The 57,671-nt window shown below is 57.5% G+C and carries 53 protein-coding genes and 1 riboswitch (1 of these 54 running past the window's edge); of the genes, 30 read left to right on the plus strand and 23 right to left on the minus strand.

Going from position 1 to position 57,671, the window contains the following annotated elements; genetic code table 11:
• Positions 1-136 precede the first annotated feature (136 nt).
• Entirely contained in the window at positions 137-592 is a 456-nt protein-coding gene (locus tag N438_RS24630) for an acetyltransferase (protein WP_008807332.1), read from the minus strand.
• Positions 593-748: 156 nt separating this feature from the next.
• On the opposite strand from N438_RS24630, the gene metA reads away from it, so the two are divergent.
• The 4 genes from metA to aceK all read left to right on the plus strand — a co-directional run bounded on the left by metA (position 749) and on the right by aceK (position 6,811).
• On the plus strand, positions 749-1,678 hold the full coding sequence (gene metA, locus N438_RS24635; protein WP_008807331.1) for a homoserine O-succinyltransferase: 930 nt from the start codon (positions 749-751) through the stop codon (positions 1,676-1,678).
• A gap of 260 nt (positions 1,679-1,938) precedes the next feature.
• Complete coding sequence (gene aceB, locus N438_RS24640) at positions 1,939-3,540, plus strand: malate synthase A (RefSeq protein ID WP_008807330.1); 1,602 nt, start codon at positions 1,939-1,941, stop codon at positions 3,538-3,540.
• A 79-nt stretch (positions 3,541-3,619) separates the two neighbouring features.
• Positions 3,620-4,924 carry an isocitrate lyase gene (gene aceA / locus N438_RS24645; protein ID WP_032701149.1) on the plus strand — a complete coding sequence of 435 codons (1,305 nt, stop codon included), beginning with the start codon at positions 3,620-3,622 and terminating at the stop codon, positions 4,922-4,924.
• A 102-nt stretch (positions 4,925-5,026) separates the two neighbouring features.
• Complete coding sequence (aceK, locus tag N438_RS24650; RefSeq protein WP_012969170.1) at positions 5,027-6,811, plus strand: bifunctional isocitrate dehydrogenase kinase/phosphatase; 1,785 nt, start codon at positions 5,027-5,029, stop codon at positions 6,809-6,811.
• Positions 6,812-6,861: 50 nt separating this feature from the next.
• Here the strand turns inward: aceK and iclR are convergent, their stop codons facing one another.
• Positions 6,862-7,692 (minus strand): glyoxylate bypass operon transcriptional repressor IclR, encoded by an 831-nt coding sequence (gene iclR / locus N438_RS24655; protein ID WP_004206826.1) that lies wholly within the window; start codon positions 7,690-7,692, stop codon positions 6,862-6,864.
• Positions 7,693-7,886: 194 nt separating this feature from the next.
• On the opposite strand from iclR, the gene metH reads away from it, so the two are divergent.
• Entirely contained in the window at positions 7,887-11,570 is a 3,684-nt protein-coding gene (gene metH, locus N438_RS24660) for a methionine synthase (RefSeq protein WP_023296890.1), read from the plus strand.
• A 130-nt stretch (positions 11,571-11,700) separates the two neighbouring features.
• The gene (locus N438_RS24665) at positions 11,701-13,332 is read left to right on the plus strand and encodes a Na/Pi cotransporter family protein (RefSeq protein ID WP_008807325.1); all 1,632 of its coding nucleotides are present in this window, start codon (positions 11,701-11,703) and stop codon (positions 13,330-13,332) included.
• Between the two features lie 87 nt (positions 13,333-13,419).
• Here N438_RS24665 and N438_RS24670 read toward each other — a convergent pair whose 3' ends face one another.
• The 8 genes from N438_RS24670 to N438_RS24705 form a co-directional block, all read right to left on the minus strand.
• Positions 13,420-14,229 carry a shikimate 5-dehydrogenase gene (locus N438_RS24670; RefSeq protein ID WP_023296891.1) on the minus strand — a complete coding sequence of 270 codons (810 nt, stop codon included), beginning with the start codon at positions 14,227-14,229 and terminating at the stop codon, positions 13,420-13,422.
• The gene (gene sorE, locus N438_RS24675) at positions 14,222-15,454 is read right to left on the minus strand and encodes an L-sorbose 1-phosphate reductase (RefSeq protein ID WP_008807323.1); all 1,233 of its coding nucleotides are present in this window, start codon (positions 15,452-15,454) and stop codon (positions 14,222-14,224) included. Before sorE ends, N438_RS24670 begins: the two co-directional genes overlap by 8 nt.
• Positions 15,455-15,526: 72 nt before the next feature.
• On the minus strand, positions 15,527-16,351 hold the full coding sequence (locus N438_RS24680; protein WP_002884590.1) for a PTS system mannose/fructose/sorbose family transporter subunit IID: 825 nt from the start codon (positions 16,349-16,351) through the stop codon (positions 15,527-15,529).
• An 11-nt stretch (positions 16,352-16,362) separates the two neighbouring features.
• The gene (locus N438_RS24685; protein ID WP_064171755.1) at positions 16,363-17,163 is read right to left on the minus strand and encodes a PTS mannose/fructose/sorbose transporter subunit IIC; all 801 of its coding nucleotides are present in this window, start codon (positions 17,161-17,163) and stop codon (positions 16,363-16,365) included.
• A 65-nt stretch (positions 17,164-17,228) separates the two neighbouring features.
• Positions 17,229-17,723, minus strand: coding sequence for a mannose/fructose/sorbose PTS transporter subunit IIB (locus N438_RS24690; protein ID WP_004151751.1), 495 nt, complete (start codon positions 17,721-17,723; stop codon positions 17,229-17,231).
• Complete coding sequence (locus N438_RS24695) at positions 17,723-18,130, minus strand: PTS sugar transporter subunit IIA (RefSeq protein ID WP_002884611.1); 408 nt, start codon at positions 18,128-18,130, stop codon at positions 17,723-17,725. Before N438_RS24695 ends, N438_RS24690 begins: the two co-directional genes overlap by 1 nt.
• A 9-nt stretch (positions 18,131-18,139) precedes the next feature.
• Positions 18,140-18,943, minus strand: coding sequence for an SDR family oxidoreductase (locus N438_RS24700; protein ID WP_038421993.1), 804 nt, complete (start codon positions 18,941-18,943; stop codon positions 18,140-18,142).
• Positions 18,944-19,013: 70 nt separating this feature from the next.
• Positions 19,014-19,961, minus strand: a complete 948-nt coding sequence (locus tag N438_RS24705) for a sugar-binding transcriptional regulator (RefSeq protein WP_002884616.1) — start codon at positions 19,959-19,961, stop codon at positions 19,014-19,016.
• Positions 19,962-20,310: 349 nt separating this feature from the next.
• Here N438_RS24705 and rluF point away from each other — a divergent pair, with 349 nt between their 5' ends.
• Positions 20,311-21,186, plus strand: coding sequence for a 23S rRNA pseudouridine(2604) synthase RluF (rluF, locus tag N438_RS24710; protein WP_008807321.1), 876 nt, complete (start codon positions 20,311-20,313; stop codon positions 21,184-21,186).
• Here rluF and N438_RS24715 read toward each other — a convergent pair.
• Positions 21,183-21,455: a DUF3811 domain-containing protein gene (locus tag N438_RS24715; protein WP_004177859.1), complete on the minus strand. Its 273-nt coding sequence runs from the start codon at positions 21,453-21,455 to the stop codon at positions 21,183-21,185. The two genes, rluF and N438_RS24715, sit on opposite strands and share 4 nt — an antisense overlap.
• Before the next feature lie 199 nt (positions 21,456-21,654).
• On the opposite strand from N438_RS24715, the gene N438_RS24720 reads away from it, so the two are divergent.
• Entirely contained in the window at positions 21,655-22,011 is a 357-nt protein-coding gene (locus tag N438_RS24720) for a type II toxin-antitoxin system RelE/ParE family toxin (protein ID WP_016160099.1), read from the plus strand.
• Entirely contained in the window at positions 22,008-22,346 is a 339-nt protein-coding gene (locus tag N438_RS24725) for an XRE family transcriptional regulator (protein ID WP_008807319.1), read from the plus strand. Before N438_RS24720 ends, N438_RS24725 begins: the two co-directional genes overlap by 4 nt.
• A 36-nt stretch (positions 22,347-22,382) precedes the next feature.
• On the opposite strand, the gene panS is transcribed toward N438_RS24725, so the two are convergent.
• Entirely contained in the window at positions 22,383-23,312 is a 930-nt protein-coding gene (gene panS / locus N438_RS24730) for a ketopantoate/pantoate/pantothenate transporter PanS (protein WP_002884627.1), read from the minus strand.
• A gap of 139 nt (positions 23,313-23,451) precedes the next feature.
• Positions 23,452-24,801, minus strand: a complete 1,350-nt coding sequence (lysC, locus tag N438_RS24735) for a lysine-sensitive aspartokinase 3 (RefSeq protein ID WP_008807318.1) — start codon at positions 24,799-24,801, stop codon at positions 23,452-23,454.
• Between the two features lie 179 nt (positions 24,802-24,980).
• Positions 24,981-25,216: riboswitch (Lysine riboswitch) on the minus strand.
• Positions 25,217-25,565: 349 nt separating this feature from the next.
• Between lysC and pgi the strand changes: the two genes are divergently transcribed.
• The gene (gene pgi, locus N438_RS24745) at positions 25,566-27,215 is read left to right on the plus strand and encodes a glucose-6-phosphate isomerase (RefSeq protein ID WP_064142939.1); all 1,650 of its coding nucleotides are present in this window, start codon (positions 25,566-25,568) and stop codon (positions 27,213-27,215) included.
• 47 nt (positions 27,216-27,262) lie between these two features.
• On the opposite strand, the gene N438_RS24750 is transcribed toward pgi, so the two are convergent.
• A complete protein-coding gene (locus N438_RS24750) occupies positions 27,263-27,718 on the minus strand; it encodes an acyltransferase (protein WP_032701144.1) in 456 nt (151 codons plus the stop codon).
• 8 nt (positions 27,719-27,726) lie between these two features.
• Positions 27,727-28,236 (minus strand): GNAT family N-acetyltransferase, encoded by a 510-nt coding sequence (locus N438_RS24755; protein ID WP_064142940.1) that lies wholly within the window; start codon positions 28,234-28,236, stop codon positions 27,727-27,729.
• A 144-nt stretch (positions 28,237-28,380) separates the two neighbouring features.
• Between N438_RS24755 and psiE the strand changes: the two genes are divergently transcribed.
• Complete coding sequence (gene psiE, locus N438_RS24760) at positions 28,381-28,791, plus strand: phosphate-starvation-inducible protein PsiE (protein ID WP_004206282.1); 411 nt, start codon at positions 28,381-28,383, stop codon at positions 28,789-28,791.
• Between the two features lie 193 nt (positions 28,792-28,984).
• Here psiE and malG read toward each other — a convergent pair whose 3' ends face one another.
• From malG to malE, 3 genes are all read right to left on the minus strand, one after another.
• Entirely contained in the window at positions 28,985-29,875 is an 891-nt protein-coding gene (gene malG / locus N438_RS24765) for a maltose ABC transporter permease MalG (RefSeq protein ID WP_002884725.1), read from the minus strand.
• Positions 29,876-30,031: 156 nt separating this feature from the next.
• On the minus strand, positions 30,032-31,576 hold the full coding sequence (gene malF / locus N438_RS24775) for a maltose ABC transporter permease MalF (protein ID WP_008807314.1): 1,545 nt from the start codon (positions 31,574-31,576) through the stop codon (positions 30,032-30,034).
• A 117-nt stretch (positions 31,577-31,693) separates the two neighbouring features.
• Positions 31,694-32,884, minus strand: a complete 1,191-nt coding sequence (gene malE / locus N438_RS24780) for a maltose/maltodextrin ABC transporter substrate-binding protein MalE (RefSeq protein WP_008807313.1) — start codon at positions 32,882-32,884, stop codon at positions 31,694-31,696.
• Between the two features lie 369 nt (positions 32,885-33,253).
• Here malE and malK point away from each other — a divergent pair, with 369 nt between their 5' ends.
• The 5 genes from malK to ubiA all read left to right on the plus strand — a co-directional run bounded on the left by malK (position 33,254) and on the right by ubiA (position 38,346).
• On the plus strand, positions 33,254-34,363 hold the full coding sequence (gene malK / locus N438_RS24790) for a maltose/maltodextrin ABC transporter ATP-binding protein MalK (RefSeq protein WP_008807312.1): 1,110 nt from the start codon (positions 33,254-33,256) through the stop codon (positions 34,361-34,363).
• Positions 34,364-34,448: 85 nt separating this feature from the next.
• Entirely contained in the window at positions 34,449-35,738 is a 1,290-nt protein-coding gene (locus N438_RS24795) for a maltoporin (protein WP_008807311.1), read from the plus strand.
• 114 nt (positions 35,739-35,852) lie between these two features.
• Complete coding sequence (malM, locus tag N438_RS24800; protein WP_008807310.1) at positions 35,853-36,782, plus strand: maltose operon protein MalM; 930 nt, start codon at positions 35,853-35,855, stop codon at positions 36,780-36,782.
• A gap of 187 nt (positions 36,783-36,969) precedes the next feature.
• Positions 36,970-37,467, plus strand: a complete 498-nt coding sequence (gene ubiC / locus N438_RS24805) for a chorismate lyase (protein ID WP_022065222.1) — start codon at positions 36,970-36,972, stop codon at positions 37,465-37,467.
• Positions 37,468-37,479: 12 nt separating this feature from the next.
• Complete coding sequence (gene ubiA, locus N438_RS24810; protein ID WP_008807308.1) at positions 37,480-38,346, plus strand: 4-hydroxybenzoate octaprenyltransferase; 867 nt, start codon at positions 37,480-37,482, stop codon at positions 38,344-38,346.
• Positions 38,347-38,403: 57 nt separating this feature from the next.
• On the opposite strand, the gene plsB is transcribed toward ubiA, so the two are convergent.
• A complete protein-coding gene (gene plsB / locus N438_RS24815; protein ID WP_008807307.1) occupies positions 38,404-40,827 on the minus strand; it encodes a glycerol-3-phosphate 1-O-acyltransferase PlsB in 2,424 nt (807 codons plus the stop codon).
• Positions 40,828-40,955: 128 nt separating this feature from the next.
• Between plsB and N438_RS24820 the strand changes: the two genes are divergently transcribed.
• The 4 genes from N438_RS24820 (at position 40,956) to N438_RS24835 (ending at position 43,886) form a co-directional block, all read left to right on the plus strand.
• A complete protein-coding gene (locus N438_RS24820) occupies positions 40,956-41,324 on the plus strand; it encodes a diacylglycerol kinase (RefSeq protein WP_008807306.1) in 369 nt (122 codons plus the stop codon).
• A gap of 122 nt (positions 41,325-41,446) precedes the next feature.
• Positions 41,447-42,055: a transcriptional repressor LexA gene (gene lexA / locus N438_RS24825; RefSeq protein WP_004206291.1), complete on the plus strand. Its 609-nt coding sequence runs from the start codon at positions 41,447-41,449 to the stop codon at positions 42,053-42,055.
• A gap of 69 nt (positions 42,056-42,124) precedes the next feature.
• Entirely contained in the window at positions 42,125-43,441 is a 1,317-nt protein-coding gene (dinF, locus tag N438_RS24830; RefSeq protein WP_049152850.1) for an MATE family efflux transporter DinF, read from the plus strand.
• 235 nt (positions 43,442-43,676) lie between these two features.
• Positions 43,677-43,886 carry a CsbD family protein gene (locus N438_RS24835; RefSeq protein ID WP_004206293.1) on the plus strand — a complete coding sequence of 70 codons (210 nt, stop codon included), beginning with the start codon at positions 43,677-43,679 and terminating at the stop codon, positions 43,884-43,886.
• A 95-nt stretch (positions 43,887-43,981) separates the two neighbouring features.
• Here N438_RS24835 and zur read toward each other — a convergent pair whose 3' ends face one another.
• The gene (gene zur, locus N438_RS24840) at positions 43,982-44,497 is read right to left on the minus strand and encodes a zinc uptake transcriptional repressor Zur (protein ID WP_012543190.1); all 516 of its coding nucleotides are present in this window, start codon (positions 44,495-44,497) and stop codon (positions 43,982-43,984) included.
• A 249-nt stretch (positions 44,498-44,746) separates the two neighbouring features.
• Between zur and N438_RS24845 the strand changes: the two genes are divergently transcribed.
• From N438_RS24845 to pspG, 3 genes are all read left to right on the plus strand, one after another.
• Complete coding sequence (locus tag N438_RS24845) at positions 44,747-45,235, plus strand: cupin domain-containing protein (RefSeq protein ID WP_002884935.1); 489 nt, start codon at positions 44,747-44,749, stop codon at positions 45,233-45,235.
• A 100-nt stretch (positions 45,236-45,335) separates the two neighbouring features.
• Entirely contained in the window at positions 45,336-46,334 is a 999-nt protein-coding gene (dusA, locus tag N438_RS24850; protein WP_012543189.1) for a tRNA dihydrouridine(20/20a) synthase DusA, read from the plus strand.
• 139 nt (positions 46,335-46,473) lie between these two features.
• Positions 46,474-46,716: an envelope stress response protein PspG gene (gene pspG, locus N438_RS24855; protein WP_012543188.1), complete on the plus strand. Its 243-nt coding sequence runs from the start codon at positions 46,474-46,476 to the stop codon at positions 46,714-46,716.
• 181 nt (positions 46,717-46,897) lie between these two features.
• On the opposite strand, the gene N438_RS24860 is transcribed toward pspG, so the two are convergent.
• Positions 46,898-47,881, minus strand: a complete 984-nt coding sequence (locus N438_RS24860; RefSeq protein ID WP_032734031.1) for a quinone oxidoreductase — start codon at positions 47,879-47,881, stop codon at positions 46,898-46,900.
• A 169-nt stretch (positions 47,882-48,050) separates the two neighbouring features.
• Here N438_RS24860 and dnaB point away from each other — a divergent pair, with 169 nt between their 5' ends.
• The 6 genes from dnaB (at position 48,051) to N438_RS24890 (ending at position 53,761) form a co-directional block, all read left to right on the plus strand.
• Positions 48,051-49,466 carry a replicative DNA helicase gene (dnaB, locus tag N438_RS24865; RefSeq protein ID WP_008807299.1) on the plus strand — a complete coding sequence of 472 codons (1,416 nt, stop codon included), beginning with the start codon at positions 48,051-48,053 and terminating at the stop codon, positions 49,464-49,466.
• 31 nt (positions 49,467-49,497) lie between these two features.
• Positions 49,498-50,577: an alanine racemase gene (gene alr, locus N438_RS24870; protein WP_008807298.1), complete on the plus strand. Its 1,080-nt coding sequence runs from the start codon at positions 49,498-49,500 to the stop codon at positions 50,575-50,577.
• 176 nt (positions 50,578-50,753) lie between these two features.
• On the plus strand, positions 50,754-51,947 hold the full coding sequence (tyrB, locus tag N438_RS24875) for an aromatic amino acid transaminase (RefSeq protein WP_008807297.1): 1,194 nt from the start codon (positions 50,754-50,756) through the stop codon (positions 51,945-51,947).
• 193 nt (positions 51,948-52,140) lie between these two features.
• Positions 52,141-52,854, plus strand: coding sequence for an acid phosphatase AphA (gene aphA / locus N438_RS24880; RefSeq protein ID WP_008807296.1), 714 nt, complete (start codon positions 52,141-52,143; stop codon positions 52,852-52,854).
• Between the two features lie 130 nt (positions 52,855-52,984).
• A complete protein-coding gene (locus N438_RS24885; protein WP_008807295.1) occupies positions 52,985-53,401 on the plus strand; it encodes a secondary thiamine-phosphate synthase enzyme YjbQ in 417 nt (138 codons plus the stop codon).
• Positions 53,402-53,404: 3 nt separating this feature from the next.
• Complete coding sequence (locus tag N438_RS24890; RefSeq protein WP_008807294.1) at positions 53,405-53,761, plus strand: MmcQ/YjbR family DNA-binding protein; 357 nt, start codon at positions 53,405-53,407, stop codon at positions 53,759-53,761.
• Here N438_RS24890 and uvrA read toward each other — a convergent pair whose 3' ends face one another.
• Positions 53,762-56,587, minus strand: a complete 2,826-nt coding sequence (uvrA, locus tag N438_RS24895; RefSeq protein ID WP_008807293.1) for an excinuclease ABC subunit UvrA — start codon at positions 56,585-56,587, stop codon at positions 53,762-53,764.
• A 251-nt stretch (positions 56,588-56,838) separates the two neighbouring features.
• On the opposite strand from uvrA, the gene ssb1 reads away from it, so the two are divergent.
• Entirely contained in the window at positions 56,839-57,366 is a 528-nt protein-coding gene (ssb1, locus tag N438_RS24905) for a single-stranded DNA-binding protein SSB1 (RefSeq protein WP_008807292.1), read from the plus strand.
• 136 nt (positions 57,367-57,502) lie between these two features.
• On the opposite strand, the gene N438_RS24910 is transcribed toward ssb1, so the two are convergent.
• On the minus strand, positions 57,503-57,671 hold the end of the coding sequence (locus tag N438_RS24910; RefSeq protein WP_032741333.1) for a lytic transglycosylase F. It continues 1,412 nt past the right edge of the window; only the last 169 of its 1,581 coding nucleotides appear in the window; the start codon falls outside the window, past its right edge; the stop codon is at positions 57,503-57,505.

Here is a 57,671-nt window from a genome sequence, read left to right on the forward strand (position 1 = left end):
ATGTCTCCCCGGTGGCGCTGCGCTTACCGGGGCTACGGATTCGCACCCGCCCTGCACGACCTGTAGCCCGGACAAGGTGCGCAGCACCGCCTCCGGGGAGGCCCCTGCCTAAGGGTCAGCAGTTGCGACGTCAATCTTAGTCTGCTTCAGCCTGCTGCTCATGTATCAAATTCAATAACGGATACGGTTGCCCCAGATCGTCCGTCTCAGAACGCCCTGTCACGTTAAAACCCATCCTCTGATAAAACCCGACCGCTTGTTCATTCTGCTCATTCACATTCGTCGTCAGCTTTGGCGTTAACGACAGCGCATGCTCAATCAGCAATTTCCCCACGCCACAGCCGCGGACATCCGGATCGACGAACAGCGCATCCATATGCTCTCCGGTAAGCAGCATAAAGGCGATCGGCTGGTCCTGGGTGTTAGCCGCCACCCACAGCGGAGCCTCCGGTAAAAATGCGCGTACCATCTCCTCCAGCTCCTTTCGATACGCTTTTGACAGAAAATCGTGCGTGGCGTCGACCGACCGACACCATATCGCAATCAGTTTATCCCCTTCATCTGGCCGGGAACGGCGGATGCTAATAACCATAGTTTCTCCTTTTCTTCATTCTTATATTCTAACTCAATGCGCGCCGTGAAATTTTCTCACCGTGAACATGCAGACTCGACATTCACCCGATTCCTGGTTATCTTCAGCTATCTGGATGTCTAAACGTTTATACGTATGCTATGAGGTAATACAGTTATGCCAATTCGGGTGCAGGACGAGCTACCAGCCGTCAGTTTCTTGCGCAATGAAAACGTCTTTGTGATGACGACAACACGTGCAACGACTCAGGAAATTCGCCCCCTGAAGGTGTTAATCCTCAACCTGATGCCGAAGAAAATCGAGACGGAAAATCAGTTCCTGCGTCTGCTGTCGAACTCTCCGCTGCAGGTGGACATCCAGTTGTTGCGTATTGATGCGCGTGAGTCGCGTAATACGCCGGCGGAGCATCTGAATAACTTTTACTGCAATTTCGATGAGATCTGCGATCAGAACTTTGATGGCCTGATTGTCACCGGTGCCCCCTTAGGCCTGGTTGAGTTTAACGATGTTGCTTACTGGCCACAGATCAAACAGGTGCTGGAGTGGGCGAAGGATCACGTCACCTCCACGTTGTTCGTCTGTTGGGCGGTTCAGGCCGCGCTGAATATTCTGTACGGCATTCCGAAGCAGACCCGCGCCGAAAAGATTTCTGGCGTTTATGAACACCATATTCTGCATCCACACGCCTTACTGACCCGCGGTTTCGACGACTCTTTCCTGGCCCCGCACTCACGCTATGCTGATTTTCCGGCGGGACTTATCCGCGACTACACCGATCTCGAGATCCTCGCGGAGACGGAAGAGGGCGATGCGTATTTGTTTGCCAGCAAAGATAAGCGCATCGCCTTTGTTACCGGCCACCCGGAGTACGATGCCAATACCCTGGCAAGCGAATATTTCCGCGATGTGGAAGCCGGTTTGAATCCAGAGGTTCCTTACAACTATTTTCCGCAAAACGACCCGCAGAACAAACCGCGCGCCACCTGGCGGAGCCACGGCAATCTGCTGTTTGCTAACTGGCTTAACTATTATGTCTACCAGATTACACCATACGATCTGCGCCATATGAATCCTACACTGGAGTAATACTCTACACGAAACGATCCTAAAGCGTTTCAGCACTTTGCCTCTGGCACCTTCGGGTGCCTTTTTTATTTCCGAAATTCACTTCATGCTCAATGATAACTTTAATTCCATTGTTATCAATATGTTAACTCTATTTTAAAATTAAAATGGAAATTGTTTTTGATTTTGAAAATTAATTGAGTAGTCTTAATTGTGCTGAGCGAAAACTACACAACGATCTCTCGCTCGCTTCCAGCGGATCAACCAAGAGGAACAGCACAATGACGCAGCAGGCGACAATCACCGATGAACTGGCCTTTAGTCAGCCCTATGGCGAGCAGGAGAAGCAGATCTTAACGCCTGAGGCGGTAGAATTTCTGACGGAACTGGTGAGCCGCTTTGCGCCGGCGCGTAATAAGCTACTGGCCGCGCGTCAGCAGCAGCAGCAGGCCATTGATCAAGGTGTACTTCCTGACTTTATTTCGGAAACCGCTTCCATTAGAAATGGAAACTGGACCATCCGCGGTATCCCGGCGGATTTGCAGGATCGCCGTGTTGAAATCACCGGTCCCGTTGAACGCAAAATGGTCATTAACGCGATGAATGCCAACGTCAAAGTCTTTATGGCGGACTTTGAGGATTCGCTGGCGCCTGACTGGCGTAAAGTCATTGATGGCCAAATTAACCTGCGTGATGCCGTGAACGGGACCATCAGCTACACCAACGAGGCCGGCAAAATCTACCAGCTGCAGCCCAATCCCGCTGTGCTGGTATGCCGTGTGCGCGGCCTGCACCTGCCGGAAAAGCACGTCACCTGGCGTAATGAGGCCATCCCCGGCAGTCTGTTCGATTTTGCGCTCTATTTTTTTCATAACTACCAGGCGCTGCTGGCGAAGGGGAGCGGTCCCTACTTCTATCTGCCAAAAACCCAGGCCTGGCAGGAGGCGGCATGGTGGAACGATGTCTTTAGCTTTACGGAAGATCGCTTTGACCTGCCGCGCGGCACCATCAAGGCCACGCTGCTGATTGAGACGCTGCCAGCGGTGTTCCAGATGGATGAGATCCTGCATGCGCTGCGCGACCATATTGTTGGCCTGAACTGCGGCCGTTGGGACTACATCTTCAGCTATATCAAAACGCTGAAAAACCATCCGGACCGCGTGTTGCCTGACCGTCAGGTGGTGACGATGGATAAACCGTTCCTCAGCGCCTACTCACGGTTGTTGATTAAGACCTGCCACAAACGCGGTGCGTTTGCGATGGGCGGCATGGCGGCGTTTATCCCGAGCAAAGATGCCGAACGTAACCGTCAGGTGCTGAGCAAAGTCACCGCCGATAAAGAGCTGGAGGCGAACAATGGTCACGATGGCACCTGGATTGCCCACCCGGGGCTGGCGGATACCGCTATGGCGGTGTTTAACCGCGTACTGGGCGATAAGCCGAATCAGCTCTCGGTCACCCGGAGCGCGGATGCGCCAATTACCGCCGAACAGCTGCTGGCCCCCTGCGAGGGCGAGCGCACGGAAGCCGGGATGCGCGCCAACATTCGCGTGGCGGTGCAGTACATCGAAGCCTGGATCTCCGGCAACGGTTGCGTCCCGATTTATGGCCTGATGGAAGACGCCGCGACGGCCGAGATCTCGCGCACCTCTATCTGGCAGTGGATCCATCATCAGAAAACCCTGAACGACGGCACCCCGGTCACGAAGGCGCTGTTCCGCCAGTGGCTGGCGGAAGAGCTGATGGTGATTCAGGAGGAGCTGGGAGAGCACCGTTTCAGCCACGGCCGCTTTGACGATGCGGCGCGACTGATGGAGCAGATCACCACCTCCGACGAGCTAATTGATTTTCTGACATTACCGGGCTACCGCCTGCTGGCCTGATCGCCAGATGGTGTGGTTCGCCATTTAGTCCTTCACCAATGCGCCTGGGGAGCCAGGAAATTATATGGAGCATCTGCACATGAAAACCCGTACCCAACAAATCGAAGAATTAAATAAAGAGTGGACGAACCCGCGCTGGGAAGGCATTACCCGCCCGTACAGCGCGGAAGAGGTGGTGAAGTTACGCGGCTCGGTGAATCCAGAATGCACGCTGGCACAGCTTGGCGCGGCGAAAATGTGGCGTCTGCTGCACGGTGAGGCGAAAAAAGGGTACGTCAACAGTCTCGGCGCGCTGACCGGCGGCCAGGCCTTGCAGCAGGCGAAGGCGGGTATCGAAGCCATTTATCTCTCCGGCTGGCAGGTGGCGGCGGATGCTAACCTGGCGTCCAGCATGTATCCGGATCAATCGCTGTATCCGGCCAACTCGGTACCGGCGGTGGTGGATCGGATCAACAACACTTTCCGTCGTGCCGATCAGATCCAGTGGTCGGTCGGGATTGAACCGAACGATCCGCGTTATATCGACTACTTCCTGCCGATCGTGGCGGATGCGGAGGCCGGTTTTGGCGGCGTCCTTAACGCCTTTGAGCTGATGAAATCGATGATTGAAGCCGGTGCAGCGGCGGTTCACTTCGAAGATCAGCTGGCGTCAGTGAAGAAGTGCGGTCATATGGGCGGTAAAGTGCTGGTCCCGACCCAGGAGGCGATTCAGAAGCTGGTGGCGGCGCGTCTGGCAGCCGACGTGATGGGGGTCCCGACGCTGGTGATCGCCCGTACCGATGCCGATGCGGCCGATTTAATTACCTCTGACTGCGATCCGTACGATCGTGAGTTTATTACCGGGGATCGCACCAGCGAAGGGTTCTTCCGCACCCACGCCGGGATCGAGCAGGCGATCAGTCGCGGGCTGGCTTATGCGCCGTACGCGGATCTGGTGTGGTGCGAAACGTCGAAACCGGATCTTGAGCAGGCGCGCCGCTTTGCTGAGGCTATCCATGCGCGTTTCCCGGGCAAATTGCTGGCCTATAACTGCTCACCGTCGTTTAACTGGAAGAAAAATCTCGACGATAAAACCATCGCCAGCTTCCAGCAGCAGCTGTCGGACATGGGATACAAATACCAGTTTATTACCCTCGCCGGGATCCACAGCATGTGGTTCAACATGTTCGACCTCGCCCATGCCTACGCTCAGGGTGAGGGGATGCGCCACTATGTTGAGAAAGTGCAGCAGCCGGAATTCGCTGCCGCGCCGGAAGGCTATAGCTTCGTCTCGCACCAGCAGGAGGTGGGCACTGGCTACTTCGACAAAGTCACTACCATTATCCAGGGCGGCGCCTCATCGGTGACGGCGCTGACCGGCTCGACCGAAGAAGATCAGTTTTGAGCCATGCCCGGCGGCGCGACGCTGACCGGGCCTGGGAAGGGATGCAGGCCGGATAAGCGAGCGCGCCATCCGGCATGACGTGGTGCCGGATGGGGGAAAGCGATGACGCGTGGCCTGGAACTACTGATTGCCCAAACCATTTTACAGGGATTCGACGCCCAGTACGGGCGTTTCCTGGAGGTGACCTCCGGCGCGCAGCAGCGCTTTGAACAGGCTGACTGGCACGCCGTACAGCAGGCGATGAAGCAGCGTATCCATCTCTACGATCACCACGTTGGCCTGGTGGTAGAGCAGCTGCGCTGCATTACCGAAGGGAAAAGTACCGACGTCGATTTTCTTCTGCGGGTGAAACAGCAGTACACCCAACTGTTGCCGGATTACCCTCGCTTTGAAATTGCCGAGAGCTTTTTCAATTCGGTCTACTGCCGACTGTTTGACCACCGCTCGCTGACCCCCGAGCGGCTCTTTATTTTCAGTTCGCAGCCCGAGCGTCCCTTTCGCACCCTACCGCGACCGCTGGCGAAAGATTTCTTTCCGGAACGCGGCTGGTCCCACCTGCTGGGCAAAGTACTGTCCGATTTGCCGTTGCGGCTGCCGTGGCAGAACAAAGCGCGGGATATCGGCTATATCATTGCCAGTCTGCAGGAGGCGCTGGGGGAGGAACTGCTCGCCACCTGTCATCTGCAGGTCGCCAATGAGCTGTTCTACCGGAATAAAGCCGCCTGGCTGGTGGGCAAACTGGTCATGCCGATGGCGACGCTGCCTTTTTTGCTGCCGATCCACCGCAGCGATGAGGGTGAGTTGTTTGTTGACACCTGCCTGACCACCCATGCCGAAGCAAGCATCGTTTTTGGCTTCGCGCGTTCCTATTTTATGGTTTATGCGCCGTTGCCCGGCGCTCTGGTGGAATGGCTGCGTGAGATCCTGCCGGGCAAAACGACGGCCGAGCTGTACATGGCGATTGGCTGTCAGAAGCACGCCAAAACCGAAAGCTATCGCGAATATCTACACTACATTACTCGCTGCGATGAGCAGTTTATTGAAGCGCCGGGCATTCGCGGGATGGTGATGCTGGTGTTTACCCTGCCGGGGTTTGACCGGGTGTTTAAGGTGATCAAAGACCGCTTCGCGCCGCAGAAAGAGGTGACCGCCGCCCACGTGCGCGCCTGCTATCAGCTGGTAAAGGAACACGACCGCGTCGGGCGGATGGCGGATACCCAGGAGTTTGAAAATTTCGTGCTGGATAAACGGCAAATCGCGCCGGCGCTGCTGGCGCTGTTGCAGGCGGAAGCGGGGAACAAACTCACCGATCTCGGCGACCGCATCGTCATCAGTCATCTCTATATTGAACGGCGAATGGTGCCGCTCAACCTGTGGCTGGAGCAGGTTAACGGCCAGGCATTGCGTGATGCGGTAGAAGAGTATGGCAATGCTATCCGCCAGCTGGCCGCCGCCAACATCTTTCCCGGCGATATGCTGTTTAAAAACTTCGGCGTCACCCGCCACGGCCGGGTGGTGTTCTACGACTATGACGAAATTTGCTATATGACAGAGGTAAATTTCCGCCAGATCCCGCCGCCGCGCTATCCGGAAGATGAGCTGGCCAGCGAGCCGTGGTACAGCGTTTCGCCGGGGGATGTGTTTCCGGAGGAGTTCCGCCACTGGCTGTGCGCCGACCCGCGCGTTGGGCCGCTGTTTGAGGAGATGCATGCCGACCTGCTGCGCGCGGACTACTGGCGCGAGCTGCAGACGCGGATTAAAAACGGCCATGTGGAAGATGTTTACGCCTACCGGCGCAAGCAGCGTTTTAGCGTGCGCTATGGCGCTGACAGTAGGCCGGATAAGGTGTTTACGCCGCCATCCGGCAGGGTGCGCCGATCTGCCTGATGGCGCTACGCTTATCAGGCCTACTTAAAATGCCCCTGTGGGGCATTTTTTTATTTAACCCCGCCATACGCCAGCGTCACTTCCTTCGCCGCTTTGATCACCAGCGCGCCCAGCTCGGTCACCCGGTCATCGGTCATGCGTGAAATCGGCCCGGAGATGGAGATTGCCGCGAACGGTTCGCGATGTTCATCATAAATGCAGGCGGCGACGCAGCGCAGGCCGAGCGCGTGCTCCTCGTCATCGAAAGAGTAGCCCCGCTTGCGGGTCTGCGCTAAATCTTCCTTCAGATGCAGCGGCGAGACCAGCGTGGCATGCGTATAGGCATGCAGCCCTTTACGGTGCAGCAGGCTGGTGACCTGCTCTTCGCTTAATTGCGAGAGAAACGCCTTCCCGGCGCCGGAGGCGTGCATCGGCAGCTTACCGCCGATCGGCGCCGACATACGCATCAGCTGGGTGCACTGCACCTGGTCGATAATGATCGCCTGGTGGTCGCTCTGGTCAAGCACCGCCAGATTCACCGTTTCACCGGAATCTTCCATCAGCTGGCGCAGGATCGGGTGGACAATCGCCAGCAGATTGCGGCTTTGCAGAAAGCTGCTGCCGACCACGAAGGCATGCGCCCCGACGGCCCAGTGGCCCAGCTCGCCCACCTGGCGGACGAAGCCCAGCTGCTGCATGGTGGTCAGCAGGCGGTGGGTGGTGGAGTTGGGCAGACCCGCCTGCTGCGCCAGCTCGGTTAGCGCGACGCTGCTGTGGGACTCGGCAATCCATTCGAGCAATTTCAGGCCGCGGGTCAGCGACTGAACCTGACCGCCAGCCTGCTGGGCGGTGGCAGCCGCGGGTTTTCTGCCGCGTTTCGCGGGAACGGGGGTAGTGGCCATCGCGGACTCCTTTTTCTGTATCGTGGAAATGATTTTCGTTTTATTTGGCGATAATGCAATCACAACCGGACTCATCGGAGGAGTGAAGCTGAACATGTCTCATATTGCCTGTTGTTGTCTTTTCCGCTCCGGTGGTTTATGCCAGTATGGTTTGTTGGCTATTTGGCCTGAGTTGAGCGTTGTCGGGAGCAAGTGTGAGCAGCAAAGTTGAGCAACTGCATCAGCAGTTAAAAGAACGTATTCTGGTTCTGGATGGGGGCATGGGCACCATGATCCAGGGCTATCGTCTGAGTGAGCAGGACTTTCGCGGTGAGCGCTTTGCTGACTGGCCGTGCGACCTGAAAGGCAACAACGACCTGCTGGTGCTCAGCAAGCCCGAGGTGATCCGCGAGATCCACGACGCCTACTTCGAGGCCGGTGCGGATATCATTGAGACCAACACCTTTAACTCGACGACCATCGCGATGGCGGATTACCAGATGGAATCCCTGTCGGCCGAGATCAACTTTGCCGCGGCGAAGCTGGCCCGCGCCAGCGCCGACGCCTGGACGGCCCGCACGCCGGAAAAACCGCGCTACGTCGCGGGCGTGCTTGGCCCGACCAACCGTACCGCCTCTATTTCGCCTGATGTGAACGATCCGGCGTTCCGTAATATTACCTTTGACCAGCTGGTGGCTGCCTATCGCGAATCCACCCGGGCGCTGGTGGAAGGTGGCGTGGATCTGATCCTGATTGAAACGGTATTTGATACTCTGAACGCCAAGGCGGCCATCTATGCGGTGAAAGAGGAGCTGGAGGCGCTGGGCGTTGACCTGCCGCTGATGATCTCCGGCACCATCACCGATGCGTCCGGCCGCACGCTTTCCGGACAGACCACCGAAGCCTTTTATAACTCGCTGCGTCACGCCGAAGCCTTATCGTTTGGTCTGAACTGCGCCCTCGGGCCGGACGAACTGCGGCAGTATGTCCAGGAGCTGTCGCGCATCGCCGAATGCTACGTCACGGCGCACCCGAACGCCGGTCTGCCCAACGCCTTCGGTGAATACGATCTGGATGCCGACACCATGGCGACGCAAATTCGCGAATGGGCGGAAGCCGGTTTCCTCAATATCGTCGGCGGCTGCTGCGGTACGACCCCGGAGCATATTGCCGCTATGAGCCGGGCGGTGGCCGGTTTACCGCCGCGCCAGTTGCCGGAACTGCCGGTGGCCTGCCGCCTCGCCGGCCTGGAGCCGCTGAACATCGGCGACGACAGCCTGTTCGTTAACGTCGGCGAACGTACCAACGTCACCGGCTCGGCGAAATTTAAGCGCTTGATCAAAGAAGAGAAGTACAGCGAAGCGCTGGACGTTGCCCGTCAGCAGGTCGAAAGCGGCGCGCAGATTATCGATATCAACATGGATGAGGGGATGCTCGACGCGGAAGCGGCGATGGTGCGCTTCCTCAACCTGATTGCCGGCGAGCCGGACATTGCCCGCGTGCCGATCATGATCGACTCCTCCAAGTGGGAAGTCATTGAAAAGGGTTTGAAATGCATTCAGGGCAAAGGCATTGTTAACTCGATTTCGATGAAAGAGGGCGTTGAACCTTTTATCCACCATGCGAAGCTGGTTCGCCGTTATGGCGCCGCGGTAGTGGTGATGGCCTTTGACGAAGTGGGCCAGGCCGACACCCGCGAACGCAAAATTGAGATTTGCCGTCGCGCTTACAAAATTCTCACTGAAGAGGTCGGCTTCCCGCCAGAAGATATCATCTTTGATCCCAATATCTTTGCGGTAGCGACCGGTATCGAAGAGCACAATAACTATGCGCAGGACTTTATCGGCGCCTGCGAAGACATCAAACGCGAGCTGCCGCATGCGCTGATCTCCGGCGGCGTCTCCAACGTGTCGTTCTCGTTCCGCGGTAATGACCCGGTACGTGAGGCGATCCACGCCGTGTTCCTCTACTACGCGATCCGTAACGGCATGGATATGGGGATCGTCAACGCCGGCCAGCTGGCGATTTACGACGATCTGCCGGGCGAGCTGCGCGACGCGGTCGAAGATGTGATCCTTAACCGCCGCGATGACAGTACCGAACGGTTACTTGAGCTGGCGGAAAAATATCGCGGCAGCAAAGCGGACGACGGCGCGAATGCTCAGCAGGCGGAATGGCGCAGTTGGGACGTGAAAAAGCGTCTCGAATATTCGCTGGTGAAGGGCATTACCGAATTTATCGAACAGGACACCGAAGAAGCGCGTCAGCAGGCTGCCCGCCCGATTGAGGTGATTGAAGGGCCGCTGATGGACGGCATGAACGTGGTCGGCGACCTGTTCGGCGAAGGTAAAATGTTCCTGCCGCAGGTGGTGAAATCCGCTCGCGTGATGAAACAGGCGGTGGCCTACCTCGAACCTTATATCGAAGCCAGCAAAGAACAGGGCTCCAGTAACGGCAAAATGGTGATTGCCACCGTAAAAGGCGACGTTCACGACATCGGTAAAAATATCGTCGGCGTGGTGCTGCAGTGCAATAACTACGAAATTATCGATCTTGGCGTGATGGTCCCGGCAGATAAAATTCTCAAAACCGCCAAAGAGGTCAATGCGGATCTGATCGGCCTTTCCGGGCTGATTACTCCGTCACTGGACGAGATGGTTAACGTGGCGAAAGAGATGGAGCGCCAGGGCTTTACCATCCCGCTGCTGATCGGTGGCGCGACTACCTCGAAAGCGCATACGGCGGTGAAAATCGAGCAGAACTACAGTGGCCCGACCGTTTACGTACAGAACGCCTCGCGCACCGTCGGGGTGGTGGCTGCGCTGCTCTCGGATACGCAGCGCGATGATTTTGTCGCCCGCACGCGTAAAGAGTATGAGACCGTGCGTATTCAGCATGGGCGTAAAAAACCGCGCACGCCGCCGGTGACCCTGGCCGCGGCGCGGGAAAACGATCTGGCCTTCGACTGGGAGAGCTACACGCCGCCGGTGGCCCATCGCCTGGGGGTACAGGAGGTGGAAGCGAGCATCGAGACGCTGCGCAACTACATCGACTGGACGCCGTTCTTCATGACCTGGTCGCTGGCGGGTAAATACCCGCGGATTCTGGAAGATGAAGTGGTGGGCGAAGAGGCACAGCGCCTGTTCAAAGACGCCAACGATTTGTTAGATAAACTCAGCGCAGAGAAAACCCTGAACCCGCGCGGCGTGGTCGGGTTGTTCCCGGCCAACCGCGTGGGCGACGATATTGAAATTTATCGCGATGAAACCCGCACCCACGTGCTGACGGTGAGCCATCATCTGCGTCAGCAGACGGAAAAGGTCGGCTTCGCGAACTACTGCCTCGCCGATTTTGTCGCGCCGAAGCTGAGCGGCAAGGCGGACTACATCGGCGCCTTTGCCGTGACCGGCGGCCTGGAAGAGGACGCGCTGGCGGACGCCTATGAAGCGCAGCATGATGACTATAACAAGATCATGATCAAGGCCATCGCCGATCGTCTGGCGGAAGCCTTCGCCGAGTATCTGCATGAGAAAGTGCGCAAGGTCTACTGGGGGTATGCGGCCAATGAGAACCTCAGCAATGAGGAACTTATTCGCGAGAATTACCAGGGGATCCGTCCGGCGCCGGGGTATCCGGCCTGTCCGGAGCACACCGAAAAAGGCACCATCTGGCAGCTGCTGGACGTCGAAGCCCATACCGGCATGAAGCTGACCGAATCGTTCGCCATGTGGCCCGGGGCATCGGTTTCCGGCTGGTACTTCAGCCATCCGGACAGCAAGTACTTCGCCGTGGCGCAGATCCAGCGCGACCAGGTCGAAGACTACGCGCTGCGTAAAGGGATGACCCCGGCGGAAGTCGAACGCTGGTTAGCGCCTAATCTGGGCTATGATGCCGACTAAATCGTCACCTTTCCTTACAACAAACAAGGCGCTCTGTGAGCGCCTTGTCTCTTTATTGAGGTTAACCCCTTATACTGAGAGAGGTTCCTGATCTTCGGAAAACCTATAATGATAAGGAGAAGCTGATTCCGTGTTAACTCTGCTACACCTGTTGTCCGCGGTTGCTCTGCTGGTGTGGGGCACGCATATTGTGCGTACCGGGGTGATGCGCGTCTATGGCGCTCGCCTGCGTACCGTTCTCAGTAGCAGCGTAGAGAAAAAGCCGCTCGCCTTCTGCGCGGGTCTTGGCGTCACTGCGCTGGTGCAAAGCAGCAATGCCACCACCATGCTGGTGACCTCGTTTGTCGCCCAGGATCTGGTGGGCCTGACGCCAGCGCTGGTAATGGTGCTGGGGGCCGACGTCGGGACGGCGCTGATGGCGAGGGTGCTGACCTTCGACCTGTCGTGGCTATCGCCGCTACTCATTTTTATCGGGGTGATCTTCTTCCTTGGCCGCAAGCAAACCCGCGCCGGGCAGCTGGGGCGGGTGGGGATTGGTCTGGGGCTGATCCTGCTGGCCCTGGAGCTGATTGTGCAGGCCGTGAACCCCATCACCCAGGCCAACGGTGTGCAGGTGATTTTCGCCTCGCTGACCGGCGATATCATGCTGGATGCCTTAATTGGCGCCGTATTCGCGATCATCAGCTACTCCAGCCTGGCGGCGGTGCTGCTGACGGCGACGCTGACCGCGGCGGGAGCAATCTCCTTCCCGGTGGCGCTGTGCCTGGTAATTGGCGCCAACCTGGGCTCCGGGCTGTTGGCGATGCTCAACAACAGCGCGGCAAACGCGGCGGCGCGCCGCGTGGCGCTGGGTAGCCTGCTGTTTAAGCTGGTGGGGAGCCTGATTATTCTGCCATTCGTCCATCCGCTGGCCGCGGCGATGCACAAGCTGCCGTTGGCGGAGTCTGAGCTGGTTATCTACTTCCACGTCTTTTATAACCTGCTGCGCTGCATCGCGATGGTGCCCTTTGCCGGACCGATGGCGAAGCTGTGCCAGCGTATGATCCGCGATGAGCCCGAGCTGGATAACCAGCTGAAACCCAAGCATCTTGACCCGTCGGCGCTGGATACGCCAGCGCTGGCGCTGGCCAATGCCGCGCGCGAGACGCTGCGCATTGGAGATGCGATGGAGCAGATGCTGGGGAGCCTGCATAAAGTGATGCATGGCGAACCGCGTCAGGAGAAAGAGCTACGTCGTATGGCGGACGATATCAACGTGCTCTACACCGCCATTAAGCTCTATCTGGCGCGAATGCCAAAGGATGAGCTGGCGGAGGAGGAGTCCCGGCGCTGGGCGGAAATCATTGAGATGTCGCTAAACCTCGAGCAGGCGTCCGATATCGTCGAGCGGATGGGCAGCGAGATCGCCGATAAATCGCTGGCGGCGCGGCGCGCCTTCTCGGTGGAAGGGTTAAAGGAGCTGGATGCGCTGTACGATCTGCTGCTCAGCAATCTGCAGCTGGCGATGTCGGTCTTCTTCTCCAGCGATGTACCCAGCGCCCGCCGTCTGCGGCGCAGCAAACACCGGTTCCGCATTCTTAACCGCCGTTACTCGCATGCGCACGTTGACCGTCTGCATCAGCAGAACGTGCAGAGTATCGAAACCAGTACGTTGCACCTGGCGCTGCTGGGGGATATGAAGCGTCTGAACAGCCTGTTCTGCTCGGTGGCCTACAGCGTGATGGAGCAGCCGGATGAAGACGACGAACGAGATGACTACTGAGACGGATTATTTTTCCGTTTATGTCGCTTCTTTTCTGGCGAGGTAGCCCTCCCGGGACGTGGCTGACGCCTTCCCGGGAGGGACATCCTAGCTTCTGGCAAACGCCGAGGCTTCTGCCACCAGCGCGTTATCCGGTCGTACGCCGGTATAAAGGGCGAACTGCTCGACGGCTTGCAGGGCAATGACTTCCGCACCGCTGATGGTTTGCTTACCCCGTTGTTGCGCCAGGCGGATCAGCGGAGTTTCCGCCGGCAACGCGACCACGTCAAACACGACGCTGGCCTGGTCCACCATGGCCTCGCTGAACGCCAGCGTGTTGCTTTCCGCTCCCCCCGCCATGCCCAGCGGTGTGACATTGACCAGAATCTCGGCTGCGATCCCTTCCGGCAGGGGCTGCCACTGAAAGCCATACTGTTTTGCCAGCGCCAGGCCGCGCTGGCGATTGCGGGCCGCAATGATCACGTCGCGGAAACCGGCATCACGGAAGGCGGCAATGACGGCTTTCCCCATGCCGCCGCTACCCTGAATCATCACTCTGGCGTTGGTATCGAGCCGATGGCTGGCGATCAGGCTTTTGACCGCGATGTAATCGGTGTTTAGCCCGGTTAACTTCCCGTCGTCATTGACGATGGTGTTGACGGAGTCGATGACTTTTGCTGACGGGTCGACCGCGTCAAGAAACGGTATGCAGCTCTCTTTAAACGGCATGGAGACCGCACAGCCGCGGATACCCAACGCGCGAACCCCTTTTACCGCCGCCTCAATATCCTTAGTCGTAAAGGCTTTGTAGAGGTAGTTCAATCCCAGCTTGTCATACAGATAGTTATGAAAGCGGGTGCCGAAGTTGCCGGGGCGACCCGCCAGGGAGATGCACAGCAGCGTATCGCGGTTAATCATGCGTAATATCCTCCGCGTGGGCCAGCAGATACGCTTCAGCCTCCTGGGACCAGATCCCATGGTGACGCGCCACAATCGCTGCCAGTTCGGGATCGGCGATCTCGCCCAGCGGCGTGAGCGGGAAGGCTTTTCCGGTATACACCAGCTTTTTTCCCCCGCCGACGGCAGGCAGATCGAGGGTGGTTTCGCCCGCGGCGTTCAGGCCGAGAATATGGGTGACCACTTTCGCCGTCTGGACCTTTTTCGCCTGCATCAGCGCCACCGCGGCGCGCATATCGTCAGTATTACCGCCGGAGGTGCCGACGTAGTGGGTAAAGGCGTAGTGCACGTCGTAGAAGTTGATCGGGGCGCTGAATTGCTTATCCTGGGGGCCAGCAAAGAAATTCAGGCAGCCGTCCGGGGCCAGCAACGAGGAGGCCAGGGTGATCAGCTGTTCGTTTGGCACAAACACGAAGATATCGTCGAAGCCATGGCCGCCGCTGAGCGCCAGCAGCGTATCGCGACTGGCCTCATGGCCGTCGAGGTAGTGGATCAGCGTCTGCGGCTCAGAGGGGTAATGACGGCGGGCGTAGCTGAGCTTCGGCTTATTGGTATCGGTCACTACCAGTAGTGAAGGATTGATGGGGCCGTGCAGCGCATAGTCGATAGCCAGCAGCCCCATCGGCCCCGTCCCGCCCAGGATCAGAGTGCGTCCCTGAGGACGGATCCCCATCACGTGGTTGTAACTCCCCTCCTGCAGATGATAATTGGCGTTGAAAGCGCCAATGACGCAGGAGAGCGGCTCCACCAGCGATCCTTCAAACCAGGTATCCCCCTCCCAGGTGAGCAGGCAATCCTGCGCCATCACCTCATTGGGGATCACCACATGGGTGGCTTCGCCACCGATCCATGGGAATGAGTAGCCGGGGCAGTCGGGTCGGTCGGGCAACTGCAGGTTGGCCTGGATCACGTAGCGCTGCCCTGGCTGAAACTTATGCTGCCACTTTTTACCGACGGCAAGGATTTCGCCGCAGAATTCATGACCGATAATAATGGGCCTGGTGGCCACATCATCTGGCACCTTTTTATGATCGGCACCCTGATTGGCCTCTTTCCATGAGGAAAGACACAGGCTGTCCGTGACCACCCGGGCGAGGATCTCATCGTCCTGCATCGCCGGGAGGGTAAAGGTTTCCAGGCGCAGGTCTCGTTTGCCATACAGGCGCAGGGCCGTTGTTGTTTGCATAAACCACCTCATCCCCTTCATCTTTCGGGGCTATGTTGTTGACGTCACCCCGGCATCGCCGGGGCGGAATAATCAGGACAGAAAGCCGAGGGCGTTGCCGATAATGCCTAAGCCGAAAAGGGCGAAAATCAGCCAGACCGGATTCACTTTCTTGTTCAGCAGACGCACCATCAGTAGCGTCAGGCCCAGCGCCAGCAGGCCGGGGCAGAGCTGATCGAGGATGTTCTGGACGGTCATCGTGACGGTGGCGCCGTCTGCACCGGGCGTTTGGGAAACCACCAGCGGCACATTGATGGTGGTCCATTTGGTCACCAGCACCCCCATGACAAACAGGCCGAGAATGGAGGCGCCTTCGGTCAGCTTCTGCAGCAGGTTACCGCCCATATCGCTGACGATATTGACCCCTTTACGGAAGCCCAGTTGCAGGCCGTACCACTTCATTGCCAGCCGCACTGCATTGAAAATAAAGAAAAATAACAAAGGTCCCAGAATGTTGCCGGAGAGGGCCAGCGAGGCGCCAAGGGCCGCGGTAATCGGCCGCAGCGTGCCCCAGACCAGCGGGTCGCCGACGCCGGCCAGCGGGCCCATCAGACCCACCTTGATGCCGTTAATAGCGCCATCGTCAATGGCCGCGCCGTTAGCCCGGGCCTCCTCCATGGCGGCGGTGACGCCGATCACCGGGCCACACACCGCCGGCGTGGTATTAAAGAACACCAGATGACGCTTCAGCGCCGCGACCTGATCGGCTTTGAGCGGATACAGGCGTTTGATCGCCGGGATCATGTCGTAGCAAAATCCCAGGCCATGAATACGTTCGAAGTTAAAGGAGGCCTGCTGGAGGTTGGAGCGGAGAAACATGCTCACCAGGTCGCCTTGCGTGATTTTTTTCTGTTCCATTTTCGGCTCCGTTAGTCGTCAAGCTGGTCAAGGGCGGGGGCAGAGGGGGCGGTGGACACGGCGGGTTCAGCCTTACGCCACTGTGGATTGAGCTGGATGTAGATCAGCGCGATGATGACGCCCACGCCGCCGAAGGCCAGCAGGCTGAAGTCGAGATAACCCCCGGCGAGAAAACCGAGGAAAAAGAAGGGCATCAGGTACTTCACGCCCATCATTCGCAGCACCATCGCGTAGCCCACGACGACAATGAAACCACCGGCAATCTGCAGGCCGCGGGTGACGAATTCCGGGATCGCGCTGAGCATACTGCTGACCATGTCCGCGCTAACGAACAGCGAGACCACCAGCGCCGGGATTGCCACGCGCAGTGCCTGCACCCCCAGTGCGGAGACATGCAGCAGGTCGATGGTACGAAAGCGCGCCTCCTCGGCCGCTTTGTCCGCGGCGTGCTGGAACACCACGGTAATGGTACGGGCGAAAACGGTCAGCACCTGCCCGGCGGCGGCCACCGGCAGAGCAATGGCGATACCGGTGGCAATGCTCTGGTGGCCCACAATCACCAGAATGGCGGAGATAATGCTGGCCAGCGCCGAATCTGGCGACTGCGCTGCCCCCACGTTCATCCAGCCGAGGGCGATCAGCTCCAGCGTACCGCCGAGCATAACCCCGGTTTTTAAATCGCCCAGGATGAGGCCAATCACGGTACAGGCGATAAGGGGCCGATGGGTCTGAAATTCATCCAGCACGCTGCCCATTCCGGCAATACAGGAAAAAATAAATATGGCTATTATCTGTAGGGTACTAATTTCCATAATTTTTGACCTTTAAGGTGTGAGTCATCCTGCCTGCTACGGCATATCACAACAGGCGCTATTTTTTATTCGCAGAAAGCTGTTTCGTTAATTTTGTCGAGAATATTGACTGACGGATCTGATGCGACCACGCGTAAATCGAGTTTTACGCCCAGTTTATCGAGTTCACGGAATGCCTGAATATCCTGCGGATCCAAAGAAACGGCTTTGGTTAGCTGTTTTTTACCGGGTCGCCAGGCCATGCCACCAATATTTAACGTGGCGATCTGCACGCCCTGGCGCACCATCGTTAAAACATCGTGTGGATTGGTAAATAAATAAAAGACGGTCTCGTCCTGATATTGCGGGTTATGATAGACCGCAACCGCTTTTTCCAGACTGACAACGTTTACCTTCATGCCTGGCGGAGCCGCCTGGCGCAACAGGGTCCGGCGAACCTCATCGTTAAATACATCGTCATTGCAGATAATTATCCGCTGGGCGTTGGCGACTTTTGACCACACGGTGGTGACCTGGCCATGAATCAGTCGGTCATCAATACGGGCGAGGGTAATTTGCATCAGAACTCCTCCTCAACGGTTTCTGGCTGCTGCCAGACCACACAGCACTGACTGGCGATGGCCTGCAGATGCTGGCATAAGTCATCGGCGCTCAGGGTATGCTGGTTATCCACCAGCTCGAGCGCCAGCGGCAGCGACAGGCCGCTAATCACCCGGATCTGCGGGTGACGCATTGCCAGCCCAGCTGCGGCATTCCATGGGCTTCCGCACTGCAAATCTACCGCGATTACCCACTCCTCATCGGTGTGGGCGCTTACTAACTTTTCCAGGTTAATGGCGATATCCGCCGCGTTTTCGCCGGGGACAAACGCGACGGCGCTGACGTTAACCTCGCCGTAGACCATGCATACCGAATCAAGCATGGCCCCGGCCAGCTGGCCGTGGGCGCAGAAGATAGCGTGAACCATACTGCCTCCTTAACCGCGCGTTTTTCCGCCGGCAATGTTAGTGGTGACTCCGGTGATGTAGCTGGCGCGCGCTGACAAGAGATAGCAAACAAAATCAGCCACTTCCGAGAGCTTTCCTGCCCGCCCGATGGGAATGGCGTTTTTGGTATATCCCTCGCGAAGTTGCTCGACGGTGATATTGCGCGTCCAGGCCAGCGCCTCTTCATATTCCGGTGTCCGCAGACCGGTTTTTTCGAGGATCCCCGGCGCAACGCCGACCACGCGGATCCCATATTTACCCAATTCTTTGGACCAGGAGCGGGTAAAGCTGTTGAGCGCGGCCTTGGTCGCGGCGTAGCAGCTTTGACCTTCAGAGCCTTCCAGGCCGCTCTCCGAAGAGACATTGACAATCACACCGGCGCGCTGTTTGACCATTTGACGCGCCACCGCCTGCGACATGAAAAACACCCCTTTCTGGTTGATATTGACCATTTTTTCAAAAGCGGCTTCGTTTAATTCATAGCGGCCGGCCGGTGCTTTTTCGTCGACTAATAAACGCGGGAAATTCACGCCAGCGTTATTGACCAAACCATCAATACGCGACCAGCGCTGAATAATGGCATCGATAGTCTGTTGCACCTCTGTCGCGCTGGAAATATCCGCCGGCCAGAAGTGATAATTATCGCCATTGTGATGACGATCGCCGCCATGAATATCAATCATCTGGACATGAGCACCTTGTGATAATAATTCATCGACAATGGCCAGCCCAATTCCCGAGGCGCCGCCGGTCACGATAATGACGTTATCTTTTAAATTTAACCAGGTATTCATTATTCACTCCCATTTCTTTAGATAAAGGGATCCCCCGCAGCGGGTGCTGCGTGAAATCATATCCTGTGTGTTATTTCAGTAATAACTCAGCCGTTTCTCTGTTTGTCACCAGACAATTAATATAGCGTCCGTGCAATGCGCCAAGAATGCCAGAGTATTTCTCTTCCCCCATGGCGATGCCGATGGAATAGCGAGCCTGGCGCAGCTTCGCCATTTCGATCGACAGGGTTTTTTCGCTCATATTGGTATCGACTAACCCGCCGTTAATATCGTAGAAACGCGAACAGATATCCCCGGCGACGTGGCGGGCGTTGAGATCGTCGCTCTCTTCGCTGCCGTAGAAGGCGTGCCAGTTTGCGCCGTCGCGAATGGCCGGTGAACCAATACCCACCAGCGCCACATCCAGGCTGTCCCAGTAGGATGAGATGGTTTTAAAGTGCTGGGACTGCATGATGCCGTTGCGGATCAGCGGGTTATCCAGCAGGGCTGGAAAATCGGCAAGGTGGGATTCCGCTTTCAGTCTGGCTGCCGCGCCGTAGGTTAAGGTGTTCACATGGTAGCGGCTCTCCAGTTTACCGGAAGGTCCACCGATGATGGGGACGCAGATCACCTGGCGTGACTGGCTGGCCTGCGGCAGGTTCTCCACCAGCGAACGCACGGCGCGGCCCCATGAAAAACCGATGATATCGCCTGGCTCCAGCAACCGATCGACAAGCAGGGCGCCATGCTGGCCCATCGCACTCAGCTGTTCTTCTTCCAGCAGCCCATCGCTGCTGGCAACCACCGCCTCTTTCAGGCCAAATTTTTGCTTGAGCTGTTGCTCGAGCCACAGGTTTTCATTGTAGTCATAGTTGATGGCGATGGTAACAATGCCCTGCTCGCGGCCGCGCTTCAGCAGGCGACTGATGGTGGTGCGATAGATCCCCAGCTCGCGAGCGATTTGCGCCTGAGTCATATCCTGCTCGTAATAGAGCTGGGCGATTTTGACAATCAACCGGATATCATCGCTGTTTTCCATGGTCATCTGCAGGCTCCTGCACATTTGTGCAAATCGCGGGTTTGTGCTGTTGATCTGATATAACCCTATTAGAGCCACCGTTTAAAGCGATTTTCTTTTATTTCATCACCCTAATCTGGCGAATAATCTTGCACATTTGCGTTATCAATAGCGGGTTGTTGGCACCTTTGTGCATTGCACGCTAAATCGCTGATTCTGTGATATTTCATCATGCAAAGTTGCCAGGCGTTGAGCGGGACACTTTTGTGAAAAAAGGCGTAGTCGATCACACCTTGCGCCGGAGGGCGCAAAGGCACATCTTTTTTCTCGCCCACAAGGTAGGGTATATTTCGCTTTTACAGGAGAATCTATGCTGCCCGACTCATCAACCCGATTAAATAAATACATCAGCGAAAGCGGCATCTGCTCGCGTCGCGAAGCGGACCGCTTTATTGAACAAGGCAACGTCTTTATTAATGGCAAGCGCGCCACCATTGGCGATCAGGTGAAGCCTGGTGACCTGGTCAAAGTGAACGGACGGTTGATTGAGCCGCGTGAAGCGGATGATCTGGTGCTGATTGCGCTGAATAAGCCGGTCGGTATTGTGAGCACCACCGAAGATGGCGAACGCGACAATATTGTCGACTTCGTCAACCACAGCAAGCGTATCTTCCCTATTGGCCGTCTGGATAAAGATTCTCAGGGGCTGATCTTCCTCACCAACCACGGTGATCTGGTGAACAAGATCCTGCGTGCCGGCAACGACCATGAAAAAGAGTATCTGGTGACGGTCGATAAGCCAGTGACCGATGAGTTCATTCGCGGGATGGGCGCGGGGGTGCCGATTCTCGGGACGGTGACGAAAAAATGTAAAGTGAAGAAAGAGGCGCCGTTCGTTTTCCGCATCACTCTGGTGCAGGGGCTGAATCGCCAGATCCGTCGTATGTGCGAGCACTTTGGCTATGAAGTGACGAAGCTTGAGCGTACGCGGATTATGAACGTGAGCCTGACGGGGATCCCCTTGGGGGAATGGCGTGATCTAACCGATGACGAGTTGATCGACCTGTTCAAGCTGATTGAAAACTCCTCTTCCGAAGCGAAGCCGAAAGCCAGGCCGAAGGCCAAAGCGGCGACTCCCGGCATCAAGCGCCCGGTGGTGAAGATGGAAAATAGCAACGATAAGGGCCGCCCGGCTGCTAACGGGAAACGTTTCACCCAGCCGGGACGTAAAAAGAAAGGGCGTTAACGCCTGCCGCGGGTCGGCGTATTCGCCGACCAGGAAAAGGTCGCTTCCTTATCCGTTTTATAAGCCTGCTGTTTTTTCACCTGGCGGGCTTTCTTCGCTTCCGCTTCACGCTGCGCCATCAGCTTATCGATATATTCCTTTTTCACGCTGTTCGTTTCCGCATTGCTCAGCGGGCGGCCATGCGCAATGCGCGCGCGGTCAAGCAGCGTTTTCAATTCGCGCTGTTCGCGCTCGGTCATCTCTTTTTGTGTAATACGGGGGAGTGCCATGGTGGTGCCCTCAGTCAGACCAGAGCACCCAGTGTACGGCAATCAGCGCAAAATAGAACGCATCCGGAAAGCGCCTCGCAGAATATTTCCCTCGTTGGTGACCAGTGCGCGGGTCTGGCTTAGGGTAACGGCACGCCTACTGGCCAACGACGACAAATTTTGGGCGGGGGATGTATAAAATTTTATACAAGGATGTGGTATGCTCAATCAGCAACAGAGAATGAGGCGTATCGTCTGGATGGGCTCTTCCTTTGACGATCTGCGCCAGTTTCCTGAGGACGTCCGCAGAGATGCCGGATTCCAGCTTTATCGTTTACAGTCGGGTTTAGAGGCTGCGGACTGGAAAGCGATGCCTCAACTGGGGCGGGGCGTTGAGGAAATCCGCCTGCGCCACTTTTCCGGTGCATATCGGGTAATTTATCTGGCCCGTTTTGCAGAGGCGATATATGTCCTGCACTGTTTTAACAAAAAGACGCGACGTACCGCCGAACACGAAAAACAGATTGTCAGAAACCGTTTGCAGGTAATACAGCAGGAACACAGGAGTCATAAATGAATCGTAAGAGGGTGGATGGTATTCGTCATGTGACCTCTGAAGAGAGCAATATATTCAGTGAACTGGGCTTTGATGATGCTGACGCAGAGCAGCTTCGGGGACAAGCGGAAAAAGAAGTTGAGCAGTTGATGGCGCTTAAACGACAGTTAATGCAGGAAATCGCTGAGTGGATAGATGAACATCAATTGAAGCAGGCCGATGCTGCCGCGAAGTTGAGCATTTCGCGCCCGCGTATTTCAGATGTGGTCAATCAGAAAACCAGTAAGTTTACCCTGGATGCGTTAGTCATGATGTTAATGAAGTTAGGTAAACCAGTACGTTTGCAGATTGGATAACGCACACGCCCGGGCCTGCGCCCGGACGTATCACGCTCAGCGCTTGTCGGCTTTTTTGGCGATAGGCTTTCCTGACCAGTACCCGGCCAGCAGCGAACCGGACAGGTTATGCCAGACGGAGAACAGCGCGCCTGGCAGCGCCGCCAGCGGGCCGAAGTAAATTTTACCCAGCGCGGCCGCCAGGCCAGAGTTCTGCATCCCCACCTCGATCGCCAGCGTACGGCAGGTGGATTCATCAAAACCAAACAGACGTCCGCCCCAGTAGCCGCCAAGCAGGCCAATGGTGTTATGCAGGATCACCGCGATAATCACCACCAGGCCGACGGAGGCGATATGGGCGGCGGAACCCGCCACCACCGCGCTGATGATCGCCAGTATGCATACCATCGAGAAAGCGGGCAGGAACGGCTCTACCGCTTTCACCACCTTCGGCAGCAGATGATGGACAATCAGTCCCAGCGCGATGGGGATGACCACAATCTGCAGAATGCTGAGCAACATGCCCATGACGTCGACCTGAATATGCGCGTCGACGTACAGACGGGTGAGCAGCGGTGTCGCCACGACGCCGACGAGGGTGGAGACCGAGGAGATGGTCACCGACAGCGCCACATCCCCTTTGGCAAGAAAGATCATCACGTTGGAGGCGGTCCCGCTGGCGACGCTGCCGACCAGCACCATCCCGGCGGAAAGCTCCGGCGGCATATGAAACAGCAGCGCCAGCAGCCAGGCGGCGAGCGGCATCACCAGATAATGGAGAAAGATCCCTGCAGCGACCGGCGCCGGGCGCGACAGGACGCGTTTGAAATCCTCCAGCTTCAGATGCACACCCATACCGAACATGATCAGCATCAGCAGGGTGGTGACCCATGGGCCAATTGGGGTGAAGGTGGTGGGAGTGTAATAGGCCAGAACGGAGAGCAGCAGTGCCCATAACGGGAACAGCCGCGTCAGAGTTGCGAGCATGTTGTGTTCCTTGCGATACGCGAACCGGGCCGCGCCATCCCGATGGGACGGCGAGCAGGTCCGCTGGTTGTGTTGATGTTGTTATAAAAAAGCCGGGTTCGAGCCCGGCTATAGGTATTGTTTATCGTGCTAAGAAATTTTATTCAAACAAATTGTGATGCAGCTTCTGCACCACCTTCTCCGCATCGGCGCCAGGCACCAGGAAGCAGAGGTTATGGCTGGAGGCGCCATAGCAGATCATGCGGATATTAAACGGCTCGAGGACGCCAAAGACCTCTTTGCCGACGCCGCAGGCTTTCGACAGCTCATTGCCAATCAGGGCCACCAGCGCCAGGTCTTCCTCCACTTCCACGCGGCACAGCGAGGAGAGTTCAGTCAGCAGCGCCTGGGTCAGCAGGGTATCGCCTGCAGAGGTTGAGCCGGTGGTATCCATGGTCAGGGCCACGCTCACTTCGGAGGTGGTGATCAAATCGACGGAGATGTTATGGCGCGCCAGAATGCCGAATACCTCGGCGAGGAAGCCGCGGGAGTGCAGCATATTCAGGCTGTGCAGCGTCAGCAGCGTCTGGCGGCGACGCAGCGCCAGCGCGCGGAACAGCGGCGGGTTCTCGGTGGTTTTACACACCAGCGTACCGCCCGCTTTAGGCTCTTTACTGGAGCCGACAAACACCGGGATATCGCTGCGCACAGCGGGCAGCAGGGTCGCCGGGTGCAGCACTTTGGCGCCAAAGGTGGCCATTTCCGCTGCCTCTTCAAAGGCGATGACGTCGATGCGTTTCGCCGCTGGCGCCACGCGCGGATCGGTCGTATAGATCCCGGGCACATCGGTCCAGATATCGACGCGGGTGGCATTCAGCGCTTCGCCGAGCAGAGCGGCGGTATAATCGCTACCGCCGCGGCCAAGGGTGGTGGTGCGGCCTTTCGCTTCGCTGCCGATAAAGCCCTGGGTCACCACCAGGCCTTCCGCCAGGCGCGGCGCCAGCTGCTGCTGGGTCAGTTCGGCGACGGCGGCGATGTCCGGTTCGGCGCGGCCAAAGCGATCGTTAGTGCGCAGCACTTTACGGGCGTCAAACCACTGCGCCTGAATACCGCGTTCACGCAGAATTTCTACAAACAGCAGGGTGGACATCAGTTCGCCATGGCTGACCAGTTCGTCGGTCAGGGCGGTCGAGGAGGCGAGCGCGGCGGCTTCCGCCAGCGTGGTGATATTTTCCAGCAGGCGCTCAATCTCTTCGCGGATCACGTTGGGATAGCGCAAACGCTCCAGAATATTGAACTGGATCTGGCGCAGAGCATCCAGCTGGGAAAAACGTTCGGTGGGTTCCAGCCCTCCCGCTAAGGCCACCAGAATGTTGGTCACGCCGGCGGAGGCGGAGAGCACAACAATACGGGTATTGGCATCGAGCAGCGCCACATCGATGCTGCGGTTCATAGCGTCAAAATCGGCAACGCTGGTGCCGCCAAATTTGGCGACGACTAGATCTGTCATAACAACCTCGTGTCAGGGGGCCTGACTTATTAAAACGATTCCTGAACACCGATCGTGGCAGGGGCTGGACGCCGCCGGATCGCAACAAAATGTCTTAATAAGCCAGGCCAAATTATTCAGCCATGGCACAAGGGAAGAGCGATAAACAGGGTGGCGCAGAGTGATAAACAACTACGATGTCACCCAGAAGTGCTCCACCTTGTAGACCCGACTCACCGCTCTGGGCGCTGAGGTGTTCGGGTATGAAACGCCCGACTGCGAACGTTTCTGGTGACAACCCAGGGGATTCAGCCCCTGTGGCCGGTGAGGAGCGTGACCAGACGCTCTTTCACCTCGGCGTTGCTCCCCCTCACGTATTTTCCCCGGACTGGTTCCTCCAATACGGTTACCTGGGCAACGCACCTCTTCTGGCAATTACCGACGTCTTTCACCTGGCCGGGGGAACAGGGACATTATATCCCCCGCGAATACCCTTTCGCTGTAGCGTGAAATGCGCGAGCAATAGATACCTACCAATACGTAAGCACTGCGGATATATAAAGGCTTAACACCAGCTATGTCAACGCTGCGGTTATGCGGATTTTTCATGCCCCTGCGGCTAACAGAAAAAAGCCTTATGATAGCTATACTAATGGGGCTTTTTACTCCGTTTTGACCCGATTCCTGACCGGCGTCAGGGACAAGTCACAAAAATCATCACAATTTTCCGTCACCGGCGCTACAATCGACCGAAGTCACAATCTCAAATCAGAAGAGTATTGCTAATGAAAAACATCAACCCAACGCAGACCTCTGCCTGGCAGGCATTACAGAAACACTTCGACGAAATGAAAGATGTCACTATCAGCGAGCTGTTCGCCAAAGATAGCGACCGTTTTTCTAAGTTTTCCGCGACGTTCGACGATCTGATGCTGGTGGACTTCTCCAAAAACCGCATCACCGAAGAGACGCTGGCTAAACTGCAGGATCTGGCGAAAGAGACCGATCTGGCAGGCGCCATTAAATCGATGTTCTCCGGCGAAAAGATCAACCGTACCGAAGACCGCGCGGTTCTGCACGTCGCGCTGCGCAACCGCAGCAATACGCCGATTGTGGTTGATGGCAAAGATGTGATGCCGGAAGTGAACGCTGTGCTGGAGAAGATGAAAACCTTCTCAGAAGCGATTATCTCCGGTAGCTGGAAAGGCTATACCGGCAAACCGATCACCGACGTGGTTAACATTGGTATCGGCGGTTCCGACCTCGGTCCGTTCATGGTGACCGAAGCGCTGCGTCCGTACAAAAACCACCTCAACATGCACTTTGTCTCCAACGTCGATGGCACCCACATCGCCGAAGTGCTGAAGAACGTCAACCCGGAAACGACCCTGTTCCTGGTGGCGTCCAAGACCTTCACCACCCAGGAGACCATGACCAACGCCCACAGCGCGCGCGACTGGTTCCTGGCGACCGCGGGCGACGACAAGCACGTGGCCAAACACTTCGCCGCGCTCTCTACCAATGGTAAAGCGGTTGGCGAATTTGGTATCGACACCGCCAACATGTTCGAATTCTGGGATTGGGTTGGCGGCCGTTACTCCCTGTGGTCAGCGATTGGCCTGTCCATCATTCTCTCCGTGGGCTTCGACAACTTCGTTGAGCTGCTGTCCGGCGCGCATGCGATGGATAAACACTTCTCCACCACCCCGGCGGAGAAAAACCTGCCGGTGCTGCTGGCGCTGATCGGTATCTGGTACAACAACTTCTTCGGAGCAGAAACCGAAGCGATTCTGCCGTACGACCAGTACATGCACCGTTTTGCCGCCTACTTCCAGCAGGGCAACATGGAGTCCAACGGTAAGTATGTTGACCGTAACGGCCACGCGGTAGACTACCAGACTGGCCCGATCATCTGGGGTGAGCCGGGCACCAACGGTCAGCACGCGTTCTACCAGCTGATCCACCAGGGCACCAAAATGGTACCGTGCGATTTCATCGCCCCGGCTATCACCCACAACCCGCTGTCCGACCATCATCCGAAGCTGCTGTCCAACTTCTTCGCTCAGACCGAGGCCCTGGCTTTCGGTAAATCCCGTGAAGTGGTCGAGCAGGAATATCGCGATCAGGGTAAAGATCCGGCGACCCTGGAGCACGTGGTGCCGTTCAAAGTGTTTGAAGGCAACCGTCCGACGAACTCCATCCTGCTGCGTGAAATCACCCCGTTCAGCCTGGGGGCGCTGATTGCCCTGTACGAGCACAAAATCTTCACCCAGGGCGCGATCCTCAACATCTTCACTTTCGACCAGTGGGGCGTTGAACTGGGCAAACAGCTGGCTAACCGCATCCTGCCGGAGCTGAAAGACGGCAGCGAAGTTAGCAGCCACGACAGCTCAACTAACGGCCTGATTAACCGTTATAAAGCCTGGCGCGCATAACGCTTGCGCAACTAAGACGCAATGCCGACCCTTTGGTCGGCATTTTTTTACAGCCGCCGCAGCAGGCGGGCTGGATTTCCCGCCCACACCCCTTTCTCGGTAATGGACTTCGTTACCACGCTGCCCGCGCCTATCACCACCCCATCGCAGATGCTGACGGCCAGAATCGTGGCGCCGCTGCCGATCGACACGTCATCGCCAATCTCAATTCGCCCCCAGCTGGCGCGGTCGGCATTCGGTTTGCCGTCGCGAAACAGGTCGTTGGCAAACATCACGCCGTGACCGATAAAGCAGCGCTGGCCAATGGTGACGTACTCGCAGATAAAAGTATGGGACTGAATTTTACTGTTCGCGCCAATGCGGGTATTGCCCTGGATCTCAACGAACGGCCCGACGAAGACGTTATCGCCAAGGACACAGTCGTACAGGTTGGCGGGCTGGTAGATCACCACGTTCTCACCGCTGGTGACGTTGCGGATCGCCGTTTCCCGAAGGGTATGCATAGTGCCTCTCAGATCGGTTTGGCCAGAATATGTAAGGTGCTTTGCTGGCTGGCGGAATGAAATGCGACATCTTTCACGTGCTGCATCCCCTGACGTTCGTAAAAACGGCGCGCAGCGGGGTTATCGGCGAGCACTTCCAGCCACAGCCAGCGTTCACCGGCCGCTTTTGCTCTCGCCTCGACGGCGCGAAATATCTGCTCGCCGTAGCGTCGGCCCGTTGTGTCAGGCAGCAGATAGAGCTTATGCAACAGCGTACCGGACGGACCTTCAGGACTTATCGCCTGACGACAGGCGTATTTCGCAAAGCCGACAGGGTGGGGGGCTTCAGCAATCAACCAACAGCACTGGGAATCGGTCAGGCTGCGTTGCAGCGAGGCCAGGGAATACTCTTGTTGCAGGTAGTACGCCAACTCGTCGGCGTTATGCCAGAGGTGAGCAAAGTGCTGGCGATAGCTGGCATTGCCCATTTCATTGAGTAAAGCCGCATCCTCTGCGCGTGCGGTACGAATCTTCAGCATGGTTGTTTCCTTTTTAACCCGTCCGTCTGGGCTGTGATTGTTACATCTTCGCCGGTGGTGGCAAAAAGTTAGCGAATAATGTCGATCTGGATCACATTTTTGCGTTATACAGGTCTCAAAGAAGCATAATGATGAGGGGTATTTATGTCGTCGGTTTATCGTCCGCTGGTGAATTTTATCGCCACCGCGATGCAAACGGTTTTGAATCTTGGGCTGCTGTGCCTGGGGATTATTTTGATCGTCTTCCTCGGGAAAGAGACGCTGCATCTGGCCGATGTCCTCTTTACCCCGGAGCCGACCAGTAAGTACCGGCTGGTGGAAGGTCTGGTGGTCTACTTCCTCTACTTCGAGTTTATCGCGCTGATCGTCAAGTATTTTCAGTCGGGGTTCCACTTCCCGCTGCGCTATTTCGTCTATATCGGCATCACCGCGATTGTGCGCCTGATTATCATCGATCATGAGTCGCCGATGGCGGTGCTGATTTACTCTGCTGCGATCCTGATCCTGGTGATTACGCTCTGGCTGTGTAACTCCAATCGCCTGAAACGCGAATAAAAAAAAGCGGCCTCCAGGGCCGCTGACCAACAGTCACAAATAAAATTTATGTAGGGTCCAGTTGAGGATAGCAGTGGCATTGGCCTTACTTTTTCAGCTGAGGGCGACGGCGACAATACCCGGTTGGGGTCGTGTATTGCGGCTAGACCGTCGGCCCTCATCTGAAATTTGGGGCCGGTGTTACAAAAAAAACTTAACCTTTCACCCCACCCGCCGTCAGGCCGTTAACCAGCCAGCGCTGCGCCAGCAGGAAGACGACCGTGATCGGGATGGCGGAGAGCACCGCCGCAGCGGCGAAGTCGCCCCACAGATAGTTCTGCGGGTTGAGATACTGTTGCATACCTACCGCCAGGGTATAGCTGTTCACATCGCGCAGCAGCAGCGAGGCGACGGGCACTTCGGTGATGGCCGCGATGAACGACAGAATAAACACCACCGCCAGAATCGGCACCGACAGCGGCAGTAGCACGAGGCGGAAAGCCTGCCATGGGGTCGCTCCATCCAGCGCCGCCGCTTCTTCCAGCGAACCATCGATGGTTTCGAAGTAGCCTTTAATCGTCCAGACGTGCAGCGCGATACCGCCCATATAAGCGAAGATCACGCCGCCGTGGGTGTTGAGGCCGACGAACGGGATGTACTGGCCCAGGCGATCAAACAACGCATACAGAGCCACCAGCGACAGCACCGCCGGGAACATCTGGAAAATCAGCATCCCTTTCAGCAGCGTCGCTTTCCCCGGGAAGCGCATACGGGCAAAAGCGTAGGCGCAGGTGGTGGAGAGGGCGACGATACCGATCGCGGTGATCCCGGCGACCTTAATCGAGTTCCACAGCCACAGCAGGACCGGGAACGGCGGCGGCGTGACGCGGCCATCGGCGTGTTCGACGCTGAAGCCTAACGCCAGACGCCAGTGTTCCCAGGAGATGGTATCCGGGATCAGGCTGCCGGTGGCGAAGTTACCCTCGCGCAGCGAGATGGCGATAACCATCAGCAGCGGAAACATAATCGCCGCGATAAAAATCAGTAGCAGGAGATGCGTGGTAAATAAACGTAGCTTCTGCGATTTGGGTTGGACCATAGCCATTGTAATTTTACTCCCCTTGACTTCGCTCCAGGCTATTTTGCTTGCCATTTTGAACTCGGGCAGTGCTCAGAATCCTCACGTACTATGTGTACGCTCCGGTTCTTCCGCGCTGGCCGAGTCCAAACTGTCCGCGCCAATAACGCCTGGTAATTCCAATTAATCAAACTTCATGCGTGTGGCTTTCAGATTCACAATCGCTAACGCGCCAACCAGCAGGAAGATAAGCGTTGCGATAGCCGCCGCCAGGCCGAAGTCCTGACCGCCGCCGCCTTCAAAGGCGATGCGATAGGTGTAGCTCACCAGCAGGTCGGTATAACCGGCCGGGGTGGTGGTGCCGAGACGGTCCGGGCCACCGTTGGTCAACAGCTGAATCAGCACAAAGTTGTTAAAGTTAAAGGCGAAGCTGGCGATCATCAGCGGTGTCAGCGGTTTGATCAGCAGCGGCAGCGTAATTTTAAAGAAGTTCTGGAACGGACCGGCGCCATCCATCGCCGACGCTTCGTACAGATCGTCCGGAATCGCCTTCAGCAACCCCATGCACAGGATCATCATGTACGGATAGCCCAGCCAGGTATTGACGATGATGATCATGGTGCGCGCGGTGGTCGGGTCGCTAAACCAGGCCGGCTTAATGCCGAACAGCGCGCTGAGCATCATATTGATTTCACCAAAGCTCTGGTTGAACAGCCCTTTGAAAATCAGAATCGAAATAAACGACGGTACGGCATACGGCAGAATCAACAGGACGCGGTAAATTGCTTTGCCTTTCAGCGCTTCCCACTGCACCAGACAAGCCAGCACCATTCCCACGGCCACGGTCAAAATCACCGTCAGCACCGAGAACACCACGGTCCAGACGAAAATAGCGAAGAACGGTTTCTGGATCCCTTCGTCCTGGAAGACGCGAGTGAAGTTATCCCAGCCGATCGTCACGGTGTAGCCCGGGCTCAGCTTTTCAGTGCCCCAGCTGCCGTCGGCGTTAATCGCCTGGTAGAAGCCTACGTCATTGTTCGGGCGGTATTTGACGTGGGTCTGATTGTTGGTCAGCACCCCATCTTCGCTAAGCGTATACAGCGGTTGAGTGCCGGAGAACTGACGCAGCGAGCTCATGATCACTTTGCTGTCATCCGGCAGCACCGCGGTCAGTTGGTTCAGCGCGGTGCGGTTCTGGGTAATGACGCGCAGGCTGACGCGCTCGCCTTCCGGCAGGGCATCGGTTTCTTTTAACGCCAGCTTCTGCTCACCGCCGAACTTAAAAGCGTCGGAAAGGTAGTTTTTACCGCTCTCGCCGTCGGTCAGAGCCAGTTTCCACTCGTCCCCCGCCGGGATCAGCGTGAAGTTATAGGCTTTGCCAGCCTGGAAAGAGCGATCCATCAGCACCTGCTGCGCACGTTCAAAGGTCAGCTGGTTGGTGCTGCTGTAGTTAGTGAAGGCGATGGCAATGGTACAGATCAGCGGAAACAGGACGAACAGACCCATGCCGGCGAGGCCGGGATAGACATAGCGCCAGGCATAAGCCTTGCGATTAGCGAAAATATACAGGCCAACTGAGCTTAAAATCAGCGTCATGATGGCGAACAGGTACTCCCCCTGGGCGTACATCAAAACAACAAGGTAACCCACCAGCAGGCACAGTAAGCCAATCACAGACCATGTGAGTTGCGGACTTTGCCACCAGTGTTTCTTTTTAACGGCATCCATGGGGATCATCCTCTACAGCGGTGAAAACTTATTTGTCAGGCGGCGCTTCGCTTACCTGACCTACGGTCCGAGCCGTAGTGGTAGGGCGGGTAAGCGCAAGCGCCACCCGCCGTTTTCTTACTTGGTGATACGGCTCTGTGCATCCTTCAGTGCAGCATCGACCGTCTGGCGACCGCTGGCGGCGTTGATTACCGCGGTACGAACGGCATACCAGAAGGCAGACATCTGCGGGATGTTAGGCATGATTTCGCCATTCTGGGCGTTCGCCATGGTGGCGGCGATGCGCGGATCTTTTTCCAGTTTCTCCTGGAAGGATTTCAGCGCGACAGCACCCAGCGGTTTGTCGTTGTTAACCGCTTCCAGACCCTGATCGGTCATCAGGTAGTTTTCGAGGAACTCTTTCGCCAGCTCTTTGTTCGGGCTGGCGGCGTTGATACCGGCGCTCAGCACGCCAACGAACGGTTTCGATGGTTTGCCTTTAAAGGTCGGCAGCAGGGCGACGCCGTAATTAACCTTGCTCTTATCAATGTTAGACCACGCCCACGGACCGTTGATGGTCATGGCGGTTTCGCCTTTGTTGAAGGCGGCTTCCGCGATGGAGTAATCCGTGTCGGCATTCATGTGCTTGTTCTTGATCAGGTCAACCAGGAAGGTGAGACCCGCTTTCGCGCCTGCGCTGTCTACGCCGACGTTTTTCACGTCATATTTGCCGTTTTCAAACTTGAAGGCGTACCCGCCGTCGGCAGCGATCAGCGGCCAGGTGAAGTACGGTTCCTGCAGGTTGAACATCAGCGCGCTCTTACCTTTCGCTTTCAGCGCTTTATCCAGCGCCGGGATCTCTTCCCAGGTTTTCGGTGGGTTCGGCACCAGGTCCTTGTTATAAATCAGGGACAGGGCTTCAACCGCCACCGGATAGGCGATCAGTTTGCCGTTAAAGCGCACGGCATCCCAGGTGAAGGGATAGAGTTTGTCCTGGAACGCTTTGTCCGGGGTGATTTCAGCCAGCAGGCCGGACTGTGCGTAGCCGCCGAAACGGTCATGCGCCCAGAAGATGATGTCCGGGCCGTCGCCGGTCGCCGCAACCTGCGGGAACTTCTCTTCCAGCTTGTCCGGATGCTCTACGGAAACTTTAATGCCGGTGTCTTTTTCAAACTTTTTACCCACTTCAGCGAGGCCGTTATAGCCTTTGTCGCCGTTAATCCAGATAACCAGCTTACCTTCTTCAATTTTTGCGAGGGCAGAGGCGGAAAACATCATCGTGGTCAGTGCTGACAGCGCGAGGATGCGAGCGCCAGTTTTGATTTTCATATACCCGTCCTATTTGGTGATGTACTCGTGGATACACTTCGGTGGCTTAACGATGATGAGTTTCCTTTTTTAACAACCCCTTTCCATCCTCCCCAGGTCTACGCCCCACCCGCTGGTTGTGTGATCTCCATTGCAAAAACGGCCGTATTGCGTCCTGGAGCACAGAAAAAAGTGCCCAATTTTGTCGTCCCCATCACGAAATCACGCTGCGTCCGCCATCCCCCGCGGCGAGAGGCAATCTCTCATCCTCCCATCTCCTCCCCCATAAAAAAGCCGGGGGTGGAGGATTTGCCAGCCTAAGGAATGCCGCATAGTCGACCCATCTTGAATGTGTCTTTAAGTGACAGGTTGTAACGAAGGGAGAAGGGCATGGCGAGCGTACAGCTGCGAAATGTAACGAAAGCCTGGGGCGACGTGGTGGTATCTAAAGATATCAATCTCGAGATCCAGGATGGGGAGTTCGTCGTGTTTGTTGGACCGTCGGGCTGCGGCAAATCCACCCTGCTGCGTATGATTGCCGGACTGGAAACCGTCACCAGCGGCGATCTGTTTATTGGCGATACCCGGATGAACGACGTGCCGCCAGCCGAACGTGGCATCGGCATGGTATTCCAGTCATATGCGCTTTATCCCCATCTTTCCGTTGCCGAAAATATGTCTTTCGGCCTCAAGCTGGCCGGCGCGAAAAAAGAGGTTATTAACCAGCGTGTGACTCAGGTGGCTGAGGTCTTACAGCTGGCGCATCTCCTGGAGCGTAAACCGAAAGCGCTTTCCGGTGGTCAGCGCCAGCGTGTGGCGATCGGTCGTACGCTGGTGGCAGAGCCAAGCGTCTTCCTGCTGGATGAACCGCTCTCTAACCTGGATGCCGCCCTGCGCGTCCAGATGCGTATCGAGATCTCCCGTCTGCATAAGCGACTGGCCCGCACCATGATTTATGTCACCCACGATCAGGTGGAAGCGATGACCCTCGCCGACAAGATCGTGGTTCTGGACGCCGGCCGTGTGGCGCAGGTCGGGAAACCGCTGGAGCTCTATCACTATCCGGCTGACCGCTTCGTTGCTGGCTTTATCGGTTCGCCGAAGATGAACTTCCTGCCGGTCAAAGTCACGGCGACGGCTATCGATCAGGTGCAGGTAGAACTGCCGAACCGTCAGCAAGTCTGGCTGCCGGTGGACAGCGCCAACGTTCAGGTGGGCGCCAACATGTCCTTAGGTATCCGCCCGGAGCATTTACTGCCCAGCGATATCGCCGATGTGACCCTCGAAGGCGAGGTTCAGGTCGTCGAACAGCTCGGTCATGAAACGCAAATTCATATCCAGATCCCCGCCATCCGTCAGAACCTGGTTTACCGCCAGAACGACGTGGTGTTGGTAGAAGAGGGAGCCACATTCGCCATCGGTTTGCCGCCAGAACGTTGCCACTTATTCCGTGAGGATGGCACCGCTTGTCGTCGGCTGCATAAAGAGCCGGGCGTGTAAGGCTTCCCATTAAAAAAAGGCGCGAACCCGGCAGGCGGCACACCGGCGAAGCGTTCAAAGAAAAGCAATGATCTCAGGAGATAGAATGATGATTACTCTGCGCAAACTTCCTCTGGCGGTCGCCGTCGCAGCAGGCGTAATGTCTGCTCAGGCGCTGGCTGTCGATTTCCATGGCTACGCGCGTTCCGGCATTGGCTGGACCGGCAGCGGCGGCGAGCAACAGTGCTTCAAAGCGACCGGTGCTCAAAGTAAATACCGTCTTGGTAACGAATGTGAAACCTATGCGGAACTGAAGCTGGGCCAGGAACTGTGGAAAGAAGGGGATAAGAGTTTTTATTTCGATACTAACGTTGCCTATTCCGTGAATCAGGAAGATGACTGGGAAAGCACCTCTCCGGCGTTCCGTGAAGCCAACATCCAGGGTAAAAACCTGATCGACTGGCTGCCGGGCTCCACGCTGTGGGCGGGTAAACGCTTCTATCAGCGTCATGACGTTCACATGATCGACTTCTACTACTGGGATATCTCCGGCCCGGGTGCAGGTCTGGAAAACGTTGACCTTGGCTTCGGTAAGCTCTCTCTGGCCGCTACCCGTAACTCAGAAAGCGGCGGTTCTTATACCTTCTCCAGCGATGACACCAAAAAATATGCAGCGAAAACGGCCAACGACGTCTTTGACATCCGTCTGGCGGGCCTGGAAACCAACCCGGGCGGCGTGCTGGAGTTAGGCGTCGATTACGGCCGTGCGAACCCGCAGGATGACTACCGCCTGGAAGACGGCGCGTCGAAAGACGGCTGGATGTGGACCGGTGAACATACTCAGTCCATCTGGGGCGGCTTCAACAAGTTTGTCGTTCAGTACGCGACCGACGCAATGACCTCCTGGAACAGTGGCCACTCTCAAGGGACCAGCATCGATAACAACGGCAGCATGATCCGCGTTCTGGATCACGGCGCGATGGACTTCAACGATGACTGGGGCCTGATGTACGTGGCAATGTACCAGGACGTGGACCTGGACAGCAAAAACGGTTCGACCTGGTACACCGTGGGTGTCCGTCCGATGTACAAATGGACGCCGATCATGAGCACCCAGCTGGAAATCGGTTACGACAACGTGAAATCCCAGCGTACCAGCGAAAACAACAACCAGTACAAAATTACTCTGGCTCAACAGTGGCAGGCAGGCAACAGCGTCTGGTCTCGTCCGGCTATCCGTATCTTCGCAACCTACGCGAAGTGGGATGAAAACTGGGGTTACAGCAACGCCTCCGGTCTGCAGACCAAAGACAGCAGCGGAAGCGGCATGTACACCTCCAGCCGCGGTGACGACAGCGAAGTTACCTTCGGTGCCCAGATGGAAGTGTGGTGGTAATACCGTCCGCAGGACGGGTGTAACCTGGGAGGGGCGTCAGCCCCTCCTGACAATTCAGGGTTAGCGCGCTATTGCCTGGCTACCGCTAAACCGATGCTATCCAAGGTGAGAAGAATGAAAATGAAGAAAACTCTCGTCGCTCTGTGTTTATCCGCAGGGATGTTGGCATGCGTGCCGGGGATGAGCCTTGCCGATGTTAACTTTGTACCGCAGAACACCAGCGCCGCGCCGTCTATTCCAGCCAGCGCGCTGCAGCAGCTGATCTGGACGCCTGCCGATCAATCAAAGACGCAGAGCGTTGATTTAACCACCGGCGGTCAACGCCTGGATGTCCCGGGGATCGTCGGACCGGTCGCCGCCTGGAGCGTACCGGCCAATATCGGTGAGCTGACCCTGACGCTCGACAGCGAACTGAACAAACATAAGCAGATTTTTGCGCCGAACGTGCTGATTCTGGATCAGAACATGACGCCAGCGGCGTTCTTCCCCAGCAACTACTTTACCTATCAGCAGCCGGGCGTCATGACCGCTGACCGCCTGGGCGGCGTGATGCGCCTGACCCCGGCGCTGGGCCAGCAAAAACTCTATGTGCTGGTGTTTACCACTGAAAAAGATCTCCAGCAGACCACGACCCTGCTGGATCCGGCGAAAGCCTATGCCAAAGGCGCCGGCAATGCGGCCCCGGATATCCCGGATCCGATCGCTAAACATACCACCGATGGCGTGCTGAAGCTGAAAGTGAAAACCAATAGCACCTCCAGCGTGCTGGTGGGCCCGCTGTTCGGCTCCTCCGGCCCGGGTCCGGTCACCGTCGGCAATACCGCCGCGCCGGTGGCCGCGCCAGCCGCCGCCGCTGCTGCTGCGCCGGCAGCCAAAAGCGAACCGATGCTCAGCGATACCGAAACCTACTTCAACAACGGTATTAAGCAGGCGGTGAAACAAGGTGACATCGACAAAGCCCTGAAATTGATGAACGAAGCTGAGCGCCTCGGCTCGAAATCCGCTCGTTCCACCTTTATCAGCAGTGTAAAAGGCAAGGGGTAATCGTCTCCCCACAATGCTGATGTTTAGGCACAGCCTTTAGGTGCATCCTCCGGGATGCACCTTTTTTTGCACGCGCGGCAGCCTGTTGCATGGCTGTTGCGTGAATGATCGTATATTGACGTTTGCCCGCCACCAACCGCCTATTCTGCGATACAATGCTTTCACGTTATGTACCGGAGAATCAGGCATGTCCCATCCTGCGCTTACGCGACTGCGTGCGCTGCGCTATTTTGCCGTTATGCCATCCCTGGCGCCGCCCCTGAGTGACTGGCTGCTGCTGGAGGACTCAATGACCCAGCGCTTTGAGCAACAAGGAAAGCAGGTCACCGTGACCCTGATTAACGAAGGGTATATTGAGCGTGAGGCGCTGACTGACGAAGCGGCGCTGCTACCTGACGAGCCGCGCTACTGGCTGCGGGAGATTATACTCAATGCCGATGGCGAACCCTGGCTGGCCGGGCGCACGGTGGTGCCGGAGTCGACACTGTGTGGTCCGGAGCTGGCGCTACAGCAGCTCGGGCAGATCCCGCTGGGCCGATACCTGTTCACGTCGTCGACATTAAGCCGCGATTTTATTGAAATTGGTCGCGATGCAGCGCTGTGGGGGCGTCGTTCCCGCCTGCGGCTGAGCGGCAAACCCCTGCTGCTGACCGAGCTGTTTTTGCCTGCGTCGCCGTTGTACTAAGAGGAAGAAAAAATGGAGTGGAGTCTGTCGCAGAATAAGCTGTTGGCGTTTCATCGCCTGATGCGCACTGACAAACCGATCGGCGCTTTGCTGCTGCTGTGGCCGACGCTGTGGGCGCTGTGGGTGGCCTCGCCGGGCGTCCCGCCGCTGTGGATCCTGGCGGTATTCGTCGCCGGCGTCTGGCTGATGCGCGCCGCCGGCTGCGTGGTGAATGACTATGCCGATCGAAAATTTGATGGTCACGTAAAGCGTACCGCCCGTCGTCCGCTACCGAGCGGCGACGTTACCGAGAAAGAGGCGCGAACGCTGTTTATCGTTCTGGTGTTGCTCTCCTTCCTGCTGGTGCTCACCCTCAACACCATGACCATTCTGCTGTCGGTCGCGGCGCTGGCCCTGGCATGGGTCTACCCGTTTATGAAGCGCTACACTCATCTGCCGCAGGTGGTGCTGGGGGCCGCCTTTGGCTGGTCGATCCCGATGGCCTTCTCGGCCGTTAGCGAATCGCTGCCGCTGAGCTGCTGGCTGATGTTCCTCGCCAACATTCTGTGGGCGGTGGCCTACGATACCCAGTATGCGATGGTGGATCGCGATGACGACGTGAAGATCGGCATCAAGTCCACGGCGATCCTGTTCGGCGAAAACGATCGTCTGATTATCGGTATCCTGCAGGTGGCCGTGCTGGCGCTGATGGGCGCGGTGGGCTGGCTGAATGGGCTGGGCTGGGAATACTACTGGTCGTTGTTTGTCGCGGCAGGTCTGTTTGGCTGGCAGCAGAAGCTTATCTTCAATCGCGAGCGCGATAACTGCTTCAAAGCGTTTATGAACAATAACTACGTCGGGCTGGTGCTATTCCTGGGCCTGGCGATGAGCTACCTGTAATCCCCTGTCAGCTTCCCCCCGGTGTATCGGGGGGAAGCGAGGGCAGAAAACACCGCGTTACGCGTCATCCTGCGTGACGCTTTCAATCGTCAGCCGCACATCCGACGTAATCAAGTCCGCCAGCATCCGATAAACCTTCAGGGTCTCTTCCGGCTCGGCATCGCCGGTGTCGCTAATGTAGCCTTCATCGCGCAGGGTCAGCACCAGGGTGCTGAACACCGCTTTGTCGAAGAACTCCGGCGCGTTAATGCCATGCAGCACCGACAGGCGCTGGGCCACGGTACGACTCTCTTTTTCCAGCGAACTGCGGTTGATTGACGGGTTGGCGCTCAGCAGCCAGAAGGTGATGGCATAGCGCTGCAGCGTCTCGCGCGCGCCCGCGGCCAGCAGTTGCAGGGAGCGAGAGTGCGACGGATTGAGGCTCATCACCTCGCCATCGACGACGATCAGCTCCTGACGCAGCATCTCGGCAATCAATGCATCCACCACCCCGGCCAGCTCTGCTTTCTCCCAGCGCAGGAACAGCTCGGCCTTGAGGAACGGATACAGCGTTTCGACATGGCGCAGCACTTCGGTGCGGCTGAGCTGACGATGCTGAGTCACCAGGGCGGCTAACAGCGACGGTATCACCAGCATATGGGCGATGTTGTTGCGATAGTAGGTCATCAGCACCGCCTGCTCGCGCGGCAGGATGATGATATCGCCGATGGTGTCCTTCTCCACTTCGAACTTGTTCATTTGCAGCGCGTGGTCGATAAGCTCGCTGGCCGAAGCGGAAGGTGTCGTCGCATCTGGCGAATAGGGCACATTGCGCAGCAGCGCGAGGTAGCACTCCAGCTGTTGGGTGAGCTGCTCCCGGGTCAGTGAACGCTGACGCGAGGCCAGCAGCGCCGTGCAGCACAGGTTCATGGCGTTGGCCGCGCCGGCGTTGTTGATGCGCACCATCAGGTCAGCGGCGATGTTGTTCACCGTTGGCGTCAGCCAGGAAGGGCGGATGGCTTCGATCGGGTCGATGGCTTCCCGCCACTCCGGCACATGGTGGTTAAGGTAGGTCATCAGCGGCAGTGGTTCGCCGAAGTTGACATAGCCCTGGCCAAGGTTGCGCAGCTTGCTCAAGCCACGCACCATCTGCGGCAGGCTCTCTTTCTCTTTGGTGGCGCCGCGCAGCTCTTTAGCGTAGGTGCCTACTTCCATCACGTGTTCATAGCCGATGTAGATAGGCACCAGAGTGATCGGCCGGGTGCCGCCGCGCAGCATCGCCTGGATGGTCATCGACAGCGTACCGGTCTTCGGATCGAGCAGACGGCCGGTACGGGAGCGGCCGCCTTCGACGAAATACTCGACGGAATAGCCGCGGCTGAACAGCTCGCCAAGATATTCACGGAACACCGTGGAGTAGAGCTTGTTGCCCTTAAAGGTGCGACGGATGAAGAACGCGCCCAGGCGGCGGAAGATCGGCCCGGCAGGCCAGAAGTTGAGGTTGATGCCCGCCGCGATATGCGGTGGCACCAGGCCCTGATGATACAGGACGTAGGAGAGCAGCAGATAGTCCATGTGGCTGCGGTGGCAGGGGACATAGACAATCTCATGGCCGTCGTGAGCCAGCTGGCGCACGCGCTCGGCGTTATGCACGTTGATCCCCTGGTACAGGCGGTTCCAGGTGAAGCCGAGAATGCGGTCGGTCAGGCGGATCATCTCATACGAGAAGTTCGCGGCAATCTCTTCCATCAGCGCGATAGCGTTCTGCTGAGCCTTCTCATGCGAAATTTTCTTGCTGCGCGCTTCGTCTTCCACCGCGCGGGCAATCGCTTTCGAGGCCAGCAGTTTATTAAACAGATCCTGGCGAGCCGGCAGACGCGGGCCGACGGCGGCCAGGCGCTGGCGGGCAAAGTGCATCCGGGCGACGCGAGCCAGCTTCTGGGCGATGATCTTATCGGTACCGTGCTCATCCGCCATGCGGCGCAGCGACACGGAAGGCGAGAAACGCACGAAACTGTCGCGGCCGAGCCAGGAGACGGCGAAAAATTTCTGGATACCGTTCAGCATCCGCAGCGGCGGATTGACTTCCCCTTTCTCACGACCCGGCGAGCGGCCGAACATCACCGAGACCGGCACCATTTGCACATCGAGGTCCGGATGGTTGCGGTGCAGATCGAGGTAGTCGTGGAACAGCTTGATGGACTCTTCTTTTGGCGTGTAATAGGTAAATACGCGCGGCCCACCGTGGATGAATACGTAACGCGGCAGCAGCGCGCCGTCGATCTCCAGCGGTTCAAGCGGATCGGGTAAATCATGCGCCAGGCATTGGGCGCGCAGCGTCAGCAGGTCCGCCTTGGAATTATAGGGCAGGACGTACATGACCGGACGCGAGGTATCGAGTCCTAATTCCTGGGCAGGCTCTGCCGGAATAGACTTGCTTTTTACCAGCACCCGTAATGGTAAATTCAGTAATTTATAGTAAATTCGTTGCCAGCCGGACATAAACGATGTGAAGCCTCTGGTTAATCATGCAAATGCGCGGCAAGAATAACAGAAAGTGGGCAAAATTTCCGTTACCACGCGGCAAACGCGTACACTCATCGACGTCATTTACGTAAAAAGGTTTTGTGATGGCCAATAATACCACCGGGTTAACCCGAATCATTAAGGCGGCAGGTTACTCCTGGAAAGGATTTCGCGCAGCGTGGATCAACGAGGCCGCGTTTCGTCAGGAAGGTATCGCCGCCATCGTGGCCGTCGCGATAGCCTGCTGGCTGGACGTCGACGCCATTACCCGCGTATTGCTGATTGGGTCGGTCCTGCTAGTGATGATAGTCGAAATTCTCAACAGCGCGATTGAGGCGGTCGTGGACCGTATAGGCTCGGAATATCATGAGCTTTCAGGGCGCGCCAAAGACATGGGATCGGCGGCGGTCCTGCTGGCGATTATCATCGCACTGATCACCTGGGGAACGCTGCTGTGGAGCCATTATCACTAACGTTCTTCGCTAAGCCTCGCAAAATATAAACAATCTGCCGATTTTTGTGTGCCATGTGGTTCCAAAATCACCGGTAGCTGTATATACTCACAGCATAACTGTATATACACCCAGGGGGCGGAATGAAAGCGTTAACGACCAGGCAGCAAGAGGTGTTTGATCTCATTCGGGATCATATCAGCCAGACGGGCATGCCGCCGACGCGTGCGGAAATTGCTCAGCGCTTGGGGTTCCGTTCCCCAAACGCGGCGGAAGAACACCTGAAAGCGCTGGCGCGTAAAGGCGCGATCGAGATCGTCTCCGGTGCTTCTCGCGGTATCCGCCTGCTGACGGAAGAAGAACATGGCCTGCCGCTGATCGGCCGCGTCGCCGCCGGCGAGCCGCTGCTGGCGCAGCAGCACATTGAGGGGCACTATCAGGTCGACCCGTCGATGTTTAAACCCAACGCGGATTTCCTGCTGCGCGTCAGCGGCATGTCGATGAAAGACATCGGTATCCTTGATGGCGATCTGCTGGCGGTCCACAAAACCCAGGACGTGCGTAACGGCCAGGTGGTGGTAGCGCGCATTGACGACGAAGTGACGGTGAAGCGCCTGAAAAAGCAGGGTAACGTCGTCGAACTGTTGCCGGAAAACAGCGAATTTACCCCTATCGTTGTCGATCTGCGTCAGCAGAGTTTTACCATTGAGGGTCTGGCCGTTGGCGTGATCCGTAATGGAGAATGGCTGTAACGCCTGCCCCTGCGCAGCGTCATCTGATGCATGACGCTGCGACGTTTGTCCTCAATCAGGTCTCCGAACATGCTGCTCAACGCTGCCGATAAAGCGCTGTGGCGCCTTGCGATCCCGATGATTTTCTCCAATATCACCGTCCCGCTGCTGGGGCTGGTGGATACCGCGGTGATCGGCCACCTTGACAGCCCGGTATACCTCGGCGGCGTCGCGGTTGGGGCGACGTCTACCAGTTTCCTCTTCATGCTGCTGCTGTTTTTGCGCATGAGCACCACCGGGCTCACCGCTCAGGCCTGGGGTGCCAAAGATCCGCTGCGACTGGCGCGGGCGCTGGTGCAGCCGCTGGCTCTGGCGCTGGGCGCCGGGGTTCTCATCATCCTGTTTCGCCTGCCGCTGATTAACCTCGCTCTGCATATTGTCGGCGGCAGTGAGGCGGTGCTTGAGCAGGCGAGACGGTTTCTCGAAATCCGCTGGCTCAGCGCCCCCGCCTCGCTGGCCAATCTGGTGCTGCTCGGCTGGCTGCTGGGAGTCCAGTACGCCCGGGCGCCGGTGATTCTGCTGGTGGTCGGTAATCTGCTCAATATTGTGCTCGACCTGTGGCTGGTGATGGGCCTGCGGATGAACGTCCAGGGGGCGGCGCTGGCCACGGTCACCGCGGAGTATGCCACTCTCATTATTGGCCTGATGATGGCGAAGCGGGTGCTGACGCTGCGCGGCGTGTCGCTGGCAATGCTGAAAAACGCCTGGCGCGGGGATCTGCGCCGTCTGCTGGCGTTGAATCGGGACATCATGCTGCGTTCCCTGCTGCTACAGCTGTGCTTTGGCGCGCTGACCGTGTACGGCGCGCGTCTGGGCAGCGACATTGTGGCGGTCAATGCGGTACTGATGACCATGCTGACCTTTACCGCCTATGCGCTGGATGGTTTTGCCTATGCCGTGGAGGCCCACTCCGGCCAGGCCTACGGCGCGCGCGACGGCAGCCAGCTGCTGGAAGTCTGGCGGGCGGCCTGCCGGCAGTCTGGCATGGTGGCGCTGGCGTTTGCCCTGATTTATAGCCTGGCGGGGGAGTACATCATCGCGTTGTTAACCTCGCTGCCTTCTCTGCAGCAGCTGGCCGATCGCTATCTGATCTGGCAGGCCATCCTGCCGGTGGTGGGCGTCTGGTGCTATCTGCTGGACGGCATGTTTATCGGCGCCACACGCGGCGCGGAGATGCGGAACAGCATGGCGGTCGCCGCGGCGGGGTTTGCTGTAACGCTGCTTTCGGTCCCGCTGCTCGGTAACCACGGTCTGTGGCTGGCGCTGGCGGTGTTCCTCGCCCTGCGCGGCCTGTCTCTGGCGCTGATCTGGCGTCGCCACTGGCGACACGGCACCTGGTTTAGCTAGTCATTGCCGTTCATCACGGCCATCTATGAATTCCCGCGGTTGCGCGCCGCTTACCGGGGCAACTCAGTAGCCCGGCTCAGCGTAGCGCAAGCCGGGAAAATCGCCTCAGCCTTACCCATCGGTATGATGGTTAAAAATTCCGAATAACGAATCGGTACCAGCATTCTCATCTATAGTTAATACCATGTCCGGTACAAAACGGGCTGTAAACCCACCGAATGATGAGGACGTTATCATGAATAAAGACGAAATCGGCGGTAACTGGAAACAGTTGAAAGGTAAAGCCAAGGAACAGTGGGGCAAACTTACCGATGATGATATGACCGTGATCGAAGGTAAGCGCGATCAGCTGGTCGGTAAAATTCAGGAACGGTACGGCTATGCGAAGGATCAGGCTGAGAAAGAAGTCTCAGACTGGGAGCATAAAAACGACTACCGCTGGTAGCGTTCCGTGGCTCAAAGAATAAAGCATTTGTGTTAGTGCCTGTCTGAATGGCGTAAGGATGCGCCGTTAACCCTGTTTCCCGCTGCGGCTGACGCTCAGCGGGCTTTCTTTTTCAGCTGAATGGAATGGTCGTGCTGGCAGTGTCCCGGCGTGCTGCAGGCTTCGACTTCCACGCAGTCTGCACAAAGGCCGTGAGCTTCAATCACGTTGTGGCGCAGGGCAAAGCCCATTCTGGCCGCTAACGTATGCATGATATCTTCCACCCCTTCCGCCGCCTCTTCCTTCACCACGCCACAGCGGTCACAGATAAACATGGCTGAGCTATGGGTCGGCTGGTCAAAGAGATGGCACAGCACATAGCTGTTGGTCGATTCAACCTTATGAACAAAACCCTGCTCGAGTAAAAACTCCAGCGCGCGGTAAACCGTCGGCGGTTTAGCCTGCGGCTCTTTGTCACGCAGGAGATCCAGCAGATCGTAGGCGCTGATCGCCCCTTGTTGCAGGCTCATCAGGCGCAACACCTCCAGACGCTGTGGGGTCAGGCGTACGCCGCGCTGCGCGCATAGCTTTTCAGCATGCGCTAACATCTCTTGCGAAGGGGTCTTATCCATGAGCATCCTCGGGTTGTGTGAATTTGAATCTGTTACTTTATCACGTTCCTCAGAAAACACCGAGAGCCGGCAGGTGATACGGGTCATACTTCAGATTGTCGGTACCTGCGCCAGTTCCGGGTGCTGGCCGCTGACTTTCGTGCAGACTACGCCTTAGTCGATCGCTAAAACCGTCCTGCCCGATTTAATCGCAACACGCATGACCCTGGGTATGCTATATCTGAAGTGTCTCATTTTCGGGAGAAAACGATGAAACGACCTGATTGCATTCGCCACTGGCGCGAACTGGAAGGGCCCGACGATGCCACTTATCCCGACAGCCCGGAGCGTTTTTCGATTGGCGCGCCGCTGGGGCGCGGTTTACGTCTCAACCGGCTGGGGATCCACCACGAGCGACTGCCGCCCGGGCGGCGCACCTCGTACCCGCACGCGGAGAGCGATGAGGAAGAGTTCATCTACGTGCTGGAGGGCTATCCGGAAGTGTGGATAAACGGCTATCTCTGGAAGCTGGAGCCAGGGGACAGCGTGGGTTTTCCCGCGGGTACCGGTATCTGCCACACTTTTCTCAATAACACCGAGCAGGAGGTTCGTCTGCTGGTGGTGGGCGAGGCCAACAAGAAATACAACCGCATCTATTATCCGCTCAATCCAGGCTATGCCGCGACGCGCCAGGATCGCTGGGTTGACCATCCGCCGCAATTCTTCGGTCCACACGACGGCAAGCCGCGGAAAAAGTAATCGACCCGGGGAAGGGGCGAAGCGCGGCGCACTATGCGCCTGTGGTTTATCTTTGTGCTATAGTAGCGCCCCTTTTTACCCGGATGCTTATTTATTCGCCATGATGCCTGAATCAACGTCACCTGTTTTCCCTGCTCACCGCTTCTCCATCGCGCCGATGCTCGACTGGACTGACCGACACTGCCGCTACTTCCTGCGGCTGCTGTCGCGGCATACGCTGCTGTATACCGAAATGGTGACCACGGGGGCGATTATTCACGGCAAAGGTGACTATCTGGCCTATAGCGAAGAAGAGCACCCGGTTGCTCTGCAGCTCGGCGGCAGCGATCCGCAGGCCCTGGCGCAGTGCGCGAAGCTGGCTGAAGCGCGTGGCTACGATGAGATCAATCTCAACGTCGGCTGCCCCTCCGACCGCGTGCAGAACGGGATGTTTGGCGCCTGTCTGATGGGCAATGCGCCACTGGTGGCCGACTGCATCAAGGCGATGCGCGATGTGGTGTCGATTCCGGTCACGGTGAAAACCCGTATCGGGATTGACGATCAGGATAGCTATGAGTTTCTATGCGAATTCATTGAGACGGTCTCCGGCAAGGGCGAGTGTGAGATGTTTATTATTCACGCCCGCAAAGCCTGGCTCTCCGGCCTGAGCCCAAAAGAGAACCGCGAGATCCCGCCGCTGGATTACCCCCGCGTCTGGCAGCTGAAGCGCGACTTTCCCCACCTGACGATGGCGATTAACGGCGGGATCAAATCGCTGGACGAAGCCAGACTGCAGCTTGAGCATATGGATGGGGTGATGGTCGGGCGTGAGGCCTATCAGAACCCGGGTATTCTGGCCTCGGTCGACCGCGAAATTTTCGGCATCGCCGGCGCGGATGCCGATCCGGTGGCGGTGGTGCGAGCCATGTACCCGTATATTGAGCGCGAGCTCAGCAATGGCACCTATCTGGGCCATATTACCCGCCATATGCTGGGGCTGTTTCAGGGCATCCCCGGCGCTCGCCAGTGGCGTCGCTACCTGAGCGAGAACGCGCATAAAGCCGGCGCCGATATTGCGGTGCTGGAGCATGCTCTGAAGCTGGTGGCCGATAAACGTTAATTTCTGACGAAAACCTGGTGAAATTGACCACGCCTCGCGCACTGACGCGGGGCGTTTTCTTTTAAAGTCAAATGTTTATGTTTGGCATGCTTTTTGTAATACCTGCAGAGTGAAGTATTCATTCGTTGGGGAGAGAACCATGCTGGAACTGCTATTTGTCATTGGATTTTTTGTCATGCTGTTGGTGACCGGCGTATCGCTGCTGGGGATTATCGCGGCTATCGTGGTCGCTACCGCGCTGATGTTCGTCGGCGGGTTGTTTGCCTTGATGATCAAATTACTGCCGTGGCTGCTGCTGGCCGTGGTGGTGGTGTGGATTATTCGGGCGCTGAAATCCCCGAACGGAAACGCTTTTCGCGACAATAACCGTTGGCGTTACTAAGGTATTGAGGGGTCTGTCACAACCTGAACAATTTTGCAGACAACCGCGTAGGCATTACTGAGCAAATCTGTCACTATTAGCGCGTTAACGAATTCATCGCGCTGTACCCTACATACAGCCGAACTAAAAAAAAGTAAGGGCTTCCCAGGTGGAAGCCCTAAACTTTTGTCCCTTTGTCCGCTTACGGCAGCAGCAAACTAGACCCCTGAGTTACCCGGCTTTCCAGAACTTCATGCGCCCGACGGGCCTCGGTCAGCGGATAGGTCTGACTCTCGGGCACGTCCACTTTGATTACCCCACTGGCGATCAGTGAAAACAGTTCACTGCAGGCTTCCGCCAGCTCTTCCCGGTTGGTGATATAGCCCTGCAGCGATGGGCGGGTGACGTACAGAGAACCTTTCTGATTCAGGATCCCCAGATTGACGCCGGTCACCGGGCCGGAGGAGTTGCCAAAGCTGACCATCAGGCCGCGTCGCTGCAGGCAGTCCAGAGAGGCTTCCCAGGTATCTTTCCCCACCGAGTCGTAGACCACGGCCACTTTCTTACCGTCGGTAAGCGCCTTGAGTCGCTCCACGATTTGCTCTTCGCGATAGTTAATTACCTGCCAGGCGCCAGCCTCTTTGGCACGCTGCGCTTTCTGCGCGCTGCCGACGGTACCGATAAGTTTCGCGCCCAGCGCTTTCGCCCACTGACAGGCAATCAGCCCCACGCCGCCGGCGGCCGCGTGAAACAGGAACACTTCATTAGGCTTAATTTCATAGGTTTTGCGCAGCAGATACCAGACCGTCAATCCTTTCAGGAACGATGCCGCGGCCTGTTCGAAAGAGATGGCGTCCGGCAGGACCGCGGTTTTGTCGGCCAGCACATTGTGTACCGTGCTGTAGGCGCCGAGCGCCGACTGCGCGTACACCACCCGATCGCCTACCTTAATGTGCGTTACCCCATGGCCAACTTTACTGACGACGCCGGCTGCCTCGGTGCCCAGACCGCTCGGCAGCGATGGTGGCGGATAGAGGCCGCTACGAACATAGGTGTCGATATAGTTGATACCGATGGCTTTGTTTTCGACCTGAATTTCATGTTCCGCAGGATCGCGGGGCGTGAACTCAACCGCCTGAAGCACCTCCGGCCCGCCGTGTTTTGAAAATTCGATGCGTGTTGCCATGTTCGCTCCTGTGTTGTTCTGAGATTATCCAGTAAGCTTAACAGCCTGCGGCGGCAGCGACGGATTTTCTTATCCGCCTCAGGCCTGCCACGCTTAATGGGTTCTTTAGCGGCAATGGCTTTCTCGCTATACTGTCACGCTCTTTTCCGTATCGGTGAAATGTTAGGCTATGGCAGGAAATAAACCCTTCAACAAACCACAGACAGAAACCCGCGAACGCGATCCGCAGCTCGCCGGGCTGAAAGTCCCGCCGCACTCGATTGAAGCGGAGCAGTCGGTGTTGGGCGGTTTAATGCTGGATAACGAGCGCTGGGACGACGTCGCCGAACGCGTGGTGTCGGAAGATTTCTATACTCGTCCGCATCGTCATATCTTTACCGAGATGGCGCGTCTGCAGGAGTCAGGTAGCCCGATTGACCTGATCACCCTTGCGGAGTCGCTGGAGCGTCAGGGGCAGCTGGACAGCGTCGGCGGCTTCGCCTACCTGGCCGAACTGTCCAAAAACACGCCCAGCGCGGCGAACATCAGCGCCTATGCTGACATCGTGCGCGAACGCGCGGTGGTGCGCGAGATGATTTCGGTGGCCAACGAGATCGCCGAAGCCGGCTTCGACCCGCAGGGGCGAACCAGCGAAGATCTGCTCGATCTCGCCGAATCCCGGGTTTTCAAAATCGCCGAAAGCCGGGCCAATAAAGACGAAGGGCCGAAAAACATCGCCGATGTGCTTGATGCCACCGTCGCCCGTATCGAACAGCTGTTCCAGCAGCCGCATGACGGTGTCACCGGGGTGAATACCGGCTACGACGACCTCAACAAAAAGACCGCTGGCCTGCAGCCGTCGGATCTGATTATCGTCGCCGCCCGTCCGTCGATGGGTAAAACGACCTTCGCGATGAACCTCGTGGAAAACGCGGCAATGCTGCAGGATAAGCCGGTACTCATCTTCAGTCTTGAGATGCCCTCGGAACAGATCATGATGCGTTCTCTGGCCTCGCTGTCGCGCGTCGATCAGACCCGCATTCGTACCGGTCAACTGGACGATGAAGACTGGGCGCGGATCTCCGGCACCATGGGCATCCTGCTGGAAAAACGCAATATCTATATCGATGACTCCTCCGGCTTGACGCCGACGGAAGTGCGCTCCCGCGCGCGGCGTATCGCCCGTGAGCACGGCGGCATCGGACTTATCATGATCGACTACCTGCAGCTGATGCGCGTGCCGTCGCTCTCCGACAACCGTACCCTTGAGATCGCCGAAATCTCCCGCTCGCTGAAGGCGCTGGCGAAAGAGCTGCAGGTGCCGGTGGTGGCGCTGTCGCAGCTGAACCGCTCGCTGGAACAGCGCGCCGATAAACGCCCGGTCAACTCCGACCTGCGTGAGTCCGGATCCATTGAACAGGATGCCGACTTGATCATGTTCATTTACCGTGATGAGGTTTATCACGAGAACAGCGATCTTAAAGGCATCGCGGAAATTATCATTGGTAAACAACGTAACGGCCCGATCGGCACCGTGCGACTGACCTTTAACGGCCAGTGGTCGCGTTTCGATAATTATGCCGGCCCTCAGTATGACGATGAGTAAACCTCTGTCTGTCTTTTTTTAAGGAATTCAAATGCAAGCGGCAACTGTAGTTATCAACCGCCGCGCTCTGCGACACAACCTGCAACGTCTGCGTGACCTGGCGCCTGCCAGCAAACTGGTTGCGGTGGTGAAAGCGAACGCCTACGGACACGGCCTCCTTGAGACCGCGCGAACGCTGACCGACGCCGACGCCTTTGGCGTCGCCCGCCTGGAAGAGGCGCTGCGCCTGCGAGCAGGAGGCATCGCCCAGCCGATCCTCCTGCTGGAAGGCTTTTTTGCTGCGGAAGACCTGGCGGTGATCGCCGCCCAGCGCCTGCATACGGCGGTGCATAGCCCCGAACAGCTGGCGGCGCTGGAGCAAGCCGATCTCCCCGAGCCGGTAACCGTGTGGATGAAGCTGGATACCGGCATGCATCGCTTAGGGGTGCGCCCGGAGGAAGCCGAGGCGTTTTATCAGCGTCTGAGCCAGTGTAAAAACGTCCGCCAGCCGGTGAACGTGGTGAGCCATTTCGCCCGCGCCGATGAGCCGACCTGCGGCGCCACCGAACGCCAGCTGGATATCTTCACCACCTTTACCGAAGGCAAACCGGGGCTGCGCTCTATCGCCGCCTCGGGCGGCATTCTGCTGTGGCCGCAATCGCATTACGACTGGGTGCGCCCCGGGATTATCCTGTATGGCGTGTCGCCGCTGGACGATCGCTCCACCGGGAAAGATTTTGGCTGCCAGCCGGTGATGACCCTGACGTCCAGCCTGATTGCGGTGCGCGAGCATAAAGCAGGGGAGCCCGTCGGCTACGGCGGCACCTGGATCAGCGAACGCGATACCCGTCTCGGCGTGGTGGCGATGGGCTATGGCGACGGTTATCCGCGCGCCGCGCCGTCGGGCACGCCGGTGCTGGTCAATGGCCGGGAAGTGCCGATTGTCGGCCGGGTAGCGATGGATATGATCTGCGTTGACCTCGGACCGCAGGCCCAGGATAAAGCCGGCGACGCGGTAGTGCTGTGGGGAGAGGGACTACCGGTAGAGCGCATCGCCGAGATAACGAAAGTGAGTGCTTACGAACTTATTACGCGACTGACCTCCCGCGTCGCCATGAAATACCTCGACTAAGCACCAGCCGTACCGGATAACCCTGATGTTATCCGGTACGCCATCGGCACAGCCGCGAGCGAATAAGCGGTTTATGCCACCTCGCGGTCATTTTCCCCTCAACATCCTCTCGACCTGCCGTCATATCCGGTTTATTGTGTAAGAACCTGCCCTATGTAAACCTGGAGATACATCGCGTGTTTCAAAAAGTTGACGCCTACGCCGGCGACCCTATTCTTTCTCTGATGGAACGCTTCAAAGAAGATCCGCGAAGCGACAAAGTCAACCTGAGTATCGGGCTGTACTACAACGATGACGGCATTATCCCGCAGCTGCAGGCGGTGGCGGAAGCGGAAGCACGCCTGAACGCCGGGCCGCATGGCGCCTCGCTGTATCTGCCGATGGAAGGGTTGAGCGGCTACCGTCAGGCGATTGCGCCGCTGCTGTTCGGCGCAGAGCATACCGCGCTTAAGCAAAACCGCATTGCCTCCATTCAGACGGTCGGCGGTTCGGGCGCGCTGAAGGTCGGGGCCGACTTCCTCAAACGCTACTTTCCGGAGTCTCATGTCTGGGTCAGCGATCCGACCTGGGAAAACCACATCGCCATTTTTGAAGGGGCTGGCTTCGAAGTAAGTACTTACCCCTGGTTTGACAAAGCCACCAACGGCGTGCGCTTTGAGGACCTGCTGGCGACGCTGCAAACGCTGCCGGCGCGCGATATTGTGCTGCTGCACCCTTGCTGCCACAACCCGACCGGCGCCGACCTGACGCCAGCCCAGTGGGACCGCGTGGTTGAGGTATTACAAGCGCGTCAGCTGATCCCCTTCCTCGACATCGCCTACCAGGGCTTTGGCGGGGGGCTGGAAGAGGATGCTTACGCCATTCGCGCCATCGCCAGCGCCGGGATGCCGATGCTGGTCAGCAACTCGTTCTCCAAGATTTTCTCCCTGTACGGGGAGCGTGTCGGCGGTCTGTCAGTGGTCTGTGAAGACAGCGAAACTGCAGGCCGCGTGCTGGGTCAGCTGAAGGCCACCGTGCGCCGCAACTACTCCAGCCCGCCAAGCTTTGGCGCGCAGGTGGTGGCGACGGTGCTGAACGATGCAGCTCTGAAAGCCACCTGGCAGGCGGAAGTGGACGCCATGCGCGCGCACATCCTGACCATGCGCCAGGCGCTGGTCGACGCGCTGCAGCAGGTTGCTCCGGGCAGCAAGGTGGATTACCTGCTTAAGCAGCGCGGGATGTTCAGCTACACCGGCTTCAGCGCAGCGCAGGTCGATCGTCTGCGCGACGAGTTTGGCGTCTACCTGATTGCCAGCGGTCGTATGTGCGTGGCAGGGTTAAACTCACGTAATGTTCAGCAGGTGGCGAAAGCCTTTGCTGCGGTGATGTAAGCCGCTCTCCAGTGGGTTGCCGCTGCCGGTCAACGGGCAGCGGCAACCTCCTCTCTGATTGTGATCATCCTCTTTTTCTATGACATCTACGCGAAAAAGGCTTTTCATCCACGCGATCGGCGGGTAAGGTCGGGGCGTTGCTAAGCATGCACATTATTAAAAATAATAATGATTGATAGATTTAGGGATAAATATGCGCAAACTTACTCTCGCCTTTGCGGCGGCTTCTCTTTTGTTCACGCTGAACAGCGCCGTTGTGGCGCGCGCCTCCACGCCACAGCCGCTGTGGGTGGGCACCAATGTGGCCCAGCTGGCCGAGCAGGCGCCGATCCACTGGGTTTCGGTGGCGCAAATCGAGAACAGCCTGCTGGGGCGGCCGCCGATGGCCGTCGGTTTTGATATCGATGACACCGTCCTCTTCTCCAGTCCGGGCTTCTGGCGCGGGCAAAAAACTTTCTCCCCCGGCAGTGAGGATTACCTGAAAAACCCGCAGTTCTGGGAAAAAATGAACAACGGCTGGGATGAATTCAGCATGCCGAAAGAGGTGGCGCGCCAGCTGATTGCGATGCATGTGAAGCGTGGGGACAGCATTTGGTTCGTCACCGGCCGCAGCCAGACCAAAACAGAAACCGTTTCTAAAACCCTGCAGGATGATTTTCTCATTCCGGCCGCCAATATGAATCCGGTGATTTTCGCCGGTGATAAGCCTGGCCAGAACACCAAGACCCAGTGGCTGCAGGCGAAGCAGATAAAGGTTTTCTACGGCGATTCGGATAACGACATCACCGCTGCCCGTGAGGCCGGCGCCCGTGGGATCCGCGTGCTGCGGGCCGCCAACTCCTCCTATAAGCCGCTGCCGATGGCCGGGGCGCTGGGCGAAGAAGTGATCGTCAATTCCGAATACTGACGATCGCCTGAACGCGATAAACGGCAGCGGTAGCGCTGCCGTTTTTTTATGCAAAATCAGGGGTGGAAGGTTTTACCTTTTCACGTATTGCTGCACACTTAGAAGGATTCATTCGCAAAAGGAGTCGATGATGTGGTATCAGCAAACCCTGACGCTTGGGCCAAAATCCCGCGGTTTTCATCTGGTCACCGATGAGGTCCTCGGTCAGATTCGCGGGCTGTCCGGGGTGAAGGTTGGCCTGCTGCACCTCCTGCTCCAGCATACTTCCGCTTCCCTGACGCTCAACGAAAACTGCGATCCCACCGTCCGCTATGACATGGAGCAGTATTTTCTCAACGCCGTGCCGGACAATGCGCCGTACGAACATGATTATGAAGGTCCTGACGATATGCCTTCGCACATCAAATCATCGATGCTTGGCGTGTCGCTGATGCTGCCGGTCGAGGACGGGCGCGTCAGGCTGGGAACCTGGCAGGGCATCTGGCTGGGGGAGCATCGGATACACGGCGGTTCGCGGCACATCGTTGCGACGCTCATGGGGGAATAAAAGATGACAATTTCGGAGTTATTGCAGTACTGCATGGCGAAACCGGGAGCGGAGCAGAGCGTCCATAGCGACTGGAAAGCCACGCAGATCAAAGTCTCGGACGTGCTGTTTGCCATGGTGAAGGAAGTGGAGGACCAGCGGCCGGCGGTCGCGCTGAAAGCGAGCCCGGAACTGGCGGAGCTGCTGCGAGAGCAGCATCGCGATGTCCGGCCCAGCAAGCATCTCAATAAAGCGCACTGGAGCACCGTCTTTCTGGATGGCTCGCTGCCGGATTCGCAAATCTACTACCTGGTCGATGCATCTTACCAGCAGGCGGTGAAAATGCTGCCGGAGTCGGTCCGGCAGCAGCTATCCCGCTAATTATTTCAGCATCGGCTTCAGGAAGCGCGCGGTGTGCGAGGCTTCGCACTCGGCGACGGTCTCAGGTGTACCGGAGACCAGTATTTCGCCGCCGCCGCTACCGCCTTCCGGACCCAGATCGACAATCCAGTCGGCAGTTTTAATCACATCGAGGTTATGCTCAATCACCACGATGGTATTGCCCTGATCGCGCAGCTGATGCAGCACTTCCAGCAACTGCTGAATATCGGCGAAGTGCAGACCCGTGGTCGGCTCATCGAGGATATACAGCGTCTGGCCGGTACCGCGTTTGGAGAGTTCGCGCGCCAGCTTCACGCGCTGCGCCTCGCCGCCGGACAGCGTCGTCGCCGACTGGCCGAGACGGATATAGGTCAGGCCGACGTCCATCAGGGTTTGCAGCTTACGCGCCAGCGCCGGTACGGCATCAAAGAATTCACGCGCCTCTTCAATGGTCATATCCAGCACTTCGTGGATGGTCTTACCCTTGTACTTAATCTCCAGCGTTTCGCGGTTATAGCGTTTGCCTTTGCACTGGTCGCACGGCACATAGATATCCGGCAGGAAGTGCATCTCAACCTTAATGACGCCATCACCCTGGCAGGCTTCACAGCGCCCGCCGCGAACGTTAAAACTAAAGCGCCCTGGCGTATAGCCGCGTGAACGTGATTCCGGCACCCCGGCGAACAGTTCGCGCACCGGCGTAAACACCCCGGTATAGGTCGCCGGGTTGGAGCGCGGCGTACGGCCGATCGGGCTCTGGTCGATATCGATCACTTTATCGAAGTGCTCCAGCCCCTGGATATCGCGATACGGCGCCGGTTCGGCGATGGTCGCGCCGTTAAGCTGGCGCTGAGCAATCGGGAACAGGGTGTCGTTAATCAGCGTCGATTTACCCGAGCCGGAAACGCCGGTAATGCAGGTAAACAGACCGACCGGCAGGGTCAGCGTCACATCCTTCAGGTTGTTGCCGCGCGCGCCGGTCAGTTTCAGCACTTTTTCCGGATTGGCGGGTACGCGCTGTTTCGGCACTTCGATTTTGCGCTTACCGCTCATGAACTGCCCGGTGAGGGATTCTGGTACCGCCATAATGGCGTCCAGTGGCCCTTCGGCCACCACCTGGCCGCCGTGGACCCCAGCGCCAGGGCCGATATCGATCACATGGTCGGCGGCGCGAATCGCGTCTTCGTCATGCTCAACGACGATCACCGTGTTGCCTAAATTACGCAGATGGATCAGGGTACCCAGCAGGCGTTCGTTATCGCGCTGGTGCAGGCCGATAGAAGGCTCATCCAGCACGTACATCACACCAACCAGCCCGGCGCCAATCTGGCTCGCCAGACGGATACGCTGGGCTTCGCCGCCGGAGAGCGTTTCCGCCGAACGGGAAAGCGTCAGATAGTTCAGACCGACGTTGACAAGGAACTTCAGGCGATCGCCGATCTCTTTCAGCACTTTCTCAGCGATTTGCGCCCGCTGGCCGGAGAGCTTCAGGTTGTTGAAGAAGTCCATCGCGTGGCCGATGCTCATATCGGAAATGGTCGGCAGCGGGGTGTTCTCTACAAACACGTGGCGCGCTTCACGACGCAGCCGCGTGCCGTCACAGCTGGCGCATGGGCGGTTGCTGATGAATTTCGCCAGCTCTTCGCGCACGGCGCTGGATTCCGTCTCTTTGTAACGGCGCTCCATATTGTGCAGCACGCCTTCGAACGGGTGACGACGTACCGAGGTGTCGCCGCGATCGTTCATGTATTTGAATTCAATATTCTCTTTACCGGAACCGTACAGGACCACTTTCTGCACGCTGGCGCTGAGGGTGCCCCACGGCGCTTCGACGTCGAATTTATAGTGCTCCGCCAGCGACTTCAGCATCTGGAAGTAGTAGAAGTTGCGGCGATCCCAGCCGCGGATGGCGCCGCCCGCCAGCGACAGCTCCGGATTCTGCACCACGCGGTCGGGATCGAAATATTGCTGAACGCCGAGGCCGTCGCAGGTCGGGCAGGCGCCCGCCGGGTTGTTGAAGGAGAACAGGCGCGGCTCCAGCTCGCGCATGCTATAGCCGCAGATCGGGCAGGCGAAGTTAGCGGAAAACAGCAGTTCTTCCGCTTTTTCATCATCCATATTGGCCACAATGGCGGTACCGCCGGAGAGCTCCAGCGCGGTTTCGAACGACTCGGCCAGGCGCTGCGCCAGATCGTCGCGCACCTTAAAGCGGTCGATGACCACCTCGATGGTGTGCTTCTTCTGCAGCTCCAGCTTCGGCGGATCCGAAAGATCGCAGACTTCGCCGTCGATCCGCGCGCGGATGTAGCCCTGGCTGGCGAGGTTTTCCAGGGTTTTGGTGTGCTCGCCTTTACGCTCTTTAATAATGGGCGCCAGCAGCATCAGGCGCAGGCCTTCCGGCTGCGCGAGGACGTTATCGACCATCTGGCTGACGGTTTGCGCCGCCAGCGGCACGTCGTGATCCGGACAGCGCGGTTCACCGACGCGGGCGTACAGCAGACGCAGGTAGTCGTGAATTTCGGTAATGGTACCCACCGTCGAACGGGGGTTGTGAGAGGTTGATTTCTGTTCGATGGAAATCGCCGGCGACAGCCCTTCGATATGGTCGACGTCCGGCTTCTCCATCAGCGACAGGAACTGTCGCGCATAGGCGGAGAGCGATTCGACGTAGCGACGCTGGCCTTCGGCATACAGGGTGTCGAAAGCGAGTGAAGATTTGCCAGACCCGGAAAGCCCGGTGACGACAATGAGTTTGTCGCGCGGGATAACGAGGTTGATGTTTTTGAGATTATGGGTGCGGGCGCCCCGAACTTCGATCTTATCCATTCACCTTTCCCGGTAGGTAGATACACGGATTGCCTGGTTTGCTTGAAGGACAAACGGCAGAAACGGCTAATTATGACACAATTTAACCTGAATGAATATACAGTATCGGAATGCAAATTCAGGGGGAGTGTGCAACAATGTCTTGTACGAGTGCTATCTCTGGAATCAGCCTCGCAGCTATCAAAATGCTACGTGGAAATGGTACACTCGCGCGTTTAAACTATTAAGAAACGTATTCAGGAGACACGAACATGGCCAGCAGAGGCGTAAACAAGGTGATTCTCGTCGGTAATCTGGGGCAGGACCCGGAAGTACGCTACATGCCAAGTGGCGGCGCTGTCGCCAACTTCACGCTGGCAACTTCCGAATCCTGGCGTGACAAGCAGACCGGCGAAATGAAAGAGCAGACCGAGTGGCACCGCGTTGTGCTGTTCGGCAAACTGGCGGAAGTCGCTGGCGAGTATCTGCGCAAAGGCTCTCAGGTATATATCGAAGGCCAGCTGCGTACCCGCAAGTGGACCGATCAATCCGGTCAGGAGAAATACACCACCGAAGTCGTGGTTAACGTTGGCGGCACCATGCAGATGCTGGGCGGCCGTCAGGGTGGCGGCGCGCCGGCAGGCGGCGGCCAGCAGCAGGGCGGTTGGGGTCAGCCTCAGCAGCCGCAGGGCGGCAACCAGTTCAGCGGCGGCGCACAGTCCCGTCCGCAGCAGCAGGCCCCGGCAGCGCCTTCTTCTAACGAACCGCCGATGGACTTCGACGACGACATCCCGTTTTAAGGCTTGCCTTAAACGCGTTGCCTGCGCCGTAAAATACAAAAAGCCCCGGTTTCGCCGGGGCTTTTTCTTTATCCTTTCAGCATTTTTTCTGCGCCACCGTGTCAGAACCGGTTTTTAACCTGCGGCGACGAGCGTTTCAGGCAGAGGGCGCCTGAGCGGTCTCCGGCGTCGCCACGCTGGGCTGCGGTTTCACTGGCTCTGCTGCTGGCTCCTGTCGCGGCGCGGCCGTCGCTTTCTGTTTGCGGGCCATATCATCGACGATCAGCCGATAGGCGATGTAATACTTATAGATATTACTGACGTAG

Origin of the sequence: Klebsiella sp. GL120222-02 (assembly GCF_003097195.1) — a bacterium.
In the GTDB taxonomy this organism is placed as follows: domain Bacteria; phylum Pseudomonadota; class Gammaproteobacteria; order Enterobacterales; family Enterobacteriaceae; genus Klebsiella; species Klebsiella variicola.

Coding starts and splice junctions, on each gene's coding strand:
- N438_RS24715 (WP_004177859.1), bottom strand. CDS start 21,455: ATGGCACTCCCCCGTATTACACAAAAAGAGATGACCGAGCGCGAACAG.
- N438_RS24820 (WP_008807306.1), top strand. CDS start 40,956: ATGGCCAATAATACCACCGGGTTAACCCGAATCATTAAGGCGGCAGGT.
- sorE (WP_008807323.1), bottom strand. CDS start 15,454: ATGCAAACAACAACGGCCCTGCGCCTGTATGGCAAACGAGACCTGCGC.
- N438_RS24860 (WP_032734031.1), bottom strand. CDS start 47,881: ATGGCAACACGCATCGAATTTTCAAAACACGGCGGGCCGGAGGTGCTT.
- plsB (WP_008807307.1), bottom strand. CDS start 40,827: ATGTCCGGCTGGCAACGAATTTACTATAAATTACTGAATTTACCATTA.
- N438_RS24670 (WP_023296891.1), bottom strand. CDS start 14,229: ATGATTAACCGCGATACGCTGCTGTGCATCTCCCTGGCGGGTCGCCCC.
- psiE (WP_004206282.1), top strand. CDS start 28,381: ATGTCGTCGGTTTATCGTCCGCTGGTGAATTTTATCGCCACCGCGATG.
- metA (WP_008807331.1), top strand. CDS start 749: ATGCCAATTCGGGTGCAGGACGAGCTACCAGCCGTCAGTTTCTTGCGC.
- dinF (WP_049152850.1), top strand. CDS start 42,125: ATGCTGCTCAACGCTGCCGATAAAGCGCTGTGGCGCCTTGCGATCCCG.
- ssb1 (WP_008807292.1), top strand. CDS start 56,839: ATGGCCAGCAGAGGCGTAAACAAGGTGATTCTCGTCGGTAATCTGGGG.
- N438_RS24845 (WP_002884935.1), top strand. CDS start 44,747: ATGAAACGACCTGATTGCATTCGCCACTGGCGCGAACTGGAAGGGCCC.
- N438_RS24795 (WP_008807311.1), top strand. CDS start 34,449: ATGATGATTACTCTGCGCAAACTTCCTCTGGCGGTCGCCGTCGCAGCA.
- N438_RS24755 (WP_064142940.1), bottom strand. CDS start 28,236: ATGCTGAAGATTCGTACCGCACGCGCAGAGGATGCGGCTTTACTCAAT.
- N438_RS24690 (WP_004151751.1), bottom strand. CDS start 17,723: ATGCAAATTACCCTCGCCCGTATTGATGACCGACTGATTCATGGCCAG.
- dusA (WP_012543189.1), top strand. CDS start 45,336: ATGATGCCTGAATCAACGTCACCTGTTTTCCCTGCTCACCGCTTCTCC.
- N438_RS24890 (WP_008807294.1), top strand. CDS start 53,405: ATGACAATTTCGGAGTTATTGCAGTACTGCATGGCGAAACCGGGAGCG.
- N438_RS24630 (WP_008807332.1), bottom strand. CDS start 592: ATGGTTATTAGCATCCGCCGTTCCCGGCCAGATGAAGGGGATAAACTG.
- uvrA (WP_008807293.1), bottom strand. CDS start 56,587: ATGGATAAGATCGAAGTTCGGGGCGCCCGCACCCATAATCTCAAAAAC.
- N438_RS24750 (WP_032701144.1), bottom strand. CDS start 27,718: ATGCATACCCTTCGGGAAACGGCGATCCGCAACGTCACCAGCGGTGAG.
- malM (WP_008807310.1), top strand. CDS start 35,853: ATGAAAATGAAGAAAACTCTCGTCGCTCTGTGTTTATCCGCAGGGATG.
- rluF (WP_008807321.1), top strand. CDS start 20,311: ATGCTGCCCGACTCATCAACCCGATTAAATAAATACATCAGCGAAAGC.
- aceK (WP_012969170.1), top strand. CDS start 5,027: ATGACGCGTGGCCTGGAACTACTGATTGCCCAAACCATTTTACAGGGA.
- N438_RS24685 (WP_064171755.1), bottom strand. CDS start 17,163: ATGGAAATTAGTACCCTACAGATAATAGCCATATTTATTTTTTCCTGT.
- N438_RS24885 (WP_008807295.1), top strand. CDS start 52,985: ATGTGGTATCAGCAAACCCTGACGCTTGGGCCAAAATCCCGCGGTTTT.
- alr (WP_008807298.1), top strand. CDS start 49,498: ATGCAAGCGGCAACTGTAGTTATCAACCGCCGCGCTCTGCGACACAAC.
- lysC (WP_008807318.1), bottom strand. CDS start 24,801: ATGACAGATCTAGTCGTCGCCAAATTTGGCGGCACCAGCGTTGCCGAT.
- panS (WP_002884627.1), bottom strand. CDS start 23,312: ATGCTCGCAACTCTGACGCGGCTGTTCCCGTTATGGGCACTGCTGCTC.
- pgi (WP_064142939.1), top strand. CDS start 25,566: ATGAAAAACATCAACCCAACGCAGACCTCTGCCTGGCAGGCATTACAG.
- malF (WP_008807314.1), bottom strand. CDS start 31,576: ATGGATGCCGTTAAAAAGAAACACTGGTGGCAAAGTCCGCAACTCACA.
- aceA (WP_032701149.1), top strand. CDS start 3,620: ATGAAAACCCGTACCCAACAAATCGAAGAATTAAATAAAGAGTGGACG.
- ubiC (WP_022065222.1), top strand. CDS start 36,970: ATGTCCCATCCTGCGCTTACGCGACTGCGTGCGCTGCGCTATTTTGCC.
- N438_RS24705 (WP_002884616.1), bottom strand. CDS start 19,961: ATGGAAAACAGCGATGATATCCGGTTGATTGTCAAAATCGCCCAGCTC.
- malE (WP_008807313.1), bottom strand. CDS start 32,884: ATGAAAATCAAAACTGGCGCTCGCATCCTCGCGCTGTCAGCACTGACC.
- malG (WP_002884725.1), bottom strand. CDS start 29,875: ATGGCTATGGTCCAACCCAAATCGCAGAAGCTACGTTTATTTACCACG.
- ubiA (WP_008807308.1), top strand. CDS start 37,480: ATGGAGTGGAGTCTGTCGCAGAATAAGCTGTTGGCGTTTCATCGCCTG.
- dnaB (WP_008807299.1), top strand. CDS start 48,051: ATGGCAGGAAATAAACCCTTCAACAAACCACAGACAGAAACCCGCGAA.
- aphA (WP_008807296.1), top strand. CDS start 52,141: ATGCGCAAACTTACTCTCGCCTTTGCGGCGGCTTCTCTTTTGTTCACG.
- N438_RS24695 (WP_002884611.1), bottom strand. CDS start 18,130: ATGGTTCACGCTATCTTCTGCGCCCACGGCCAGCTGGCCGGGGCCATG.
- lexA (WP_004206291.1), top strand. CDS start 41,447: ATGAAAGCGTTAACGACCAGGCAGCAAGAGGTGTTTGATCTCATTCGG.
- N438_RS24835 (WP_004206293.1), top strand. CDS start 43,677: ATGAATAAAGACGAAATCGGCGGTAACTGGAAACAGTTGAAAGGTAAA.
- N438_RS24700 (WP_038421993.1), bottom strand. CDS start 18,943: ATGAATACCTGGTTAAATTTAAAAGATAACGTCATTATCGTGACCGGC.
- iclR (WP_004206826.1), bottom strand. CDS start 7,692: ATGGCCACTACCCCCGTTCCCGCGAAACGCGGCAGAAAACCCGCGGCT.
- pspG (WP_012543188.1), top strand. CDS start 46,474: ATGCTGGAACTGCTATTTGTCATTGGATTTTTTGTCATGCTGTTGGTG.
- malK (WP_008807312.1), top strand. CDS start 33,254: ATGGCGAGCGTACAGCTGCGAAATGTAACGAAAGCCTGGGGCGACGTG.
- N438_RS24680 (WP_002884590.1), bottom strand. CDS start 16,351: ATGGAACAGAAAAAAATCACGCAAGGCGACCTGGTGAGCATGTTTCTC.
- aceB (WP_008807330.1), top strand. CDS start 1,939: ATGACGCAGCAGGCGACAATCACCGATGAACTGGCCTTTAGTCAGCCC.
- N438_RS24720 (WP_016160099.1), top strand. CDS start 21,655: ATGCTCAATCAGCAACAGAGAATGAGGCGTATCGTCTGGATGGGCTCT.
- N438_RS24725 (WP_008807319.1), top strand. CDS start 22,008: ATGAATCGTAAGAGGGTGGATGGTATTCGTCATGTGACCTCTGAAGAG.
- zur (WP_012543190.1), bottom strand. CDS start 44,497: ATGGATAAGACCCCTTCGCAAGAGATGTTAGCGCATGCTGAAAAGCTA.